Origin of the sequence: Mesorhizobium sp. B2-2-3 (genome assembly GCF_006442405.1) — a bacterium.
Lineage (GTDB): Bacteria > Pseudomonadota > Alphaproteobacteria > Rhizobiales > Rhizobiaceae > Mesorhizobium.
In genome coordinates this window covers 56,393-111,789 of sequence record NZ_VFWC01000011.1, presented here as the reverse complement: position 1 = coordinate 111,789, position 55,397 = coordinate 56,393, and the positions used below count along the sequence as shown (strand labels likewise).

At 62.8% G+C, this 55,397-nt stretch carries 57 protein-coding genes and 1 tRNA gene (2 of these 58 running past the window's edge); 35 read left to right on the top strand and 23 right to left on the bottom strand.

Annotated features, from left to right (window positions below; genetic code table 11):
• The 4 genes from FJ951_RS20815 to erpA all read right to left on the bottom strand — a co-directional run.
• Nucleotides 1-246: the 5' portion of a hypothetical protein gene (locus FJ951_RS20815; protein ID WP_140517140.1), read on the bottom strand. 72 nt of this gene lie to the left of the window's left edge; only the first 246 of its 318 coding nucleotides appear in the window; it begins with the start codon at nt 244-246; the stop codon falls past the left edge of the window.
• A gap of 64 nt (nt 247-310) precedes the next feature.
• Nucleotides 311-1,105, bottom strand: coding sequence for an exodeoxyribonuclease III (gene xth, locus FJ951_RS20810; RefSeq protein WP_140495757.1), 795 nt, complete (start codon nt 1,103-1,105; stop codon nt 311-313).
• 7 nt (nt 1,106-1,112) lie between these two features.
• The gene (locus FJ951_RS20805; RefSeq protein WP_140495758.1) at nt 1,113-1,505 is read right to left on the bottom strand and encodes a VOC family protein; all 393 of its coding nucleotides are present in this window, start codon (nt 1,503-1,505) and stop codon (nt 1,113-1,115) included.
• Nucleotides 1,506-1,510: 5 nt separating this feature from the next.
• The gene (gene erpA / locus FJ951_RS20800; RefSeq protein ID WP_140517138.1) at nt 1,511-1,858 is read right to left on the bottom strand and encodes an iron-sulfur cluster insertion protein ErpA; all 348 of its coding nucleotides are present in this window, start codon (nt 1,856-1,858) and stop codon (nt 1,511-1,513) included.
• Between the two features lie 127 nt (nt 1,859-1,985).
• Here erpA and FJ951_RS20795 point away from each other — a divergent pair, with 127 nt between their 5' ends.
• From FJ951_RS20795 to FJ951_RS20730, 14 genes are all read left to right on the top strand, one after another.
• Nucleotides 1,986-3,200: a deoxyguanosinetriphosphate triphosphohydrolase gene (locus tag FJ951_RS20795; RefSeq protein WP_140517136.1), complete on the top strand. Its 1,215-nt coding sequence runs from the start codon at nt 1,986-1,988 to the stop codon at nt 3,198-3,200.
• 62 nt (nt 3,201-3,262) lie between these two features.
• Entirely contained in the window at nt 3,263-5,020 is a 1,758-nt protein-coding gene (argS, locus tag FJ951_RS20790; protein WP_140517134.1) for an arginine--tRNA ligase, read from the top strand.
• A gap of 103 nt (nt 5,021-5,123) precedes the next feature.
• Nucleotides 5,124-8,480, top strand: coding sequence for an SPOR domain-containing protein (locus tag FJ951_RS20785; RefSeq protein ID WP_140517132.1), 3,357 nt, complete (start codon nt 5,124-5,126; stop codon nt 8,478-8,480).
• Between the two features lie 125 nt (nt 8,481-8,605).
• Nucleotides 8,606-9,625 (top strand): beta-N-acetylhexosaminidase, encoded by a 1,020-nt coding sequence (gene nagZ / locus FJ951_RS20780; protein WP_140517130.1) that lies wholly within the window; start codon nt 8,606-8,608, stop codon nt 9,623-9,625.
• A gap of 60 nt (nt 9,626-9,685) precedes the next feature.
• Nucleotides 9,686-10,489, top strand: coding sequence for a ScpA family protein (locus FJ951_RS20775; protein ID WP_140517294.1), 804 nt, complete (start codon nt 9,686-9,688; stop codon nt 10,487-10,489).
• Nucleotides 10,486-11,265, top strand: a complete 780-nt coding sequence (scpB, locus tag FJ951_RS20770; RefSeq protein ID WP_140517128.1) for an SMC-Scp complex subunit ScpB — start codon at nt 10,486-10,488, stop codon at nt 11,263-11,265. The genes FJ951_RS20775 and scpB overlap by 4 nt, the downstream gene beginning before the upstream one ends.
• Nucleotides 11,266-11,444: 179 nt before the next feature.
• Nucleotides 11,445-11,666 (top strand): twin-arginine translocase TatA/TatE family subunit, encoded by a 222-nt coding sequence (locus tag FJ951_RS20765; RefSeq protein ID WP_015317533.1) that lies wholly within the window; start codon nt 11,445-11,447, stop codon nt 11,664-11,666.
• Nucleotides 11,667-11,752: 86 nt separating this feature from the next.
• A complete protein-coding gene (tatB, locus tag FJ951_RS20760) occupies nt 11,753-12,487 on the top strand; it encodes a Sec-independent protein translocase protein TatB (RefSeq protein ID WP_140517126.1) in 735 nt (244 codons plus the stop codon).
• The gene (tatC, locus tag FJ951_RS20755) at nt 12,484-13,347 is read left to right on the top strand and encodes a twin-arginine translocase subunit TatC (protein ID WP_140495766.1); all 864 of its coding nucleotides are present in this window, start codon (nt 12,484-12,486) and stop codon (nt 13,345-13,347) included. Before tatB ends, tatC begins: the two co-directional genes overlap by 4 nt.
• Before the next feature lie 376 nt (nt 13,348-13,723).
• The gene (gene serS / locus FJ951_RS20750) at nt 13,724-15,028 is read left to right on the top strand and encodes a serine--tRNA ligase (RefSeq protein ID WP_140517124.1); all 1,305 of its coding nucleotides are present in this window, start codon (nt 13,724-13,726) and stop codon (nt 15,026-15,028) included.
• Complete coding sequence (surE, locus tag FJ951_RS20745; RefSeq protein WP_140517122.1) at nt 15,028-15,786, top strand: 5'/3'-nucleotidase SurE; 759 nt, start codon at nt 15,028-15,030, stop codon at nt 15,784-15,786. Before serS ends, surE begins: the two co-directional genes overlap by 1 nt.
• The gene (locus FJ951_RS20740; RefSeq protein ID WP_140495769.1) at nt 15,783-16,436 is read left to right on the top strand and encodes a protein-L-isoaspartate(D-aspartate) O-methyltransferase; all 654 of its coding nucleotides are present in this window, start codon (nt 15,783-15,785) and stop codon (nt 16,434-16,436) included. The genes surE and FJ951_RS20740 overlap by 4 nt, the downstream gene beginning before the upstream one ends.
• Nucleotides 16,437-16,613: 177 nt before the next feature.
• Nucleotides 16,614-18,146 carry a LysM peptidoglycan-binding domain-containing M23 family metallopeptidase gene (locus FJ951_RS20735; RefSeq protein ID WP_140517120.1) on the top strand — a complete coding sequence of 511 codons (1,533 nt, stop codon included), beginning with the start codon at nt 16,614-16,616 and terminating at the stop codon, nt 18,144-18,146.
• Between the two features lie 238 nt (nt 18,147-18,384).
• A complete protein-coding gene (locus FJ951_RS20730) occupies nt 18,385-18,687 on the top strand; it encodes a hypothetical protein (protein WP_140517119.1) in 303 nt (100 codons plus the stop codon).
• Nucleotides 18,688-18,771: 84 nt separating this feature from the next.
• Here the strand turns inward: FJ951_RS20730 and FJ951_RS20725 are convergent, their stop codons facing one another.
• The gene (locus tag FJ951_RS20725) at nt 18,772-19,647 is read right to left on the bottom strand and encodes an ATP-binding protein (RefSeq protein WP_140517117.1); all 876 of its coding nucleotides are present in this window, start codon (nt 19,645-19,647) and stop codon (nt 18,772-18,774) included.
• Between the two features lie 287 nt (nt 19,648-19,934).
• Between FJ951_RS20725 and yajC the strand changes: the two genes are divergently transcribed.
• From yajC to FJ951_RS20695, 6 genes are all read left to right on the top strand, one after another.
• The gene (yajC, locus tag FJ951_RS20720; protein ID WP_140495773.1) at nt 19,935-20,273 is read left to right on the top strand and encodes a preprotein translocase subunit YajC; all 339 of its coding nucleotides are present in this window, start codon (nt 19,935-19,937) and stop codon (nt 20,271-20,273) included.
• A 51-nt stretch (nt 20,274-20,324) separates the two neighbouring features.
• Nucleotides 20,325-22,877, top strand: coding sequence for a protein translocase subunit SecDF (gene secDF, locus FJ951_RS20715; protein WP_140517115.1), 2,553 nt, complete (start codon nt 20,325-20,327; stop codon nt 22,875-22,877).
• Nucleotides 22,878-22,906: 29 nt separating this feature from the next.
• Entirely contained in the window at nt 22,907-23,296 is a 390-nt protein-coding gene (locus FJ951_RS20710; protein ID WP_140495776.1) for an Mth938-like domain-containing protein, read from the top strand.
• Nucleotides 23,297-23,321: 25 nt separating this feature from the next.
• Nucleotides 23,322-24,137: a phytoene/squalene synthase family protein gene (locus FJ951_RS20705; protein WP_140495880.1), complete on the top strand. Its 816-nt coding sequence runs from the start codon at nt 23,322-23,324 to the stop codon at nt 24,135-24,137.
• An 81-nt stretch (nt 24,138-24,218) separates the two neighbouring features.
• Nucleotides 24,219-24,653 carry a type II secretion system protein gene (locus tag FJ951_RS20700; protein ID WP_140517113.1) on the top strand — a complete coding sequence of 145 codons (435 nt, stop codon included), beginning with the start codon at nt 24,219-24,221 and terminating at the stop codon, nt 24,651-24,653.
• Nucleotides 24,653-25,603, top strand: coding sequence for a sterol desaturase family protein (locus tag FJ951_RS20695; protein ID WP_181167414.1), 951 nt, complete (start codon nt 24,653-24,655; stop codon nt 25,601-25,603). Before FJ951_RS20700 ends, FJ951_RS20695 begins: the two co-directional genes overlap by 1 nt.
• Nucleotides 25,604-25,620: 17 nt before the next feature.
• Here FJ951_RS20695 and FJ951_RS29100 read toward each other — a convergent pair whose 3' ends face one another.
• From FJ951_RS29100 to FJ951_RS20670, 6 genes are all read right to left on the bottom strand, one after another.
• A complete protein-coding gene (locus FJ951_RS29100) occupies nt 25,621-25,821 on the bottom strand; it encodes a type II toxin-antitoxin system RelE/ParE family toxin (protein WP_319023017.1) in 201 nt (66 codons plus the stop codon).
• Nucleotides 25,725-25,952 carry a type II toxin-antitoxin system RelE/ParE family toxin gene (locus tag FJ951_RS20690; protein ID WP_348642799.1) on the bottom strand — a complete coding sequence of 76 codons (228 nt, stop codon included), beginning with the start codon at nt 25,950-25,952 and terminating at the stop codon, nt 25,725-25,727. The genes FJ951_RS29100 and FJ951_RS20690 overlap by 97 nt, the downstream gene beginning before the upstream one ends.
• On the bottom strand, nt 25,936-26,226 hold the full coding sequence (locus FJ951_RS20685; RefSeq protein ID WP_140517110.1) for a type II toxin-antitoxin system ParD family antitoxin: 291 nt from the start codon (nt 26,224-26,226) through the stop codon (nt 25,936-25,938). Before FJ951_RS20685 ends, FJ951_RS20690 begins: the two co-directional genes overlap by 17 nt.
• A gap of 64 nt (nt 26,227-26,290) precedes the next feature.
• On the bottom strand, nt 26,291-27,700 hold the full coding sequence (trmFO, locus tag FJ951_RS20680) for a methylenetetrahydrofolate--tRNA-(uracil(54)-C(5))-methyltransferase (FADH(2)-oxidizing) TrmFO (RefSeq protein WP_140517108.1): 1,410 nt from the start codon (nt 27,698-27,700) through the stop codon (nt 26,291-26,293).
• 570 nt (nt 27,701-28,270) lie between these two features.
• Nucleotides 28,271-28,411, bottom strand: coding sequence for a DUF1127 domain-containing protein (locus FJ951_RS20675; RefSeq protein ID WP_013531314.1), 141 nt, complete (start codon nt 28,409-28,411; stop codon nt 28,271-28,273).
• A 48-nt stretch (nt 28,412-28,459) separates the two neighbouring features.
• Nucleotides 28,460-28,600, bottom strand: a complete 141-nt coding sequence (locus FJ951_RS20670; protein WP_013531315.1) for a DUF1127 domain-containing protein — start codon at nt 28,598-28,600, stop codon at nt 28,460-28,462.
• A gap of 235 nt (nt 28,601-28,835) precedes the next feature.
• On the opposite strand from FJ951_RS20670, the gene FJ951_RS20665 reads away from it, so the two are divergent.
• From FJ951_RS20665 to FJ951_RS20655, 3 genes are all read left to right on the top strand, one after another.
• Nucleotides 28,836-29,954: a DUF2157 domain-containing protein gene (locus FJ951_RS20665; RefSeq protein ID WP_140517106.1), complete on the top strand. Its 1,119-nt coding sequence runs from the start codon at nt 28,836-28,838 to the stop codon at nt 29,952-29,954.
• On the top strand, nt 29,951-30,535 hold the full coding sequence (locus FJ951_RS20660) for a GDYXXLXY domain-containing protein (RefSeq protein ID WP_140517104.1): 585 nt from the start codon (nt 29,951-29,953) through the stop codon (nt 30,533-30,535). Before FJ951_RS20665 ends, FJ951_RS20660 begins: the two co-directional genes overlap by 4 nt.
• A 194-nt stretch (nt 30,536-30,729) precedes the next feature.
• Nucleotides 30,730-30,948, top strand: a complete 219-nt coding sequence (locus FJ951_RS20655; RefSeq protein WP_140495784.1) for a hypothetical protein — start codon at nt 30,730-30,732, stop codon at nt 30,946-30,948.
• 62 nt (nt 30,949-31,010) lie between these two features.
• Here the strand turns inward: FJ951_RS20655 and FJ951_RS20650 are convergent.
• Nucleotides 31,011-31,095: transfer RNA gene (locus FJ951_RS20650), tRNA-Leu, on the bottom strand.
• A gap of 475 nt (nt 31,096-31,570) precedes the next feature.
• Here FJ951_RS20650 and tig point away from each other — a divergent pair.
• The 5 genes from tig (at nt 31,571) to FJ951_RS20625 (ending at nt 36,522) form a co-directional block, all read left to right on the top strand.
• Nucleotides 31,571-33,046, top strand: a complete 1,476-nt coding sequence (tig, locus tag FJ951_RS20645; protein ID WP_140495785.1) for a trigger factor — start codon at nt 31,571-31,573, stop codon at nt 33,044-33,046.
• A gap of 163 nt (nt 33,047-33,209) precedes the next feature.
• Nucleotides 33,210-33,728, top strand: coding sequence for a hypothetical protein (locus tag FJ951_RS20640; protein ID WP_140495786.1), 519 nt, complete (start codon nt 33,210-33,212; stop codon nt 33,726-33,728).
• Nucleotides 33,729-33,920: 192 nt separating this feature from the next.
• Nucleotides 33,921-34,301: a cytochrome c family protein gene (locus FJ951_RS20635; protein WP_140517292.1), complete on the top strand. Its 381-nt coding sequence runs from the start codon at nt 33,921-33,923 to the stop codon at nt 34,299-34,301.
• Between the two features lie 151 nt (nt 34,302-34,452).
• Nucleotides 34,453-35,388, top strand: coding sequence for a heme o synthase (locus FJ951_RS20630; RefSeq protein WP_140517102.1), 936 nt, complete (start codon nt 34,453-34,455; stop codon nt 35,386-35,388).
• Between the two features lie 312 nt (nt 35,389-35,700).
• On the top strand, nt 35,701-36,522 hold the full coding sequence (locus FJ951_RS20625; protein ID WP_140517100.1) for a DUF2189 domain-containing protein: 822 nt from the start codon (nt 35,701-35,703) through the stop codon (nt 36,520-36,522).
• Between the two features lie 61 nt (nt 36,523-36,583).
• Here FJ951_RS20625 and FJ951_RS20620 read toward each other — a convergent pair whose 3' ends face one another.
• The 7 genes from FJ951_RS20620 to FJ951_RS20590 all read right to left on the bottom strand — a co-directional run bounded on the left by FJ951_RS20620 (nt 36,584) and on the right by FJ951_RS20590 (nt 42,730).
• Nucleotides 36,584-37,057, bottom strand: coding sequence for an aminoacyl-tRNA deacylase (locus FJ951_RS20620; RefSeq protein WP_140517098.1), 474 nt, complete (start codon nt 37,055-37,057; stop codon nt 36,584-36,586).
• Between the two features lie 189 nt (nt 37,058-37,246).
• Complete coding sequence (locus FJ951_RS20615; RefSeq protein ID WP_140495791.1) at nt 37,247-37,645, bottom strand: cytochrome C oxidase subunit IV family protein; 399 nt, start codon at nt 37,643-37,645, stop codon at nt 37,247-37,249.
• Between the two features lie 9 nt (nt 37,646-37,654).
• Nucleotides 37,655-38,374 (bottom strand): heme-copper oxidase subunit III family protein, encoded by a 720-nt coding sequence (locus tag FJ951_RS20610; protein WP_140495792.1) that lies wholly within the window; start codon nt 38,372-38,374, stop codon nt 37,655-37,657.
• A gap of 13 nt (nt 38,375-38,387) precedes the next feature.
• Entirely contained in the window at nt 38,388-39,092 is a 705-nt protein-coding gene (locus FJ951_RS20605) for a cytochrome c oxidase subunit 3 (protein ID WP_140495793.1), read from the bottom strand.
• Nucleotides 39,089-40,858, bottom strand: coding sequence for a cytochrome c oxidase subunit I (gene ctaD / locus FJ951_RS20600; protein WP_140495794.1), 1,770 nt, complete (start codon nt 40,856-40,858; stop codon nt 39,089-39,091). The genes FJ951_RS20605 and ctaD overlap by 4 nt, the downstream gene beginning before the upstream one ends.
• 21 nt (nt 40,859-40,879) lie before the next feature.
• The gene (coxB, locus tag FJ951_RS20595) at nt 40,880-41,764 is read right to left on the bottom strand and encodes a cytochrome c oxidase subunit II (protein WP_140495795.1); all 885 of its coding nucleotides are present in this window, start codon (nt 41,762-41,764) and stop codon (nt 40,880-40,882) included.
• A 285-nt stretch (nt 41,765-42,049) separates the two neighbouring features.
• Nucleotides 42,050-42,730 (bottom strand): GntR family transcriptional regulator, encoded by a 681-nt coding sequence (locus tag FJ951_RS20590; RefSeq protein ID WP_140495796.1) that lies wholly within the window; start codon nt 42,728-42,730, stop codon nt 42,050-42,052.
• Between the two features lie 215 nt (nt 42,731-42,945).
• On the opposite strand from FJ951_RS20590, the gene FJ951_RS20585 reads away from it, so the two are divergent.
• From FJ951_RS20585 to FJ951_RS20555, 7 genes are all read left to right on the top strand, one after another.
• Nucleotides 42,946-44,073 carry a sugar ABC transporter substrate-binding protein gene (locus FJ951_RS20585; protein WP_140517096.1) on the top strand — a complete coding sequence of 376 codons (1,128 nt, stop codon included), beginning with the start codon at nt 42,946-42,948 and terminating at the stop codon, nt 44,071-44,073.
• Between the two features lie 75 nt (nt 44,074-44,148).
• Nucleotides 44,149-45,690 (top strand): sugar ABC transporter ATP-binding protein, encoded by a 1,542-nt coding sequence (locus tag FJ951_RS20580; RefSeq protein ID WP_140517290.1) that lies wholly within the window; start codon nt 44,149-44,151, stop codon nt 45,688-45,690.
• Complete coding sequence (locus tag FJ951_RS20575; protein ID WP_140517094.1) at nt 45,687-47,753, top strand: ABC transporter permease; 2,067 nt, start codon at nt 45,687-45,689, stop codon at nt 47,751-47,753. The genes FJ951_RS20580 and FJ951_RS20575 overlap by 4 nt, the downstream gene beginning before the upstream one ends.
• Nucleotides 47,754-47,766: 13 nt before the next feature.
• Nucleotides 47,767-48,573 carry an SDR family oxidoreductase gene (locus FJ951_RS20570; protein WP_140495799.1) on the top strand — a complete coding sequence of 269 codons (807 nt, stop codon included), beginning with the start codon at nt 47,767-47,769 and terminating at the stop codon, nt 48,571-48,573.
• Nucleotides 48,574-48,583: 10 nt separating this feature from the next.
• The gene (locus FJ951_RS20565) at nt 48,584-49,531 is read left to right on the top strand and encodes a 3-hydroxyacyl-CoA dehydrogenase (RefSeq protein WP_140517092.1); all 948 of its coding nucleotides are present in this window, start codon (nt 48,584-48,586) and stop codon (nt 49,529-49,531) included.
• Nucleotides 49,528-50,490: a 3-keto-5-aminohexanoate cleavage protein gene (locus FJ951_RS20560; protein ID WP_140517090.1), complete on the top strand. Its 963-nt coding sequence runs from the start codon at nt 49,528-49,530 to the stop codon at nt 50,488-50,490. Before FJ951_RS20565 ends, FJ951_RS20560 begins: the two co-directional genes overlap by 4 nt.
• 37 nt (nt 50,491-50,527) lie before the next feature.
• The gene (locus FJ951_RS20555; protein WP_140517088.1) at nt 50,528-51,406 is read left to right on the top strand and encodes an SMP-30/gluconolactonase/LRE family protein; all 879 of its coding nucleotides are present in this window, start codon (nt 50,528-50,530) and stop codon (nt 51,404-51,406) included.
• Between the two features lie 195 nt (nt 51,407-51,601).
• On the opposite strand, the gene FJ951_RS20550 is transcribed toward FJ951_RS20555, so the two are convergent.
• The 4 genes from FJ951_RS20550 to FJ951_RS20535 all read right to left on the bottom strand — a co-directional run.
• The gene (locus tag FJ951_RS20550; RefSeq protein WP_140517087.1) at nt 51,602-52,918 is read right to left on the bottom strand and encodes an ArgE/DapE family deacylase; all 1,317 of its coding nucleotides are present in this window, start codon (nt 52,916-52,918) and stop codon (nt 51,602-51,604) included.
• 2 nt (nt 52,919-52,920) lie between these two features.
• Entirely contained in the window at nt 52,921-53,877 is a 957-nt protein-coding gene (locus tag FJ951_RS20545) for an ABC transporter permease (protein ID WP_140517085.1), read from the bottom strand.
• Entirely contained in the window at nt 53,874-54,800 is a 927-nt protein-coding gene (locus FJ951_RS20540) for an ABC transporter permease (protein WP_224518945.1), read from the bottom strand. Before FJ951_RS20540 ends, FJ951_RS20545 begins: the two co-directional genes overlap by 4 nt.
• A gap of 68 nt (nt 54,801-54,868) precedes the next feature.
• Nucleotides 54,869-55,397: the 3' portion of an autoinducer 2 ABC transporter substrate-binding protein gene (locus tag FJ951_RS20535; protein WP_140495805.1), read on the bottom strand. Its footprint extends 458 nt past the window's final position; 529 of the gene's 987 nt are visible here — the last part of the coding sequence; the start codon falls outside the window, past its right edge — the gene reads right to left on this strand; it ends in the stop codon at nt 54,869-54,871.

Here is a 55,397-nt window from a genome sequence, read left to right as displayed (position 1 = left end):
CGCCAGCGTGTCTTGCGGGCAGCTGTCCCCGACTTTCGTCCATGAGGTGTTGTTGAGCACCATCTCGCAGCGGGCGAGGTGGCTCTTGTCGGCGATCGTCAGACAGGCGACCTGGCCGACCGGGTAGGATTTTCCATTGGCAAGACATTCCTCGGCGGCGAAAGCCGCCGCAGGGACGGCGACAGCGAATGCCAGGCCGATCGGACAAAGGACAAGTCGTATGGTCATGGGAACCCCAGCCGCCATGATGATCTCCCATCATGCGCCTGATTGTGGCGATACGAGGTCCAGCGCGGGCCCGGGGTCTCCCTCAGGCCGGCAGCAAATCGAGATCGATGGCCACCGGCACGTGGTCGGACGGTTTTTCCCAGGCGCGCACATGCTTTTCGATCGAGGCCGATGAAAACCGGTTGGCGGCCTCGGGCGACAGCAGCAGGTGGTCGATGCGGATGCCGTTGTTCTTCTGCCAGGCGCCGGCCTGGTAGTCCCAGAAGGTGAAGGTGTCGCCCGCATCGGTGACCGAACGCACTGCTTCGGTGAAGCCGAGATTCTTCAGCCTGCGGAACGCCTGCCGCGTCTGCGGCTGGAACAGCGCATCATTCAGCCAGTTCTCCGGGAACTTCGCGTCGACAGGTTCGGGAATGACGTTGTAGTCACCGGCCAGCACCAGGGCTTCCTCCAGCCTCAGCCGCTCCTCGGCCCAGCGCTCCAGCCGTGCCATCCAGGACAGCTTGTAGGAGAATTTCCTCTCGTCATCGATCGGATTGCCGTTCGGCAGATAGAGCGAGGCGACACGCAGCGCGCCCTTGTCGGTCGAGAACACACCTTCGATGAAGCGCGCGTGCTCGTCGGCGTCGTCGCCGGGCAGACCTCTGATGACCTCGTCGAAGCGCAATTTCGACAGCAGGGCGACGCCGTTGAAACCCTTCTGGCCGTGGGTTTCCACATTGTAGCCAAGCGCCTCGATCTCGGCGCGCGGGAACTGCTCGTCGACCGTCTTGATCTCCTGCAGGCAGACGATGTCGGGGGCGCTTTCGGTCAGCCAATGGGTGAGATTGCCGATGCGAGCGCGAATGCCGTTGATGTTCCAGGTGACGATCTTCATGGCGGCCTCAATGTTCTTCCGGGGCAAGACGTTCGACCAGGCCGATCGTATTGCCTGCGGGATCCTTTAGAAAGGCCATCCACTCGCTTTCCCCCGCCGGACCGAACTGGCCCTCGGTGTCGCGATGAACAAGCGTTGGAGGCGCGGTGAAGGGAACGCCCGCAGCTTTCGCGCCGGCGTGGAAATCCTCGAGACCTGATATGTCGAGATAGACGGTTCCGGCCGGAATGCCGTCGGTGAACAGCAGCCGCACGCTGCCGGCCATGATGAAGGCGATGCCCGGCGGATCGTAACGCACATGCACGCTCATCCCGAGCACGTCGCACCAGAAGGCCAGAGTCGCGTCGAGGTCTCGCCCGGCCGAGAGCGCGACCTGACGAACCGCGCCAATGGCAGGCATTGTTCCTAAATGGAGAAGCTTGTGCCGCAGCCGCAGGAGGCGACCGCATTCGGGTTGCGGATCTGGAACGACTGGCCCATCAGGTCGTCGACGAAATCAATCACCGACCCGCCCATATAGACCAGCGACAGATCATCGATCAGAACCGTGGCGCCGTCCTTCTCGATGGCGACATCGTCGTCGTTGCGCGCGTCGACCAGATCGAACTTGTAGGAAAAGCCGGAGCAGCCGCCGCCTTCGACGGAAACGCGCAACGCCGTCTTGCCGGCCTCGTCCGACACAATCTTGGCGATCCGCCTTGCGGCGGCATCGGTCATCTCGACATTCATGGCGGTCTTGGCATCCGCGCCCATGGGCGTCACCTTGCTTTCGGTTTCACATGATAGGTATGAAGCGCGAAGGGCCAAGTCAACCGGCCATAGTCTGGCGGCCATAGTCTAGCGGCCAAAGTCAGGCGGCCAAAGTCAGGCGGCATCGACCATGACCAACGAGTTGGGCGACATCGGATTCGGCTATAGGCCCCGCGCGGCCTATGCCAGCGATCCGGCGCGCTCGCGCGGGCGCCTGTTCGAAGAGGTCGAAAGCCCGACCCGTACGCCGTTCCAGCGCGACCGCGACCGCATCATCCATTCCACCGCGTTCCGCCGGCTGAAACACAAGACGCAGGTCTTCATCGCCCATGAAGGCGATCATTACCGTACCCGGCTGACCCATTCGATCGAGGTGGCGCAGATCGCACGCGCCCTGGCGCGGGCGCTGCGCGGTGACGAGGATCTGGCTGAAGCGGTGGCGCTGGTGCATGATTTCGGCCACACGCCCTTCGGCCACACCGGCGAGGACGCCCTCAACGAGAAGATGGCTGATTGGGGCGGCTTCGACCACAACGCGCAATCGCTGCGTATCGTGACAAGGCTGGAAGCGCGCTACGCCGAGTTTGACGGACTGAACCTGACCTGGGAAACGTTGGAAGGCCTGGTCAAGCACAATGGTCCGCTGACCGATGCTAACGGCAAGGGCCTGAAGGGTCCGGTGCCGCAGGCGATCCGCGATTATTCGGAACTGCACGACCTCGAGCTCGACCGGTTCGCCGGCATCGAGGCGCAGTGTGCTGCGATCGCCGACGACATCGCCTACAACACGCACGACATCGACGACGGCCTGAGGGCGGGGCTGCTGACGCTGGACATGCTGAAGGCCGTCTCGCTGCCGGGCACAATCCTGGAGGGGGTGCGCGCGCGCTATCCCAATCTCGACGAGGTGCGCACCGGCCACGAGCTAATGCGGCGCCAGATCACCGCCATGGTCGAGGACGTGATCAGGTCGACCACCGCCAACCTGGAACGCACCGGACCGCGGAGCGCCGATGCGGTGAGGGCGGCGGGCGAGACGATGGTGACCTTTTCCGCCGAAATGGCCATCGCCGAGAAAGAGCTGAAGGCCTTTCTCTACAAACACCTCTACCGGCACAAGGAAGTCATGCGCGTGCGCGCCGATGCGGAGCGGATCGTCAGGGACCTGTTCGACGTCTATTTCGCCGATCCGCGCGCCATGCCGGACGGCTGGCGCGAGGGGCTCGACCGGGCCGAGGATCGCATCAAGGCGCGCAGCGTGGCCGACTTCCTGGCGGGGATGACCGACACCTACGCGCTGAAGGAACACCGCCGTTTGTTTGACCGTACGCCGGATTTGAGCTAGGGCGGGCTCGATTTTGCCGGCCAACAAGCCGGATTCCCTGCAAAGCCGCCAGAGTCATACCCATGAACATCTTCGCCGACTTCACCGCGCGAATCATAAAAGCCGTCGAAGCGCTTGATCTGAAAGCCAGTGACGGTGTTTCGCCCGATCTGTCGCGCATCGCCGTCGAGCCGCCGCGCGATGCCAGCCATGGCGATCTCGCGACCAATGCGGCAATGGTGCTGGCCAAGCCCACCGGCCAGAACCCGCGGGTGCTGGCTGAGCGCCTGGCGCTCGCGCTGCGGGACGACAAGGATATCGCGGCCGCCGAGGTTGCTGGCCCGGGCTTCGTCAATTTGCGGCTCAAGGACGGTTTTTGGCAGGCACATCTCACGACGCTTCTGGGCGAGGGCCGCAATTACGGCCGCTCCAGCATTGGCGGCGGCAGGAAGGCCAATGTCGAATATGTATCGGCCAACCCGACGGGACCAATGCATGTCGGCCATTGCCGTGGCGCCGTGGTTGGCGATGCGCTTGCCAATTTGATGGCCTTTGCCGGTTACGACGTGACCAAGGAATATGTCATCAACGACGCCGGCTCGCAGATCGACGTTCTCGGGCGCTCGGTGATGCTGCGTTATCGCGAAGCGCTTGGCGACGAGGTCGGCGAGATCCCGGCCGGGCTCTATCCAGGCGACTATCTGGTCCCGGTCGGGCAGGCGCTGGCCAAGGAGTTCGGCCGGTCCTTGCTGCAGATGCCGGACGAAGAGGCGCTCGCCATCGTCAAGGACCGCACCATCGACGCGATGATGGCGATGATCCGCGAGGATCTGGCGCTGCTCAACGTGCATCATGACGTGTTCTTCTCCGAGCGCACGCTGCACGCCGACAATGCCAGGAAGATCCGCTCGGCGATCAACGACCTGACGCTGAAGGGCCATATCTACAAAGGCAAGCTGCCGCCGCCCAAGGGCGAGAGGCCGGACGACTGGGAAGATCGCGAACAGACCCTGTTCCGTTCGACGGCGGTCGGCGACGACATGGACCGGGCGCTGGTCAAGTCGGATGGTTCGTTCACCTATTTCGCCGCCGACGTCGCCTATCTCAAGGACAAGGTCGATCGCGGCTTCGTCGAGCTGATCTACGTGCTCGGCGCCGACCATGGCGGCTACGTCAAGCGGCTGGAAGCGCTGGCGCGGGCGATCGCCGGCGACGAGGTGAAGCTCACGGTTCTTCTGTGCAACCTGGTGAAGCTGTTTCGCGATGGCGAGCCGGTGCGCATGTCCAAGCGGTCCGGCGATTTCGTGACGCTGCGCGAAGTGGTGGAGGAAGTCGGCCGCGACCCCATCCGCTTTATGATGCTCTATCGCAAGAACGATGCGCCGCTCGATTTCGACTTCGCCAAGGTGACCGAACAGTCCAAGGACAATCCGGTGTTCTATGTGCAGTACGCTTCGGCGCGCTGCCATTCGGTGTTCCGGCAGGCGAGCGAACAGTTGGGCGAAGCGAATTTCGATCGCAACAGCCTGGCGGCTGCCGTGGCGTTGCTGACCGACGAAGGCGAGATCGGCCTGATCCGGAAACTCGCTGAATATCCACGGTTGATCGAGTCGGCGGCACTTGCGCTCGAGCCGCATCGGCTGGCATTCTACCTCTACGATCTGGCCTCAAGCTTCCACGGGCACTGGAACCGCGGCACCGATAATCCGGACTTACGTTTTGTTAAGGTTAACGACCGACAATTGACGCATGCCAGACTAGGGCTGGTGCAGGCTGTTTCGGATGTCTTGACGTCCGGCCTGACGCTGATCGGCGCCGCGGCGCCCACCGAAATGCGTTAGGTTTGACTAAAAAACCTGTCACCTTTTGCCCACATTGCGCTGGTAAGGGCCAACCCTGCGCGACGTCCATGGCGTCCGAATGAGTGCGAGTTCGGGAACAATAATGGCAGACAGAACCCAGCTGAGAATAGCCGACAACAACGACATCGCCAACGATGATCCGTTCGCGGAACTGACCAGGATCATGGGGTTCGACCCGCGCCAGCCGGTCAAGCCACAGGCGCCCGCCCAACCGAAAGCCGCCGCTGATCAGCAGGCGCAGGAGGTCGATTTCGACATCGATCTCGAAAAGGAGTTGATGGGCGACTTCGACTTTGCCGAAGGCAACGCCGCGACGGTCGCCGATGTTGATGAGCCGGCGTTCGACGCCGCCGCTACCGACGGCATGGATGACGAACTCGCCATGGCGTTCGACGACATGCAGCTCGACGATGAGCATGGTGCCGACGACGCAGTTGCCGAGGCCGCGCCAACCGTCGATGCCGCTTTCGATACGGATTTCGACGATGCGGTAGCCAGCTCTCTCGATGGCGTTTCGCCGCTCGATGACGATCTGCCCATGGCGGACGAGCTTGCGGCATCGCTCGATCAGGACTTCCGGCTTGATGACGCGACCGATGCGGCCGAGCCCGCCTTGGCCGCCGAAGTGGCGGAGCCTACCGTCGACCATGAATTCGACGATGGCTTTGCCCTTTCGCTCGAAGACGAACTGATGCTCGATGGTCACGTGGCGGAGCAGCAGCCTGAAGCGGCCGCGGCTCCGGTCGAGCCTCCCGTCGAGGCGGCGCTGAACGCGAACCATGCGGTTTCCGAAGAGGATTTTGGCGATCGCTTTGATGACGCCACGGCTTTCGACGACGGGCTGGCGGATATCGATTTCGATCTGGCTGCCGATCACTCGGTCGCGACCGATGCGCCCGTGGCTGCGGAGACGGATGCGCTTGACGCGCATGACGTGACCGCCGAGACGGCAGATGCGCACGAAATGGAGGACGTGTTCGCCGAGGCGACGGATGCGGAAGGCGAGGCGGCAGACCTGGCCGCCGATGAGCCGCTGGACGATGCTTTCGAGCAGGATTTCAACGACGCGCTTGCCGAAGCGACGGACGAGCCGGCCGCTGAGTCTGTGGCTGCCCCCGTTCATCCGGCCGCCCCGGCTATGGCCGAACCGGTGCATGCCGCCGCCGTCGAGCGTAGCCTTGAAGACGAGTTGAACGCGCTGTTGGGCGCCATGAGCGCGCGCCCGGCGCCGGTGGCCAAGGAGGAGGTCGCGGTTCAGCAGCCTGTCGCCGCGACCGCGAAACCCCACGAAGAACCGACGGCCGGTGACCTCGACTGGAACCTGGACGAACCTGCGGCGACGCAGCAGCATCAGGCGGTCTCGACCGCTGACGTCGATCTTGACGATCTCATGCTCGATGAGCTTCAGGACCAGGACCTCGGCGCGCATGCCACTGTCTCTGAAGACGATGATTTCGAAGCGGAACTCGCCGCAAGCATCGACCTGGCTGAAGGAATCGACCGGGATGAAGACCTCGCCGCGGATTCCGCCGCGCCGGAAACTTTCCGCGACGATCCCCTCGATTGGCTGACGACGCAGTCCACGCCGCCCGAGCCGGCCCGCTCGTGGAGCCGGGTTACGCCGGTCCCGCAGCCGCAACAGGCGAGTTTTACCGCCCAGCCGATGGCTTCGGCGGCCCCCATGGCGGCGCCGGCTGCCGCGATCCCGACCTATCGTGCGGCCGAGCCTGCCGCTTATGCGGCGCCGGCCGCCGCGCAGCGCGAGCAGTCCGCGTTCGATGACGAGATGCCTGACGTCGAGACCGTCGATGTGCCGGAGCGCGTCGTGGCGCTTCAGGATGATCTCGACATTCCGGAATTGCACTTCGAAGAGGACGAGCCGGCCGCGCCCGGCTACGACGATCTCGACGCCGAATTCTCCAATCTGCTGACCGAGATGAATACAGTGGATGTCGCTGCGGCTCCCGCAAACGCCAGCGCGCCCTATGCCGACGACTCCTACAATCCCGGCTTCAAGTCGGGATACGATGCCTTTGAACAGGGCTATGAGGCTCTCAAGCCGGGCTATGAGACGCTCAAGCCGGGCTATGAGGGGCTCAAGCCGGGCTATCAGCCCGAGGCGCGCACCTACGCGGCACGGCCAGCGGAAATGTCTGCCCGCGCGACAGCGCCGGCGGGTTATGCCGACGCCACCAATGGCTTCGACGTCGACGACTTGCCCGGCAGCCAGCCGGTTTCACAGGCCGACGATTTTGCCGTCGACGAGCTCGACTACGATCCCGAGCTGGACGAGGCGATGTCGGTTCCTGGTCTCGCCGAACGCGAGGCCGGCGGGTCGCCGCGCAGGCGCGGCCTGCTCATCGCCGCCATTGTCGGTGCAGTCGTTGTCACCGGAGGCCTCGGCGCCTTCGCGCTGTCTCCGGGCGGCCAGGGCGGCAGTGACGCCCCGGTCCTGGTCAAGGCGGACAATGCACCGATCAAGGTCAAGCCGGAAAACCCGGGCGGCGCCGTGGTGCCGAACCAGGACAACAAGGTCTATGACGCGGTCGCCAAGGGCGCCAAGCCCGCCGAGCCGGTCCAGCAGAAGCTCGTCACCAATGTCGAGGAACCGGTGGATGTGGCGGCGAAAGATCCGGCTCGCGCCGTCGATCTCTCGCCCGACCAGACCGCAGCCGACATGGCGGACGGCGACGGCGGCGATGCTCCGACTGCCGTTGCGGCGCCGGCCAACAACGCCGCGCCCGCAGCCAAGTCGGAGGACCGCATCGCGCAGGTTCTGCAGGATGTCGACAAGGGCGCAAATCCCGACGTCGTCGCCGTGGCGCCGCGCAAGGTTAGGACCATGGTGGTCAAATCGGACGGGTCGCTGGTGCCGCGTGAGGATCCGGCGCCCGCCGCACCGAAAGTGGCTGCCGTGGAGCCGGTCGATCCGGCGCCGCAACATGTCGCGCCGTCGGCTCAGGCCGATGCCGACCAGACCGGCACGGTGGCGCCGGACGCCGCGCAGGCGGACGACGAGCCAGCCCTGAAACCGGTGGCCGAGCCCAAGGCGGAAGCCAAGGCCCAGTCGGCCAACACGCCGGCCAAGGTTCCGGTCGCGCCGCAGCGCCCGTCCGACCAGCCGGTCGACGTGGTCGGCGAGGTCAAGCCCGATCAGGTTGCCTCCATCAGTCCCGCGGCGCCCTCGACCGGCGGCGGTTCGTGGTCGATGCAGATCGCCTCGCAGCCGACGGTCGAAAGCGCGCAGTCGACCTATCAGGATCTGCAGCGTCGCTATGGTGGCGTGCTTTCCGGCCGCACCGCCAACATCGTCAAGGCGGAGATCGCCGGCAAGGGGACTTTCTACCGCGTCCGCGTGCCCGCGCAGTCGCGCAACGATGCCATCAATCTGTGCACCAGCTACAAGGCTGCCGGCGGCAACTGCTTCGTGTCGAGGTAGTCATTCACCTCCCGTGTCGGAGGAGAGCAGTTTGAAAACCGGCGCGGCCTCAACGCCGCGCCGTTTTCTTTTTGCACTTTTCGACGTGATTCCCTTTGGCCGCGGAAGATTCTAGACTCGTCGGCATGACCGAATCAAAATCCATGATCCTCGGCTGTGCCGGGAAGTCGCTCACCCGCGAAGAAATCAGTTTCTATCGCAATGAATGCCCGTGGGCCTTCATCCTGTTTGCCCGCAACATCAGCGAGACCGAGCAGATCCGCGATCTGGTCGCCGAGATGCGCGACTGCATCGGACGCCCGGACGCGCTGGTGTTCATCGACCAGGAGGGCGGCAGGGTGCAGCGGCTGCGGCCGCCTCTGGCGCCGAACTATCCAGCCGGCGGCGCGCTCGGTGCGCTGTGGCGCGACGACCATGACGCCGGAGCCCGCGCCGCCTGGCTGATGGCGCGGCTGCACGCTTTCGACCTTCTGCGCTACGGCATCACGGCGGATTGCCTGCCGGTGCTCGACGTGCCGATCGAAGGGGCGAGCGACGTCATCGGCGCGCGCGCCTATGGCAAGGAGCCGCGCCCGGTCATCGAGCTCGGCCGCGCCGCGGCGGAAGGCCTGATGTCTGGCGGCGTGCTGCCGGTCATGAAGCATATTCCCGGCCATGGCCGGGCTTTCGCGGACACGCATTTCGAACTGCCTGTCGTCGACGCTTCGATGAGCGAGCTGCAGCGGCACGATTTTGCGCCGTTCAGGGAACTCAACCACCTGCCGATGGCCATGACCGCGCATGTCGTCTACAGCGCGATCGATCCCAAGAACCCGGCGACCACCTCCGGCAAGGTCATCGACGAGATCATTCGCCGCGAGATCGGCTTCGATGGGCTGCTGATGAGCGACGACACCTCGATGAAGGCACTTTCTGGGGATTTCCCGACAAAGGCGGCCTCGATCCTTGCGGCCGGCTGCGATCTGGTCCTTCACTGCAACGGCGTTTTCGAGGAGATGGCGGGCATCGCATCGCGAACCAAAGGGCTTGAGGGCAAGTCGCTTGAGCGCGCAAACCGGGCAATGACCTATATAGAAAAACGCGACGCGGCTGAAGAAACCGAGATACGCGCCGAATTCGCCACCTATTTCGATGCGGTGGCCTGACAGAGGGAAGAACGGGACGTGGCGGAAGCATTGGAAAGCAAGGCCGGGAAGGCCGCACCGATGGACCGCCTGTGGGCCGAAAGCGATGATTCCCGGCTGACCGGCGATCCGTCGCTGGTCGTCGACGTCGCAGGATTCGAAGGCCCGCTCGATCTTCTGCTGCATCTTGCCCGCAACCAGAAGGTCGATCTCGCGCGCATTTCCATCCTGGCGCTGGCCGAGCAGTATTTGGCCTTCGTCGAGACGGCGAGGGCACTGAGACTTGAGCTCGCCGCGGATTATCTGGTGATGGCGGCGTGGCTCGCCTTCCTCAAATCGAAGCTTTTGATCCCGAAGCAGCCGGGCGAGGAAGGCGAAAGCGGTGAGGAACTGGCGGCGGTGCTGCAATTCCGGCTCAAGCGGCTGGAAGCCATGCGCGATGCATCGGCGCGGCTGGTCAACCGGAACCGGCTCGGCCGCGACGTGTTCGCGCGCGGCATGCCGGAAATGGTCATCATCGAGAAGCGCAATGCCTATTCGGCGTCGCTCTACGATCTGCTCACCGCCTATGCCCAGCAGCGGCAGAAGCAGGCAATCACCAATGTCACGATCGCCAGGCGCGGCGTCTGGTCGCTCAAGGACGCCCGCGATATCCTGACAAGGCTGATCGGCTCGCTGCAGGACTGGACGGCGCTCGACAGTTTTCTCGTCCGATATCTGTCCAGCCCGGAAGAGCGGCGCACCGCGATCGCCAGCTCGTTCGCGGCGACACTGGAACTCGTGCGCGAGGGCAAGATGGATGTGCGGCAGGACGAGGTGTTCGCGCCGATCTATTTGCGCGACCACCGCGCACAGGCAATCAAGGCAGTCGAGGTGGCATCATGAGCGAACGCGCCAACGCTTCGGTTGTCCCGTTCAAGATGGACAACGAACCGGAGGAGGGCGAGATCGACCAGGCTTCGGTTCAGAATCCGACCCAGAATCCGGCGCAGAATCCCGCCGAGCGGCTGCATATGGCGGAGGCGGTGCGCATGGCCGAGGCGATCGTTTTCGCCAGTGCCGAGCCGGTCAGCGAAAAGCAGTTGGCCGCGCGCCTTCCCAATGGCATCAACATCGCGCTCGCGATGGCCGAGCTGCAGCAGATCTATGCGCGGCGCGGCGTCAATTTGGTGCGGGTCGGCGATGCCTGGGCGTTTCGCACCGCCGGTGATCTTGCCTTCCTGATGAGCCGTGACACCGTGCAACAGCGCAAGCTGTCGCGCGCGGCGCTCGAAGTTCTGGCGATCATCGCCTATCACCAGCCGGTGACCCGCGCCGAGATCGAGGACATCAGAGGCGTCGAAACCTCGAAAGGCACGCTGGATACGCTCTTGGAAACGGAATGGGTGCGCATGCGCGGCCGGCGCAAAACGCCGGGCCGTCCCGTGACCTATGGCACCACCGAAACCTTCCTCGACCATTTCGCGCTTGAGGAAATCCGCGATCTCCCCGGCATGGAGGAGTTGAAGGGCGCCGGCCTGCTTTCGGGCCGCATGCCGTCGAATTTCTCCATTCCGCAGCCGCCGGCCGATCCGGATGCGCTGACCGAGGACGAGGATCCGCTGACCGATATCGATCTCGAGGAACTCGGCCTGCTGACGCCGCGCGTCACGGAAGATTGACCGCAAGCCCCTGTTCCTGGAGGCTTTCCCGGGCTAGATGCGCCGATTGGTAGCGGACCGCATCGCCGAAAATGCGTGACATCCGACACCCTTTCATAAACTCTGTCGCGGTTGTGTTTGAATCCCAACGCGAAAACGCATAGATCATCGCCAGGGAAACCATTCGAGAGAGAGTTGCTATGGGTTCATTTTCGATTTGGCACTGGATGATCGTGCTGGTCATCGTGCTTCTGGTGTTCGGCCGCGGCAAGATACCCGAGCTGATGGGCGACATGGCCAAGGGCATCAAGAGCTTCAAGAAGGGCATGGCGGACGACGACGTTGCCGACGACAAGCGTACCGTCGAACATCGCGCCGACGAAACCGTTTCGGCAGCGAAGGAAAAGGCCAGCAAGAGCTGAGCCAAGGGTTGTTGCTTTTGTGTGTGTCGTTGTCCCAGAACCGCTTCGCACTTTTGGGCGGCATGCATTAGTCGGAACGGATAGCCATGTTTGAAGTCGGCTGGACCGAAATGCTGGTGATCGCGATCGTCATGATCGTGGTCGTCGGGCCGAAGGATTTGCCCAACATGCTGCGCACCTTCGGCCGCACGACGGCGAAGCTGCGTGCCATGGCGGCCGATTTCCAGAAGCAGTTCAACGAGGCGCTGAAGGAAGCGGAGCTCGACGACGTCAAAAAATCGGTCGACGAGCTAAGGGGGCTCAGCCCGGTTGCCGAGATCAGGAAACAGCTCAATCCGTTCGAGCAGGCGGCCGCCGATGTACGTTCCGGCGTCGACGCGGCGATGAAGCCGAAGCCGGCCGTCGATACGGCAGCGCCCGCCGGCTCGGTGCCGCAGGCGGCCGAACCGTTGAAGAACGGCGCGACCACCATGCCGGGGCCCAATGAACCCGATACCGCGCCGGCCGCGCCGATCTTCCCAGTCATGACCGATGAATCGGTGGTGGCGTCCTCAGCGCCGACAGAGCTGGCGCCAAAGACACCTGCGGCAGGGAAAGCGGCCAAGCCCGCCAAGGCTTCGGCGAACGGCGCGAAAGCTTCCACGCCTGCGAAAGCGGCGACCGCCAAACCCGCGCCAGCACCCAAAGCGCCGGCGAAGCCCGTGGCGGCGTCAAAGGCTGCCAAACCGGCAGCAGCCAAGGCGGCGACGACCAAGGCCGAGGCGAAACCGGCTCCAGCGAAGAAGCCGGTGGCCAAAAAGACGGCGGGAGCCGCCAAGTGAGCGTTTCGGACAAGGAAAAGGACGAGATCGAGAAATCCTCGGCGCCGCTGATGGAGCATCTCATCGAGTTGCGCCGCCGACTGATCTGGTCGCTCGGCGGCTTCTTCGCCGCGTTCCTGGTCTGCTTCTTCTTCGCCAAGAAGCTGTTCAACCTACTTGTCGTGCCATTCAAATGGGCGACGCAATGGGCGGGGCTCGACCCGCACAAGGTCGAGCTGATCTATACCGCGCCGCAGGAATTCTTCTTCACGCAGGTCAAGCTCGCCATGTTCGGCGGCATGGTGATCGCCTTTCCGCTGATCGCCACGCAGATCTACAAGTTCATCGCGCCCGGCCTCTACAAGAACGAACGCAACGCCTTCCTGCCGTTCCTGATCGCGTCGCCAATCCTGTTCCTGATGGGCGCCTCGCTGGTCTATTTCTTCTTCACGCCGATGGTGATGTGGTTTTTCCTCGCCATGCAGCAGTCGGGCACCAACGACCAGGTGCAGATTTCGCTGCTGCCGAAGGTGTCGGAATATCTCAGCCTGATCATGACGCTGATCTTCTCCTTCGGCCTGGTATTCCAACTGCCGGTGGTGACCAGCCTGATGACGCGCGTCGGCATGCTGTCATCCAAGGCGCTGGCCGAGAAGCGCAAATGGGCAATCGTCATCGCCTTCGTCGTCGCGGCGGTGCTGACGCCGCCCGACCCGATGAGCCAGATCGGCCTCGCCATCCCGACCATCCTGCTCTACGAGGTCGCCATCTGGTCGGCGCGGATGATTGAACGCAGCCAGGAGCGCGAGCGCCTGGCGCGGGAGAAGCAGCAATCCGAGGAAGAGGTGGCGGAAAAGCCGGCAGACGCATCCTCCACATAGGGCAGGCGCGTCGCCCCTGCGGGCTGCCGGCCTCGGAATCGGTGCGCGGCCCGGTGCCGATAGGAATTTTTTCTTGACTTGGTGCCCGCCGCTATGGTACATATTCGGTTATGGTGCTGATTTGCGCCAACGACCCGCCGCCGAGGCGGGTTTTTTATTTCTGGACTGTCGCGCTATCCCTCACCACTCGAAAGCGGGCTCGCGGCCCCTGCCGTCAGCAAGCCCGATCTTGCATCGATCAGAGATGCGGTTTACCCCCTCTGGCCTGAAACGCATCGCGAAACCGACGATGCGTTTCAGGCTATATTCTTGGAGCATATCGTAGCGCAAACCGCCGCGCGCTTTGGCGGCAAGCTACCGCAGGAGCTTTCAGACCATGCTTGACATCAAATGGATTCGCGACAACCCGAAGGCCCTTGTCGAGGCGCTGGTCAAGCGCTCGTGGTCGGTCGAGGAAGCGCAGTCCACCGTCGATGACCTGATCGCCAGGGACGAGGCGCGGCGCGAACATGTTACCGAGCTGCAGACCAAGCAGGAACGCCGCAACGCCGCCTCGAAAGAGATCGGCAATGCCATGCGTTCGGGCGATGCCGCTCTTGCCGAAAAACTGAAAGCCGAAGTCGGCGAGATAAAAACCTTCATCCAGAACGGCGAGGCGCGCGAGCGCGAGCTCGACAAGGCGCTGAACGACGCGCTGGCGGTGCTGCCCAATGTGCCGCTCGACGATGTGCCGGTCGGCAAGGACGAGCACGACAACGTGGTCAAGCATATCATCGGCAAGGTGCCGACCCGCCCGAACTGGGTGAAGGAGCATTTCGAGATCGGCGAAGCGCTCGGCATGATGGATTTCGAGCGTGCCGCGAAACTTTCCGGCTCGCGCTTCACCGTGCTGAAGAGCGGGCTGGCGCGGATGGAACGCGCGATCGGCCAGTTCATGCTCGACCTGCACACGACCGAGCATGGCTATGAGGAAGTCATCCCGCCGCTGATGGTCAAGGACGATGTTCTTTTCGGCACCAACCAGCTGCCGAAATTCGAGGAGGATCTGTTCTTCACGCCGCATGGAGATGGCAGGCTTGGCCTCATCCCCACCGCCGAAGTGCCGCTCACCAACCTCGTGCGCGAGGAGATCACCGCCCATGAGAAACTGCCGCTGCGCTACACCGCGCTGACGCCGTGCTTCCGCTCGGAGGCCGGCTCGGCAGGGCGCGACACGCGCGGCATGCTGCGCCAGCACCAGTTCTACAAGGTCGAGCTGGTGTCGATCACCGATCAGGAGTCCTCGCTCGCCGAGCATGAGCGGATGACCGAGTGTGCCGAGGAAGTGCTGAAGCGGCTCGAATTGCCGTTCCGCACCATGGTGCTGTGCACGGGGGACATGGGTTTTGGCGCGCGAAAAACCTATGACATCGAGGTGTGGCTGCCCGGCCAGAACGCCTATCGCGAAATCTCGTCCTGCTCTGTCTGCGGCGATTTCCAGGCCAGGCGCATGGACGCCCGCTACAAGGACAAAGACGGCAAGGGCAACCGCTTCGTCCATACGCTGAACGGCTCAGGCACGGCTGTCGGGCGCGCACTTATCGCCGTCATCGAAAACTACCAGAACGAGGATGGCAGCGTAACCATTCCTGAAGTGCTGCGGCCTTACATGGGCGGGCTGGAAAAGATCGAATCGAAATAATGCGTATTCTCCTGACCAATGACGACGGCATTCATGCTGAGGGCCTGGCATCGCTCGAGCGCGTCGCGCGCACATTGTCCGACGATGTCTGGGTGGTGGCGCCGGAGCAGGACCAGTCCGGCTATGCGCACTCGCTGTCGATCTCGGAGCCGCTGCGGCTGAGGAAAATCGGCGAGAAGCACTTTGCCGTGCGCGGCACGCCGACCGACTGCGTCATCATGGGCGTGAAGAAGATACTGCCCGGCGCGCCCGACCTGATCCTGTCGGGCATCAATTCCGGCGCCAACATCGCTGACGACGTCACCTATTCGGGAACCGTCGCCGGCGCGATGGAGGGCGCGTTGCTCGGCATACGCTCGATCGCGCTCAGCCAGGGCTACAGCACTGTCGGCGAGGACCGCGTCGTTCCCTACGAGACCACCGAGGCGCTGGCGCCGGCGCTGCTCAAGAAACTCGTCGCGACGCCGTTGCCGGACGGCGTGCTGCTCAACGTCAATTTTCCGAACTGCCTGCCTGAAGAGGTCGCCGGCACGGTGGTCACCTCGCAGGGCAAGCTCGTACACAGCCTGTGGGTCGAGGAACGCCGCGATGGGCGCGGGCTGCCGTACTACTGGCTGCGCTTCGGCCGCGAACCCGTCGAGGGCAAGCAGGGCACCGACCTTTTTGCGCTGCGCAATCGCCTGGTGTCGGTGACGCCGTTGCAGCTCGACCTCACAGCGCATGAGATTCGTGACCAGCTGAGCAAGGCCCTTGCATGAACCTGCCGATCGATGACCGAGAAGGATTTGCCGCCTTCCTGCTGCGCCTGCGCGGCAGGGGGACCGTGCCGAAGGCGCTGATCGCGGCCTTCGAGGCGACACCGCGGCGCGGCTTCCTGGCCGCCCAATTCCATTCCATCGCCTGGTCGGACCGCATGCTGCCGATCGAATGCGGCGAAGCGATCGAGGGCGCGGACATGCAGGCGGCGGTGATCGCCGCACTCGCCATCGAAGTCGGGAATCGCGTGCTCGAGATCGGTACCGGCTCCGGTTATACGGCAGCGGTGATGTCGCGCCTGTCAGGCCGGGTTGTCACCATCGACCGCTACAAGACGCTGGTCGAACAGGCGCGGCAGCGCTTCGAGGCGCTCGGCATCGGCAACGTCATCGCGCGCCAGGTGGATGGTTCCTCCGGTTTGGCCGCAGAAGGCCCGTTCGACCGGATCGTCGCCTGGGCCGCCTTCGACAGCCTGCCGCGTTTCCTGCTCGACCAGTTGTCGAGCGGCGGCATCGTGATCGCGCCGATCGGACCGGAGGAGGGCGAGCAGGTGCTGGCCAAGCTCACCAAGGTCGGCAGCCGTTTCGAGCGCGAGGATATCGGCCTCGTGCGCCTGCAGCCGGTATTGCGCAGCCTGGCGGCCGTTATCTAGGGATTGTCCATGTCAGCCGGCCTGCAACGGCGGCTGCGCGTGCCTCTATATGGGCAGTCTGGGCGGCCTCAAATATTTTAAGAAATTTTGCGTCTGATTCTAAGGGGTTAACCGACCAGTAACATTAACGCGCTTTAATCCTGTCCAGTTGGTGCAGAGTTTGTGCGGGTTAGTGCGATGCAACTCAGTGTTTTGAAGGCAAACAGTCGCAATTTGGCGCGGGGCTGCGCTGTTCTCATGATCGCGGGTGCCGCGGCTGGGTGCAGCTCGCAAGTGTCGCGGTTCAACGGCGTCGACGACGTCTTCACCTCCTCGACAAACAATCAGCGCGCCATCATCAACAAGCAGGATGCCGTGCAGCAGCCCTATCCGGGCGATGTCGCGGCCGCGCCGGTCGATGGCAGCCACACGCAGTCGGTCAGCCGCTCCAGCCTCGAACCGGTTTCGACCCGGCCGCTGCCGCCAGCGGTCGCTCAGGCGCAGCCGGCTCCGGCGCTGGCACCCGCCGCCAATCCGGTGCGTGTTGGATCGGCGCCCGCTCTGGTGCGCCCGGCACCGCATGTCGACCGGACGACGACGACCGGCACGATTGCTCCCGCGGCCAAGCCCTTCAAGGATGCCCAGCCCGACGCCAAGACAGCCGGCACGCCGCATGCCACCGAAATCGTCGTCAGGGACGGTGAAACGATCTCCGGGCTGGCGCAGCACTACAAGGTGCCGGCCGACGTGATCATGAAGGTCAACGGGCTGAGCGCGACCAAGGGGCTGAAGACCGGCCAGAAGATCATCATTCCGGCCTACGCCTATTCCAGCAAGGCCGAGCCCAGGGTTGCCGACGCCAAGCCAGCCAACGGCAAGCGCGACTTGCCGGCCACCGCGCCGGAAAAGGTCGCCGTGCTGCCGCAGCAGCCGAAGCTCAAGGAGGGCAAGTCAGCCGCGCAGGTCGATGCTTCGGCCGCGGCGAACAAGCCCAAAGACAGCAAGCCCGCGCCGCAAATTGCCGCCGCCGCGCCCAAGGCCGGCGCCGGTACCTATACGGTGCAGTCGGGCGATACGCTTTCCTCGATCGCCAGGAAGACCGGTGTCGGCGTTGTCGCCATCAAGCAGGCAAACGGCATGCAGGACGGCTTGCTGAAGATCGGCCAGACGCTGAAGGTGCCGGCCGGCGGAACGGCCACGGTGGCCGCCGCAAAGCCTGCGGCGGTGGACCCGGTGACGACAGCCACGACGCAGCCGACGGCCAAGACGACGCCGTCGCAAACGCTGGCTTCCTACACGCCGCCGAAGAAGGACGCCAAGGTCATCCAGCAGGCCGAGGATGACGACGCTGTGGCGCCGGACGCCACCGGCATAGGCAAGATGCGCTGGCCGGTGCGCGGCCGCGTCATTTCCGGCTTCGGTTCCGGCAAGGACGGCGTCGACATCGCCGTGCCGGCGGGCACGCCGGTCAAGGCGGCCGAGAACGGCGTCGTCATCTATGCCGGCGACGGCCTCAAGGAATTCGGCAATACGGTGCTGGTGCGGCACGAGAATGGCCTGGTCACCGTCTACGGTCACGCCAGCTCGATCGAGGTCCAGCGCGGCCAGAAGGTCAAGCGCGGCCAGGAGATCGCGCTGTCGGGTATGAGCGGCACGACGGACTCGCCGAAGCTGCACTTCGAAGTGCGCAAGAACTCGGCCCCGGTCGATCCCTCCGGCTATCTCGAATAGTCGGGGCTATTTCGAATAGAATAAAAAAAGCGATTTGCGGGCCGCCTGACCTCCAGTCCGGCCCGCCGGCTCAGCCCGCCCCGCAAGGAGCGGGCTTTTTCAGTTGGTCGCGGGATGCACGTCGCAATCTCAATGTAAGTCGTCGTTCCAAAACCAGGGCCGCCGTCAGAAAAGCGGTTATCTGCATTTTAACTAATGTAGAGGAAAGTCATTCTCGACGCTCTGCAAGGAGAGTGGAATGATTGAATCTGTCGAAGAGGATGAACTTCCGTCCGCCAGCCCAACGCATCGCTGGCAATCGCATGTACGAGCAACTGCTTTAATCGTTGCGCCGGTCATTTCGATCGCAAGTGCCGCTTTAGCCGGCTATTTCTCCTATGCGGTGATCAATACCAAGCCGCCCACAGACATGTCCGAGCTGGCCATTTCCATCCTGAAATCAGGTGATGCTTCACCAGAAATGCAGGCCTGGGCGACCGATACACTCGGGATACAAACCGATATTCCCATGGTGGGAAGCATAAAGCCTGTGCGGGAATGAACACGATATAGAAACCGGCGTCCCCGGACGGGTCGGCCACGAAACTTTTGTGGCCGGCTCCTGCCGTCACTCGGTGAGCCGCGCCTAATCCTTCAACGGCTTGCCGAGCCGGCCTGCGAGGTCCTGCGTGAACTGCCAGGCGACGCGGCCCGAGCGGCTGCCGCGTGTCGTCGCCCATTCCAGCGCCTCGGCGCGCAACTGCCCGGGGTCGATGTCGAGCCCATGATGGCTGGCGTAGCCGTTGACCATTTCGAGATATTCGTCCTGCGAACATTTGTGGAAGCCGAGCCACAAGCCGAAGCGATCGGAGAGCGAAACCTTCTCCTCGACCGCCTCGGACGGATTGATGGCGGTGGAGCGCTCATTGTCGATCATGTCTCGCGGCAGAAGATGGCGGCGGTTCGACGTGGCGTAGAAAATGACATTGGCCGGGCGGCCTTCGACGCCGCCTTCGAGTGCTGCCTTCAACGATTTGTAGGAGGTATCGTCATGGTCGAAGGAGAGGTCGTCGCAAAACAGGATGAAGCGGTAAGGCGCGGCTTTCAGCAGCGTCATCAGCTTCGGCAGCGTATCGATGTCCTCGCGATGGATCTCTATCAGCTTGAGCGGGCGGTCGAGTTTCGGCGAGGCGTTGATTGCGGCATGCACGGCCTTGACCAGCGACGATTTGCCCATGCCGCGCGCGCCCCACAAAAGCACGTTGTTGGCGGCATAGCCGGAGGCGAAGCGTTCTGTGTTGTCGACGAGGATGTCGCGCACACGGTCGACGCCGCGGATCAGGCCGATGTCGACGCGGTTCACCTTGCGCACCGGCTCCAGGTAACCCGGATCCGCCTGCCAGACGAAGCAATCGGCTCCGCCAAGGTCGGTTTCGGGCACAGGCGGCGGGGCGAGGCGGCTGACCGCCTCGACCAGGCGGTCGAGTTTCTGGTTCAATGCGTCGATGCTGGTATCGGTCATCTCAGGTCTTTTGCTCTGGTTCCGCGAGGGAAGGTGTGGCCGGGTTCGATCCCGACGGTTTCGAAACTCGCTGCAACCGTTTGTTACAGCGCGATCTTTTGCGAAAACCCGCTCGCGCTTTTCGCGGTCATGCTCTAACACGGGCGAACAGGCCGGAAAAGCAGCCGATTTGCCCGGCCACGCAGTTGCATTGGCAACTTTACCGACTATATTCCGGCCAAATTTCGCGGGGCTGCCAAATCCACTGAACCGTTTGGCGGCTGTTTTCAAAATTCAGGAGTACCTCGATGTTCGTGACACCGGCATATGCCCAAGGCATTGGGGCTTCTCCCGACATGTTCATCAGCATTTTGCCGTTCGTCCTGATCTTCGTGATCATGTATTTTCTCATCATCCGGCCGCAGCGCACGCAGCTGAAGAAGCGCGGCGAGATGCTGGCGGCCGTGCGCCGCGGCGACACGGTCGTCACCGGCGGCGGCTTCGTCGGCAAGGTGACCAAGGTGATCGACGACCATGAGCTCGAGATCGACCTCGGTGGCGGCACGAAGGTGACGGCGTTGCGCTCGACGATCGCCGACGTGCGCGTCAAGGGCGAGCCGGTAGCGAACCAGAACGCCAAGAAATAACCAAATTCCAGGCGGAGCGATCCGCGGACACGCTCTGACGGACGACGCTATATGCTTTATTTCTCGCGCTTCAAGATGATCCTGATCTGGCTGGCCGTGGCCGCCACAGTGGTCCTCGCTGCGCCCAATCTCATTCCCGCAAGCACGCTGGCGCAGCTTCCGAGCTGGGTGCCCAAGCGGCAGATGACGCTCGGCCTCGACCTGCAGGGCGGCTCGCACATCCTGCTCCAGATGGATCAGAACGATCTGGTCAAGGCGCAGCTGGAGACGACGCGTGACGAGATCCGGACACTGCTGCGCGAGGCCAAGATAGGCTATACCGGCCTGGCGGGCACGGGCAGGACCGTACAGGTCCGCATACAGGACCCGAGCCAGCTCGATGCGGCCAAGACGGCACTGAAGCCGCTGACCGATCCGGTCGCCGCCAGCCTGTTCACCGGCGGCTCCGTCCAGGAGATGGCGCTGGATGATTCCGAGCCCGGCCTGCTCAAATTCACCGTCACCGACGCCGGCATAAAATATCGCACGTCGGCTGCGTTGGCACAGTCGATCGAAGTCGTGGAACGCCGCGTCAACGAACTCGGCACCACCGAACCGATCGTGCAGCGGCAGGGCGATGACCGCATCCTGGTGCAGGTGCCCGGTTTGCAGGACCCGCAAAGGCTGAAGGAAATCATCGGCCAGACCGCCAAGCTGACCTTCCAGATGGTGGACCAGTCTATGCCGGTGCAGGATGCGCTGAAGGGCCGTCCGCCGGCCGGTTCATCGATCCTCTATTCGCAGGACGATCCGCCGGTTCCCTACCTGATCGAAAACCGCGTCATCGTTTCCGGCGAAGACCTCTCCAAAGCGACCGCAACCTACAACTCGCAGACCAACGAGCCGGTGGTTTCCTTCACCTTCAACTCGCGCGGCGCGACACGGTTCGGGCAGGCGACATCGCAGAATGTCGGCAAGCTGTTCGCCATCATCCTCGACAACCAGGTGATTTCGGCGCCGCAGATCCGCGAGCCGATCCTGGGCGGCAGCGGCCAGATCTCAGGCAATTTCACGGCCGAGAGCGCCAATGACCTCGCGGTCCTGCTGCGCGCAGGCGCGCTGCCGGCAAAGCTGACCGTGATCGAGGAGCGCACGGTGGGTCCGGGCCTCGGCCAAGATTCGATCCATGCCGGCAAGGTCGCCGGCATCATCGGCTCTATCCTTGTCGTCGCCTTCATGTTCGTCGCCTACGGCTTCCTCGGCTTCCTCGCCAACATCGCGCTGGCGGTGCACGTGGCGATGATCGTCGGACTGCTGTCGCTGCTTGGCGCGACACTGACCTTGCCAGGCATTGCCGGTATCGTGCTGACCATCGGCATGGCCGTCGATTCCAACGTGCTGATTTATGAGCGCATCCGCGAGGAGCGGCGCGCCGGACGCTCGGTGATCCAGGCGATCGACACCGGCTTCTCGAAGGCGCTGGCGACGATCGTCGATTCCAACGTCACCTCGCTGATCGCGACCGTGGTGCTGTTCTATCTCGGAACGGGGCCGGTGAAGGGCTTTGCCATCACCTACGCCATCGGCATCCTGACCACGGTGTTCACCGCCTTCACCTTTACCCGGCTGCTGGTGTCCATCTGGCTGCGCCGCGCGCGCCCGAAGGAATTGCCGCGGGCGCCGGTAACCTTCATTCCGCCCGGCACGAAGATCCCGTTCATGGGCATCCGCCGCTGGACCTTCGCGCTGTCGAGCCTGCTGTCGGTCCTGTCGGTGGTGCTGTTCATGACCGTCGACATCAATTACGGCATCGATTTCAAGGGCGGATCGCTGATCGAGGTGAAGTCTAAGAGCGGCAATGCCGATCTTGCCGACATCAGAGCCAGGCTCTCGGAACTGAATATCGGCGAAGTGCAGGTGCAGCAGTTCGGCGAGCCGAATGACGTGCTGATCCGTGTCGGCACGCAGGACGGCGGCGAGAATGCCGAGCAGACCGTCATCGACAAGGTTCGTGGCGAGTTGCAGGACAATTACGATTTCCGCCGCGTCGAGGTGGTGGGACCGACCGTGTCAGGAGAACTGGCCAAGCAAGGCACGATCGCCATGCTGGTCGCGCTGGTGGGTATCCTGATCTATGTCTGGTTCCGCTTCGAATGGCAGTTCGCGGTCGGCGCCATCGTGGCGACGGTCCATGACGTGGTCATGACCATAGGCTTCTTCGTTATAACCGGGCTGGAGTTCAACCAATCGTCGCTGGCGGCGATCCTGACCATCATCGGCTACTCGCTGAACGACACGATCGTGGTCTATGACCGCGTTCGCGAGGATCTCAGGAAATACAAGAAGATGCCGCTGCCGCAGCTCCTCAACAACGCCATCAACGAGACGCTGTCGCGAACGACGCTGACCTCGGTGACGACGATCCTGGCGCTCCTGGCACTGGTGCTGTTCGGCGGCGAGGTGATCCGCTCGTTCACGATGGCAATGCTGTTCGGCGTCATCTTCGGCACCTATTCGTCGATTTTCATCGCCGCGCCGCTGCTGATCCTATTCAAGCTGCGGCCGCAGGCCACGAGTTCGGACGAGGAAAAGCCGGTCGGCGGCGGCAAGGCGGTCGCGACCTGACGCGCGACCCGAAGGGCAGATCGGCAGGGATGGCCAAAGGTATCGTCATCCGCGAGGCGCATTTCCCCGGCCGCGCCCCTATCGAGGCGTATGGCAATGGCGGCTTCCGCTTCGCCGACATGTCGCATCGCGGTTCGCTTCTGTGCCTGCCGTCGGGTATCCATGGCTGGGAGCCGGCGGACCCATCTGCGCTGACGGTGGCGGATTTCGAACGGCTGCTGGCCCAGGCCGAGAAGATCGAAATCCTGCTGGTCGGCACGGGCAAGGATTTACGACCCTTGCCGGCGGGGCTTCGCGCCGCCTTGAAGACCGCGGGCATAGCCGCCGACCCGATGGCGACCGGTGCAGCGGTGCGGACATATAATGTCCTGCTCGCAGAGGATCGCGCGGTAGCCGCCGCGCTGATCGCCGTTGACTGACGTGGACCAAAAGGGCGAAATCGTCATGGGCGCCGTGCGCGCCGCCGACCATGACCGCTATCTCAGCGCGCTCTACGCGCCGACGGACAAGCGCGAAGCGCTGTTTTCGCTCTACGCCTTCAATGCCGAAATCGCGGGCATTCGGGATCGCATCCGCGAGGCCTTGCCGGGCGAGGTGCGGTTGCAATGGTGGCGCGATGTCATCGCAGCCGAAGGGTCCGAGACGGGCCATCCGATCGCGGATGTGCTGAAGGCCACGATTTCCAGGTACGGCCTGCCGAAACAGGCATTCGAGAATATGCTCGAGGCCCGGATCTTCGACCTCTATGACGACCCGATGCCGTCGCGAACCGATCTCGAAGGCTATTGCGGCGAAACGGCAGCCGCGCTTATTCAACTGGCGGCAATGGTGCTGGATCCAGGAGTGGCGCCACGTTTTGCCGAACTGGCCGGTAGGGCCGGTTGCGCGCAGGCGATTACGGGACTGTTGCTCCTGCTGCCGCTGCACCGCAGTCGCGGACAGTGTTTTGTTCCGGCCGATATCCTGGCCGCGGCGGGTTCGTCTCCGGAGGAATTCGTCACCGACGATGGTGGACCAGGTGCGCAGCGCGCCGTCGCCGCCATGATCGCGCTGGCGCGGGAGCATCTCTCGGTCTTCGAGAAAGGCGCATCGGATTTGCCGGCTTCACTGCGCCCGGCCTTTCTGCCGCTGGTCCTGTCGCGAGCCTACCTGACGAAAATGGAACGCGGTTCGCCGCTCGACGGCACGGTGCGACTCTCGACCATGCGCCGCCACTGGCTCATGCTGCGTCGCGCCATGGTGGGCTGGCCAGCAGTTTGACGTAAACGTCAATTGTGTTAAGGGATCGCTCAACCGGAACTGTTGCCAAGACAACAGGCCGGCTGGAGGAGATGCCTGTCCATGAGCCTGCCCGTGCTGGTCGTGATCGTCGTATTCGGCATCGCGTTGTCGGTCGCCGCCGTTCATTTCACCGGCGGCAGCCGCAAGGCCAGGCTGGCCGATGCAGAGCAGGCGCGAGAGCGTTTTGCCGAGGATTTTCCGGATGAACCGGCGGCCGCCATCCACCTCACATCCGATGGCCGAACCGCGTTCCTGGAACTCGGGCGAGGGCGCCTTGGCATCGTCCATGCCATTGGAGATCGTTTCCTGACGCGGATCGTCACGCCGCGCGATGTATTGGCACGCAGCGAAGATGATGTCGGCACGATTGTGCTGCGCCTTGCCGATTTCACCTGGAAAGGCGGTCACTTCACCTTCGCTAACGCTGCCGACGCGCACGCTGTGCTAAGAGTTCTTCAGCCGCAGCATCCTAGTTCGACCAAGGAGGCCGCGTGATGGGCGATTACAATTTCCCGCAGGTTACCCAGCTCGCCATCCCGTTCTTCGTTGCCGCCATCCTGATCGAGCTGTGGCTGGTGCGCACCGGCCGGGCCAAGGGCTCGTTCGAGACGCACGACACGCTGACCAGCCTGATGATGGGCACCGGCAATGTCGTCGCCGGGCTGCTGCTGGGCGTCGTCTCCTACTGGGCGCTGCTGTGGCTCTGGCAGTTCCGTTTCTTCAACCTCGGCCTGTCGATCTGGGTATTCCTGGCGGCCTTCCTGCTCGATGATTTGCGCTACTACATCTACCACCGCATCGCGCATCGGGTGCGCTGGGTGTGGGCCGAGCACGTCAACCACCATTCCAGCCAGCACTACAATCTGTCGACGGCACTCAGGCAGAGCTGGACGGGCCTGTTCACCTTCATGTTCGTGCTGCAGGCGCCGCTGGTGCTGCTCGGCTTCCATCCGGCGGTGATTGCCTTCACCTTCGGCTTCAACCTTATCTGGCAGTTCTGGATCCACACCGAGACGATCGGCAAGATGTGGGGCTGGTTCGAATTCGTCTTCAACACGCCCTCGCACCACCGCGTCCACCACGCCACCAATCCGCGCTACCTTGACGCCAACTACGCCGGCACGTTGATCATCTGGGACCGCATGTTCGGCACCTTCGTCGAGGAGTTGGAAGAGGACCGCCCGCGCTACGGCATCGTGAAAAATCTTGGCACCTTCAATCCGCTGAAAGTGGCTTTCCACGAATGGATCGGCATGTTCAGGGATGCCTTCGCACCTGATCTGACCCTGAGCGACCGCCTGAACTACCTGATCAAGCCGCCCGGCTGGAGCCATGACGGCTCGCGCGAAACTTCCGAGAGCCTGAAAGCAGCCTATGTCAGGCGAAATCCGGGTGAGGCCGGGAAGCCCGGGCTGCGACCGGCGCGTGCCGAGCCGGCCGAGTAGCTATTTCGTAGCCCTTTCTAGGAAAGGCCGCTCGATCCGCGATCTCGCATCAATGTCTCGTAGTCGCGGCCACTGTAGAAGATGTTGACGATGCGAATGATGTCGCTCTCGATTAGATAGGCTATGACGGCGGAGTGCTCGAACGGAACGGTTCGCAGTCCCGGCACGATGTCGTCGCGCAGGCGACCGCTACGAGGTGCGTTGCCGATGTTTGGCAACGGTCTTCAATTCGAAGCACGAATCTCAGCGCCGCGTTGGGGCTTCCGCCCGACTCAACTGTGTATCTGAAAATGTTGGTAAGATCGTCTCTGGCACTTTCGCGATACTCGACCTCAAGCCGCCGAATCATCAATGCGGCTCGAATATTGCTCAGCGAATTTCTTAAGCTGGTCGCGAACCTCTTTTCCGGAAAGGTTCGGCCTTGTGTCCTCAATCGAAGATTTTACCCGCGCCCGGATCGACGCCATGCGCTCGGCATGCTCGTCCTCTTCGCGCTGGAAAGCGCGGAGCGCGGCGCGAATGACTTCGCTCGCCGAGCCGAAGGAACCGTCCTCGACTTTTTCGCGGATCATGCGCGCCATGGCGGGCGTGACGGTGACGGACAGTTTCTCGGCTGGTTCCATGCAATGACTCCCACTAGGCGAGTGGGATAGTATCCTACTTCCGCGGCAAGGCCAGTCAGTAAGGCTATTCCGCCGCTTGAGCTTGCGCCGGCAGTCCCAGCCATCGCCGGCAATCACCCAGCGCACGCGACGTGATCGCATGCCTTTTGGCAACCGTCTTGTCCTTGCCGCGCAGGCGTTTGCCTTCGACCTTCACCGCCTCGACAGGCGGGAACAGGCCGAAATTGACGTTCATCGGCTGGAAAGAGCGCTTTCCCGGCTCGTCGTCTGAAACAATGTGACCGCCGGTGATGTGGTTGAGCAGCGCTCCGAACGCCGTGGTGAGTGGCGGCAGCGACGGCGCGTGGCCGAGCCGCTCGGCGGCGGCGAAGCGGCCGGCCAGCAGGCCGATGGCGGCGCTTTCGACATAGCCTTCGCAACCGGTGATCTGGCCGGCAAAACGCAGGCCCTGGCGCAACTTCAGCTGCAGCGAGCCGTCGAGCAAGGTCGGCGAGTTGATGTAGGTGTTGCGATGGAGGCCGCCGAGGCGGGCGAATTCGGCGTTCTCCAAGCCAGGAATCGTGCGGAAAATGCGCACCTGCTCGGCATGCTTCAATTTGGTCTGAAAGCCGACCATGTTGTAGAGCGTGCCCAGCGCATTGTCCTGCCGCAGTTGCACGACGGCGTAGGCCTTGACAGTCGGATTGTGCGCATTGGTCAGGCCCATCGGCTTCATCGGCCCGTAGCGCAGCGTCTCGACGCCACGCTCGGCCATGATCTCGATCGGCAGGCAGCCGTCGAAATAGGGCGTGCCTTCCCATTGCTTGAATTCTGTTTTCTGGCCCTCCACCAGTGCCTGCACGAAGGCAAGATACTGGTCCTTGTCCAAGGGACAGTTGATGTAGTCCTTGCCGGTGCCGCCGGGCCCGACCTTGTCGTAGCGGGACTGGAACCAGCAGGTGTCCATGTCGATCGTGTCGAAATGGATGATCGGCGCGATCGCATCGAAGAAGGCGAGCGCATCGGCGCCCGTCGCTTCGGCAATCGACTGTGCGAGCGAGGGCGCGGTCAGCGGGCCGGTGGCGATGATGGCCTGATCCCATTCGACCGGCGGCAAGCCGGGTACCTCCTCGCGCTGGATGGAGATCAGCGGATGGGCCTCGATCCTGGCCGTCACCGCGTCGGAAAATCCGTCGCGGTCCACGGCCAGCGCGCCGCCGGCTGGCACCTGGTTGGCGTCACCGGCGCTCATGATCAGCGAGCCGGCCAGCCGCATTTCGGCATGCAAAAGACCGACGGCGTTGTTCTCGGCGTCGTCGGAGCGGAAAGAATTGGAGCAAACGAGTTCGGCCAAGCCGTCGGTCTTGTGCGCCTCTGTGCCGCGAACGGGCCGCATTTCGTGCAGCACAACGGGAACGCCGGCTTGGGCTGCCTGCCATGCTGCTTCGGATCCGGCGAGGCCACCGCCGATGATGTGAATAGGTTTTTTGCTCATGAGCGCCGGAATAATCGCTTGGCGGGACGATTGCAATTGCCGCACCTGGAACATGCCGCGGCGGCGAAGGCGAAGGCTGCCCTGAAAACAACAACACCCGCCGGGGGAGGAGGTCCGGCGGGTGTCGTTTTGGGGGTCGACCCTCGGGAGGAGGTGAAGGCCGACCGTATTCGTCATCGCCGGGGAGGAGGTCGGCTTTGACGAAATTCCTTTCGCCGTTTGAAAAGGGGCGAAGCCTCTGGAGCAAAATTCGTTTTGCTCCGGGGAAACAACGCCCGCCGCGGGAGGAGGTGCGGCGGGCGCCGTTTGGGTGGCCAACCTTCGGGAGGAGGTGAAGGTCGGGCCTATCCGTCATCGCCGGGGAGGAGGTCGGCTTTGACGAAATTCTTTTCGCCATTTTGAAGAGGGGCGAAGCCTCTGGAGCAAAACTCGTTTTGCTCCGGGAAACAACGCCCGCCGCGGGAGGAGGTGCGGCGGGCGCCGTTTTGGTGGTCAACCCTTGGGAGGAGGTAAGGGGTGACCGTATTCGTCAGGATCGGGGAGGAGGTCGACCCTGGCGAAATTCCGTCGTTAGATCGCCTGGCGGGCGATGATCTTGATTTCGTCGCGGACGATGCCGAGATCATGCAGCTGGCGGTTGGAAAGGCGACCCAGCTCGGTAACCGTCTCGCGATAAACGCGCCAGTTACGATAGTTGCGGATCAGGTTCATTGTCATGCTCTTCTCAAAACTGGTTCGGACCATTCGCGGTCCGAAGGATTAGACCGCCTTGCGAGCGACGTAAGGAATGTCGCTGCGGCTGATGCCGAGGTCGGTCAGTTCACGGTTGCTCAGGCGGCTCAGCTCGGAAACGGTGTCCCGGTAGCGGCGCCAGTTGCGGTAGTTGCGGATCAGGTTCATGGTATTTCTCGTTTCGTCTTTTCTTGCGGATCATTCCGTTTGTGTACAAACCATAAATAGGCGGGCGCATATCGATTTAAAAGCGCTATGGCTGCATGGCAGCAATGCAAATTGTGCAATGCAACATTAACAAGCCTTCGCGGACCTGACACAAAGAAGCCAGAATCAGAAAGTGCCGTGACGTCAACGGTTTGGCAGCTCCAGCTGAAAAACCGACCAAGCAGCAGGGGGAAGCATGGCGGGCTACGCGACACGGGTCAGGTCGGACATTGCGCGATGGCTTGAGGCCGGGCTGATCGACGCCCCGACGGCCGATGCATTGCGGCGCGACGTCGAGATCAACGCGCGCCAGTCGTTGAGCTTCGGTTCGATCCTGGCGATGATGGCGGCGCTGCTGTTCGGCGCGGCCATCCTGATCTTCGTCGCCGCCAACTGGGAAGCCATCCCGCGGCTGGCGCGCGTTGCCGCGCTCTTTGCCGTCATCCTTGGCGGCTATGTCGGCGGTGCAGTGCTGAAAACCCGCGACCACGCGGCGATCGGCGAGGCGTTGTGGATCGTGGCGGCGGCGGCTTTCGGCGGTTCGATCGCGCTGATCGGCCAGATGTACCATCTGTCGGGCGACGAGGCCTGGGCCTTGATCACCTGGGGCGCCGGCACCGCATTGGCGGCGGTGGCGCTGCGGTCCAACCCGCTGACCGTCGCCGCGGTCGGCATCGCCGACGCCTGGCTGTTCCTGAAAGGGTTCGATTATTTCAATCGCAGCGAATTTCCGCATCTCTTCCTCGTCATGGCGGCTGTGCTGTTTGCCGTCTCGTTCTGGACCCGCAGCCAGGCGGCGCGGCACCTGATCATCCTGTCGCTGCTCTTCTATCTTGTGCTTGTCGCCGTGGATCACGAGACGCTGCCTGTGGCGATCCCGCTGGTCATCGTATCGGTATTGTTGTTCGTGGCTTCCCTTTTCGCGCCGGAACCGGTCGACCGGATCGTGCAGCTTGGCGGCCGCTTGCCGCTGCATGCTCTGCTTGGCTTCCTCACCGGACTGGCCATCATCCAGTTCGAACTGGCCGGCGAAAGCAGCTACGACAGAGGCTTCGCCATTGCTTCGGTCGTCGCGCTGGCCGGCATTGTCGCCGCCATTGTGCTCGCGGGGCGCGAGAGCCGTGGCCTGCGCTGGCTTGCCTATCTCGGCTTCGCCTTCGAACTCGCCATGATCTATGTCGTGACCTTGCAGTCGATGCTCGACACCGCCGGCTTCTTCCTTGCCGCGGCGGTGCTGCTTGGCATCCTGGCGATCGTCATCATCCGCGTGGAGAAACGCATGAAGGATCCGGCCACCGGAGGAGCCACGGCATGATGTCCGGGAAGAGGCTTGTCATCTCGGCGCTGGTGCTGGCGCTCGTCCAGATCGGCTTCCTGGGTTGGATCATCGCCGGCCGGGCGGCGATCCTGCGCAGCGGCAAGGAAGTGCTGCTGAAGATCGAGCCTGTCGATCCGCGCGACCTGCTGCGCGGCGACTATATCATCCTCGGCTACGACATCTCGCGCATACCGGTGAAGATGATCGCCAACATCCCGGCCGGAAAACTTTCCAGCGACGACACCTCGATCGTCGTCCGTCTGAAGAAGAACGCCGACGGCTACTGGACGCCGAGCGCCGCGTGGTTCGGCGCGGCGCCGACACCGACCGGTGCCGACGAGGCCGATATTCGCGGTCATGTCGCCGGAGGCTGGGATCTTCGCGGCGAGGGACTGACGATCGCGCCGGATTACGGCATCGAACGGTTCTACCTGCCGGAAGGCGAGGGGATGGCAATCCAGAACGACATGCGGGTACGCCCGTTCGGGATCCGTCTTGCACTGGCCAGCGACGGCACCGCCCAGATCAAGGCGCTGGTGGACGGCGACAAGACGCTGTTTCAGGAGCCTCTATATTAAGGTGTGCAGGGGTGGGCTGCCATCCATAGCTTGAACGGGGAGGGCGGTGCGGCCTCGAAGGCTCAAGCCTTGGAAGCTTACGTCTAATCGACCTCAGGGGCGTCCTTTAGGCGCTAGCGTCTCGCCACTGGATTGTATTGCGTGGTAGGTATATTCTCGACGCTGGCGGTGGCATTCAGAAAGATGGAAAGCCCATGGCGACCGGGTACTTGGATCACCAGTTGGAGTGTCCTTTTTGCGGCACGATAAGGCTGCGGATTCCTGCCGATGCCGAACCTTCGACGGGCATCCGGTGCGACGACTGCGGTCAGTATCTTGGCACATGGGACGAATTGCAGGATGATTTCCAGCGCCAAGGCGGTAACGATGGCATCTTCCGCCTCGACAAGGGACGTATCAAGAAGCTCGCCTAGGCAGTGTCCTGATTTCCTGCCAGCGCCTGTGCGCTAGTGGACTATCCGATGCCATGCGGCAGTGGTGCGCGTGAAGGGACTCGAACCCCCAAGCCTTGCGGCGGCAGGACCTAAACCTGCTGTGTCTACCAGTTCCACCACACGCGCCTCGGGCGGGCTGTAGCAGAGCCTCGGCGGCCTTGTCGAGGTCTTGGGAGTGAGGTGGAATACCGCATCGTCCTTTGAATATCGCGGCAGCCGCCAGCCGCGACCTGAGGGTCTGGCAATTCCGTCACGCCCGCACGGTCTGGCGATCCCATTAGCCATCATTCTGTCAATGTCAGGGCCGAAATGATGGTTATTCGCCTAAACGCGAAGATGGTTGAAAATTGGCCTCGCCTGTGACAAAAGGCGTGTCGAATGTGACGGGACGCGACGATCCGCTTCTGCAAAATGTGATAAGAAGTAGGAAAAACAAAGACTTATTCACATTTTGGAACGCAGTTTGGAAGAGTTTGAGCCGTATTTCAGGTCAAATCGCCAGGTTCCGTACCAAAAGCCATTCCCGGCAAGATTATACCGGCAGGCTGTGAACGGCAGAGAGCCGTTTGGCAGCCTCATTGGTGAAAACAAAGGTTTTACGATGCAGGTCACCGAAACACTCAATTCCGGTCTCAAGCGCGAGATCAAGATCACCGTGCCGGCTGGTGACATGGAAGCCAAGCTGATGGCGCGGCTGACGGACGCCAGGAATAAGGTTCGCATCAACGGCTTCCGTCCCGGCAAGGTGCCGGTGCAGCACCTGCGCAAGGTCTATGGCAAGTCGTTCATGGCCGAAGTGGTCAACGAGATCCTCAACGATTCGACCCGGTCGATCATTTCGGGCCGCGGCGAAAAAGCCGCCATGCAGCCCGAAGTCATCATGACCGAGGACGAGAAGGAAGCCGAGAAGATCCTGGCCGGCGGCGCCGACTTCGAATTCCGCCTTAACTACGAGATCATCCCGCCCATCGAGATCAAGGATTTTTCCGACATCAAGGTGACGCGCCAGGTGTTCGACGTCCCTGACGCGGAGATTGACGAGCAGGTCAAGCGCGTCGCTGAATCGGCGCGCAGCTACGAGCCGAAGACCGGCAAGGCGGCCGAAGGCGACCGCGTCACGATCGACTATGTCGGCAAGATCGACGGCGAGGCCTTTGCCGGCGGCGCCGGCACGGATCAGCCGCTGGTGCTTGGCTCCAAGGAATTCATTCCGGGCTTCGAGGATCAGCTCATCGGCGCCAAGGCCGGCGATGAAAAGCAGGTCACCGTGACCTTCCCGGAAAACTACCAGGCGGCGCATCTGGCCGGTAAGGAAGCGACTTTCGACGTCACGGTCAAAGAAGTGTCCAAGCCGGGCGAACTCGAAATCAACGATGAGACCGCCAAGAACCTCGGCCTGGAATCGCTGGAGCGCCTGCGCGATGTGGTGCGTGGCCAGATCGAGAGCCAGTTCGGCTCGATGACGCGCCAGAAGGTCAAGCGCCAGCTGCTCGACCAGCTTGACGCGGCCTACTCGTTCGAGGCGCCTTCGAGGCTTGTCGAGGCCGAGTTCAACAACATCTGGGCGCAGGTCAACCGCGATCTGGAAGCGGCCGGCCGCACCTTCGCCGATGAAGAGACGACCGAGGAAGAAGCGCGCGCCGAATATATGCGGCTCGCCGAGCGCCGCGTGCGCCTTGGCCTTGTACTGGCCGAGATCGGCGAGAAGGCCGGGGTCACCGTGTCGGACGAGGAATTGCAGCGCGGCCTGTTCGAGCAGGTTCGTCGCTTCCCGGCCAACCAGCAGCAGGAAGCCTTCGAGTTCTACCGCAACAATCCCGAGGCGCTGAACGCGCTGCGCGCGCCGATGTTCGAGGAGAAGGTGGTCGATCACCTGCTCGGGCAGATCTCGGTTACCGATGTCAAGGTCAGCAAGGAAGAGCTGATGGCCGACGACGAGGAAGCCGAGACGGCGACCAAGGCGAAGCCGGCGAAGAAGGCCGCGTCGAAGAAGACTGAAGACAAGAAGAGCGACGACGCGGAAGAGCCGAAGAAGAAGGCAGCGCCGAAGAAAAAGGCCGCCAAGGACGCCGAGTAAATCCCGAGTTGATGGAACTGACGAAGGCCGCCCCTCGAGGCGGCCTTTTTCGTTGCGAAACTGCAACAGCCAATCCGTTTCGCGGACGATGACCATTGTCGATACCAAGCATTGATCACTATCTGCGCTCTTGCTGCAAACCACAGGGTTGTTGGAGGGGCGGTTGAGCCTATTCTTCGAAACGCGACGCGTCGTGGCCTTGGCGATCGTCCTGGCCTTTGCCTGCGATTTCGCCCAGGCCGATGCCGGCACCTGGCGCATCGGCACGGACGATGACGGCCTTGTCACGGCTTCGGTCCATGCCACCAACAAGCTGATCACCGGCGGTGGCGCCCTGAGCTATAGCCCGATCCTGACCATCGCCTGCCGCCCGGACAGCCAACCGCGCTGGACCGAATGGTTGCAATTGAACGACACCGTCTCGGCCAATCGCAAGATCACCATGTCGGTCACCGTCGACGGCGACAACAAGTTCGACGAGAGCTGGTTGGTCGGCCCGCGCGGCCGCATGCTGGTGCGCGATGGCGCCGACGGCATAAAGCGCCTTACCGCGGCGAACCGGCTCCAGCTTTCGTGGCGCTTCGGGCTGCTGTCGGGGCGGGGCCACGCCGATTTCGATCTGACCGGATTTGATGAAGCGGTCAGCCAGCTCGCCGGCAGCTGCAACACTGCTATGCCTTGATCCGCTGCGGACAACCTAAACCTTTGTAAGTCGACCTCTTCTACCTGCCGGCCAGATTCCGTGGTATATAGAGGCCGCAATTTCATATGGGAGAAGCGGACAATCTGTTCTGCAGTACAAGGCGCATCGCTGGCGATGCTGGCTTATACCAGATCGTCTCGGGCGCATTTGACGATCAGGGAGGAAAAAGTCATGCGCTTAGCCGCGTTTTTCGCCGTCGTGTTTGTTGCAACCTTCGTCGCTAATCCATCGCAGGCTCAGGATACTGCGGCTGGCGAGAAGGTCTTCACCAAATGCAAGGCCTGCCACATTGCGGACGAGGACAAGAACAAGATCGGTCCATCGCTGCACGGCGTCATCGGCCGCACTGCCGGTACGCATCCCGGTTTCAAATATTCCGACGCCATGATTGCGGCCGGCAAATCCGGCGTCAAATGGGACGAACCAACACTGACGACCTATCTTCACGATCCCAAGGCCATGGTCAAAGGCACCAAGATGGCGTTTCCCGGCCTCAAGAACGATGCAGACGTGACCAACGTCATCGCCTATTTGAAAACGTTCTCCAAGTGACTTTCTCCTCCGCCATGCGTCTATCCTCTCGTTCGCCGTGATCTCGTCCGAACCCGAAGGGCCGCGTAAGCAAAAACCGGGTTTCAATTTCGCTCACGCGTGCCTTCGGTTCGGGATCATGGCCTAGGTTTCTTGCTTCCATCGGTCTGAGATGTCGATTAGGGAAAGCCGCCTCAAGGATATCGTCATCCGCCTTCCGGAAGCGACGGCGGGTGATTTCTTCGCGCTTTTAAAACCGCGGGTCATGGCGCTTGCCGTATTCACTGCTTTCGTGGGCCTAATGACGGCGCCTGGCCCGACGAATCCGGTCATCGCGGTGATCGCCATCAGTGCGATTGCGATGGGAGCAGGCGCGGCCGGGGCGCTCAACATGTGGTACGACGCGGACATAGATGCGTTGATGTCTCGCACGTCCAAGCGGCCAATCCCGTCGGGCCGCGTCGCGCCAGGCGAAGCCCTCGGCTTCGGTCTGGTGCTTTCCGCACTTTCGGTGACCGTGCTTGGCGTGCTGGTGGGGTGGCTTGCCGCATCGCTGCTGGCATTCACCATCTTCTTCTACGTCGTCATCTATACGATCTGGCTGAAACGCTCGACACCGCAGAACATCGTCATAGGTGGCGCGGCAGGCGCTCTTCCTCCGGTGATCGGGTGGGCTGCTGCCACCGGCGCCATCGGCATTGAAAGCATCATTCTGTTCCTGATCATTTTCCTCTGGACACCACCGCATTTCTGGGCGCTAGCCCTGTTCAAGGTCGGAGAGTACGCCGCGGCGGGCATCCCCATGATGCCGAACGTGGCTGGCCAACCCTCGACCAGAAAGCAAATCTTGGCCTATTCGCTGGTTCTGGCGCCAATCGGCGTGCTTCCCTGGGCCTTTGGATTCGCGAGCGGATATTACGGGATTGTCTCGACCGTCTTGGGTGCGGGATTCGTCTGGCGCGCCTGCAAGGTGCTCACCATCCCCGACAAGGAGATGAAGCAAGCAAAGGCGTTGTTTTCTTATTCGATTTTCTACCTGTTCGCGATCTTTGCAACGTTACTTGCCGACACTACTGTAATGCGTACGATCGCATCAGCCGGCCGTTGACGCCGGCGCAAAACATTACGTCGGCAGTGCGCAAAAACCCAGCAGCAGCAGAACAACGACGCCAAGGCCGAGTATGAGAACTGTCCTTCCGTCCATGACCCTTCACCTTCGACTTGAGGAGAATATCGAAGAAAGGCGTCCAGAGCTAGACAGGCGACCGGGCCTTCTTACCCAACCTTCTTACAAAGCGCGACAAGTCGCTCGCATGAGAGTATATTGATCCTGGTGCAGGTCGCGGTTTGCGTGGCCAGTCATGCAGAACGGCAGCACCGTGAAACCGCGGCCTTACCAGACCTGTCTGGAGGAATGGTCATGGCAAGCTTTCACGTCATAGCAGGCGCCAGCGAGACGCTGGAGCACACCAGAATTCGCAAGATCGGTGTCACCGACCTTTTCGATGCGCTCAGGCGCGGCGTCGACGATTTCATGGTCAAACCGTCGCACATCATTTTTCTCTGCCTGATCTACCCGCTTGCGGGGGTCGTGCTTGCAGTCTGGACATCAGGCAATAACACGCTCCCATTGTTGTTTCCGCTCGTGTCCGGATTTGCGCTAATTGGTCCATTCGCCGCAATCGGCCTCTATGAGATCAGCCGGCGACGGGAAGCCGGGCTAGACGCCTCATGGAGGGCCGCCTTCGAGGTCAGGAATTCTCCGGCGCTGCCAGCCATCGCCGCGGTTGCGATCATGCTGCTTGCAATCTTCATCGCCTGGCTTTTGACTGCGCAGGCGTTTTACCAACACCTGTTCGGCCCCGCCCCACCGCAATCCTTCTCCAGCTTCATCAATGACATATTCGCCACAGGACGCGGCTGGACGCTCATCATCCTGGGGCACGCCATCGGCTTCGTCTTCGCTGCGATCGTGCTGTGCACGACGGTCGTCGCCTTCCCGTTGTTGCTCGAGCGAGATGTCGGCGCCTATGAAGCCATCCACACCTCGGTGCGCGTGGTGCTGGCGAACCCGATCGTGATGGCGGTATGGGGCCTGATTGTCGCCGTCGCCCTGATCATCGGCACGCTGCCAGTATTCGCGGGGTTGGCGGTCGTGCTGCCGATCCTCGGTCACGCTACCTGGCATGTCTACCGCAAGGTCGTGGAACCGCCGCCGACGGCCGGACCGGCGCCTCGATGAACTCCCTGCCGCGCCGGCAAGAGGACCGGTGCGTGCAGGTTGATCAGAGCCCTTTCCCGCTTCAGTAAGCCGGATGGCTGAAGCGGGCCTGGTGGGCGCCCATAGTCAGGTTACAGAAATCCTTGCCGCTGACACGCACCAGCGTCCTGTGATCGCCGCCCTCGAAATAGATATCGGCGGCACTGCCAAGGCTTTCGTCAAGGACTACCGGCACATCGTAGGCCGCGCCGATCGGCGGAATGGCGCCGGTATCGCAATCGTCAAAGAGCGAAACCGCTTCATCTTCGGTGGCGAGTCCAAGACTCTTGTCCATGACCTTCTGCAACGCGCCGACCTCGATCCTATGTGTGCTGGGGACCACGGCCAGCGCATAACCCAGATCGTGGTGAACGAGCACCGATTTGGCCATTATGCTGCCGGGCACGTGCGCGGCTATAGCGGCCTGCCTGCTTGTGGCCGTGCGATGATGCGCGACAGTGTCGTAGGAAATCCCTTTCCGGTCGATATAGTCCTTCAGTTTGTTTGCGATTGTCATTTTGGGCGTCCCTTGCTGAGTTCGCGACGCAGGTCAAAACGCGGCAATCATTTCGCTTCCGTCGTTTCGGTATGAATAAAGATGGCCCAACCGTCGATTGTTTCAAGGCGAGGGTGGCGGCACCGGACCGCCCGCAGCATCGTCGGAATCCTGATCGGCCATCGACAAGGTCTGAACTCCGATTTGGCGTCAGGGCCCAGCCCCGAAAAACGCCATCCGGGTGAGAAGCGTGTAATCCGCTTCAAAGACCATCATCGCCACGAATACCAACACCAGCACGGGCGGCAGGATGATTGCGTATGTCAGCGCCAGCCGTTCCCAGGCCATGTGCATGAAAATGGCGACGATGAGCCCTGCCTTGAGGATCATGAAGATCAGGATCAGCGACCATCTGAGATAGCCGTGCAGACCGAAATAATCGATCAGATAGGAGCAGGTGCTGAGAATGAACAGCCATGCCCAGACCACCAGATAAAGCTTGATCGGGTGCTCCTGATGAACTTCTGCCGGGGGGGCGCCGGTCGTCGCCGCGTCATGAGTAGCGTGCAGCGTGTGTTGCCCGAGGCCGTTTGCGGTTGCTTCAGCCATATCTGCCTCTCACCAAAGATAGAAGAACGCGAAAATGAAGACCCAGACCAGGTCGACGAAATGCCAGTAGAGTCCCATGATCTCGACGTTCTCGTAGCGGCCCCTGCGGCTGGTAAAGAAGCCGGGCCGCCCAAAGTCAAAATCTCCACGCCACACCTTTCGCGCCACGATGATCAGGAAGATCACCCCGATTGTCACATGCGTGCCGTGGAAGCCGGTGATCATGAAAAAGGTTGACCCGAACTGGGCAGCGCCCCAGGGATTGCCCCAGGGCCGCACGCCTTCGGTGATCAGCTTGGTCCATTCGAAGGCTTGCATACCGACAAAGGTCGCACCGAGTGCTGCGGTCAGAAGCATCAGGATTGCCGTTTTGCGGCGGTCGCGGCGATAGCCGAAATTGACCGCCATGGCCATGGTTCCGCTGCTTGAGATCAGCACGAAAGTCATGATGGCAATAAGGATCAGCGGAATATCCGAGCCGCCGATACGAAGCGCAAAGACCTCGCTGGGATTGGGCCACGGCACGCGTGTCGAAATGCGCGCGGTCATATAGGAGAGCAGAAAGCAGCCGAAGATGAAGGTGTCGCTGAGCAGGAAGATCCACATCATGGCCTTGCCCCATGACACGTTCTTGAACGCCCGCTGATCCGAGGACCAGTCGGCGGCGATGCCTTGCCAGCCTGCGGGCCGCGGCTCTGTCTGAGCGATATGCGTGAGTGTCTCTGCCATCCGCCCGTTCCTCCTACGTCAGTAACCCCCGGCAAATATCGATGAAAGTCGCGGCCCAGCCGGCCAGAAGCGCGAAGATGGCAAGCCAGACGAAAAGCAGGAAATGCCAATACATGGCGCACAGCTCGACGCTGAGGCGAAGCCGCGCCGGCCTTGCCCCGTTCCAAGCGCCGACGGTTGTTCTGCCCAGGCCCACCAGTCCTCCCAGTATGTGCAGGCCATGCATTCCGGTAAGCAGGTAGAAGAAACTGTTGGCCGGATTGGAAGCCAGAAAGTAGCCATCGGCAGACAGCTCGCGCCAGGCCATAAACTGTCCAATCAGGAAGGAGAGCGCCGTAAACCCGGCGGTGGCAAGGCCGAGCTTAACCATGTCCATTTGACCCTTACGCGCCGCGAGCGAGGCGCATTGCAGCGCAATGCTGCTGAGGACCAGCATGCCGGTGTTGAACCAGAGCAGCCGCGGCAGCGGCAGCGCCTGCCAGTCCGACAGCGCCATGCGCATGAAGTAGGCGCTGGTGATCAGCGCGAACAGACAGCCGACGACCGCCAGGAAGACGCCGAGGCCGATCTTGGCGGTCGGTAGCGCCGATCCTTCCATACCAACAAAATCCCCGGCCATACCTTGCTCGAGCCATGGCTTGGTCATCAGCCGCTGGTGGGAAAGCCACCATCCGGCAAAACCGGCGATCACGAGCATGAAGACCAGAATGACGCTCATGCCGGCTCCTTGGAGGGACCGAAGGAGCCCGGTACGTTTTGCGGGATAAAGTCCTCCTTGGCGCCCGGTACGCTGTAGTCATAGGCCCAGCGATAGACGATCGGTAGGTCTTTGCCGAAATTGCCATGGGCCGGTGGTGTTTGCGGCGTCTGCCATTCGAGGGTCGTGGCCCGCCACGGGTTGCCGCCGGCCTCGCGGCCATGACGGATGCTCCAGATCAGATTGAACAGGAACACAATCTGGGCAAAGCCGACGATGAACGCCATGATGCTGATGAACGAGTTCAGATGGTGGGCCGATTCTGTCATCACCGTCATATCGGTCAGTTCATTGTAACGCCTGGGCACGCCCATCAGTCCGAGGTAGTGCATGGGAAAGAAAATCAGGTAGGCGCCGAGGAAGGTGACCCAGAAATGGAACCGGCCCAGCGCCTCGTTCAGCATCCGGCCGGTGACCTTCGGATACCAGTGGTAGATCGCACCGAAGATCACGATGATCGGCGCGACCCCCATGACCATATGGAAATGGGCAACGACGAACATCGTGTCCGACAGCGGGACGTCGACCACGACATTGCCAAGGAACAGCCCGGTCAACCCGCCATTGACGAAGGTGACGATGAAAGCCAGGGCAAATAGCATCGGTATGGTGAGGTGGATGTCGCCGCGCCACAACGTCAGCACCCAATTGTAGACCTTGATGGCGGTCGGAACCGCGATGATCAATGTCGTGGTGGCGAAGAAGAAACCGAAATAGGGATGCATGCCGCTGACATACATGTGGTGCGCCCAGACGACGAAGCTCAGCGCACCGATGCCGACGATGGCCCAGACCATCATGCGATAGCCAAAGATGTTCTTGCGCGCATGGGTGCTGATCAGGTCCGACACGATGCCGAAGGCCGGAAGGGCCACGATGTAGACTTCGGGATGGCCGAAGAACCAGAACAGATGCTGAAACAGGATCGGGCTGCCGCCATTATGCTGTAATTGCTCGCCCATTTCGACGATCGCCGGCATGAAGAAGCTGGTGCCGAGCGTCCGATCAAGCAGCATCATCACACAGGCGACGAATAGCGCCGGGAAGGCGAGCAGAGCCATGACGGTCGCGGTAAAGATGCCCCAGACAGTCAGCGGCAGACGCATCAGCGTCATGCCGCGCGTGCGGCCCTGCAACACCGTCACGACATAGTTCAGCCCGCCCATGGTGAAGCCGATGATGAACAGGATCAGTGAGACGAGCATCAGGATGATGCCCCAGTCCTGGCCCCCCGGTGTGCCGGTCATGATTGCCTGCGGCGGGTACAGCGTCCAGCCGGCCCCCGTCGGTCCGCCAGGCGCAAAGAAGCTCGACACCAATACCAGCACGGCAAGCAGGTAGATCCAGTAGCTCAGCATGTTGACATAGGGAAAGACCATGTCGCGAGCCCCCACCATCAATGGGATCAGGTAGTTGCCGAAACCGCCGAGGAACAGCGCCGTGAGCAGATAGATCACCATGATCATGCCGTGCATGGTGATGAACTGGTAGTAGGCTTCAGGCGTGATGAAGTCGAAGGTGCCGGGAAAGCCGAGTTGCAGCCGCATCAGCCAGGACAGCACCAGGGCGACCAGGCCAATTCCCGTTGCCGTCGCCGAATACTGGATGGCAATGACCTTGGCGTCCTGCGAGAAGACGTATTTCGTCCACCAACTGTGCGGATGATACAGTTCGACTTCCGCGACTTCGGCCGGCGGGATGGCATCTGCAGGGGTAATATCGACCATAGGAACACCTCCGTGTCCTTTTTAGCGAGACCCGACGGTTTCGAGCTTTGCTGCAATCCTCGAACTTGACACCGTCGTTGGACCCGACGCCTGGCTTGCCGAGCCCGTCTGCTGGGGCGCCGACAATTGCGCAAACGTCTGTTGCTGGCCAAGCCACGCCAGGTAATCCTCCTGCGTATCGACCATCACCACACCGTGCATCATCGGATGTCCTTGGCCGCAGAGTTCAGCGCACAGGACCTGGAAGGTTCCGGTTTTCGTTGGGGTGAACCAGAAGTAGGTGACCGAGCCCGGGATCATGTCCATTTTGGCGCGGAATTCCGGCACATAGAAATCATGCAGCACGTCGATCGAGCGAAGCAACATCTTGACCGGCTTGCCAACCGGCAGATGCAGATCGGCCGCTTCGACCACGACATCGTCCTGGCCATTGGAATCGCTGGTGATCACGCCCAACGGATTGTCAGCGGTGACGCCGCGGGTGTCGGACGTGCCGAGCTTGCCGTCCTTGCCGGGCAGGCGGAAACTCCATTGCCATTGCTGGCCGACAACTTCGACCACGGTTGCGTCGCTCGGAACGTTGACGAACCGGTTCCAGACGAACAGGCCGGGAACCAGCAAAGCCGTTACGCCGACCGCGGTGACAACCGTCAGCCAGGATTCGAGCCGCCTGTTCTCCGGTTCATACGCCGCCTGATTGCCTTCCCGATGACGGAAGCGGAAGACGCAATAGGCCATGAACAAAACCACGGCGGCAAAGACGACGCCGGTGATCCAGAAAGTTATGATGATGGTGTTGTCGATATAGTCCCAGTTCGAGGCAATCGGCGTCCACCACCATGGGCTCAGGAGGTGGAACAGCACCGAGCCCACAACTATCAAAACGAGTACAAGCGCGAAGGCCATGTCCCGTTCCTCCCGGCATTCCAGGGGCGCGAAGCCGTCTCCGGAAATGCCAAGTGCATCATAGCTTGATTTGGGGTCGCAATTCTAGAGCCGACTGTCTTGACGGGAAAAATCCCGCCTTGCCTGCGCCAACCCTTCGAGAGGAGCCGTCCATCACACACGGGGACGCGTTCGTCCGGCTGATGCGCCTGCGCCGGATCGTTTGGGCGAAGTCGACGGTGGGGTGTGCCAAGCCCGGCCGGCAGCCCGGATTTCGATCTTCGCGCCGACGAAGTTTCGTTTGTGCTATTTCAGCAGGCCGACCAGAACGTCGAAGGCGGCGTCGATGTCGGCGCGGACCGCGGCCTTGACCGCTTCCGCATCCCGGTCGCGCAACGCAGCGAACATCTCCTGATGGTGCGCATTGGCGGTCGAATAGTTTCCGGAATCGTGCAGCATGTTGAAATAAGGACTGATCTGCAGCCACAAGTTCTCGATGATGTTGAGAATGTTCTCGGAGCCGGCCGCCCGGTAGATGGAGAAATGAAAGGCGTAGTTGGCGCGCAGATAGGACTTGACGTCTCCCGCCGCATTGGCCTGTTCGAGCGCGTCCAGATGCTGGCGCAGCCGGGCGATAGCTTGGTCGTCCATACGCTCGGCCGCCCATGCGGCGGCGATCGCTTCGATCTCGAAGCGGACGTTTCTCAGATCGACGAGGCGTGTGCGGCTGAGTGCGGGAATGCCGATCGAGCGGCCTGAAACCACCATCAGCGCGTTGGCGGCGGTCAGGCGCCGCAGGGCCTCCCTGACCGGCATCGGACTGACGCCGAAAGCATCGGCAAGGCTTTGCACCGTTACCATCTCGCCCGGCACGATGCTGCCGTCGAGGATCAATTCGGTGACATGGCGATAGACCCTGTCCTGCAAGGTCTCCTTGGACAGGGGCGCGATCTCGACACCCGGCTTTCTGAACGCCGCTCCAGCCATCTCCCCTCAACCTTCCCGCGCAAGCTGCGCCATAACCCCTATCCGGAATGCAGGCTTCCGGCTGCGGCGTCAAGCGCCCGGCCGTCGCTTCGCCGCGAGCATATTTCATCATTGATCTTTGATCAAATGGTGATACGGTTGCCGATATCGGATGGCAAGGTCACGTCTCGTGCCCTTGGGAGGCATCCGATCGTTCGGATCGGGAGGAGTTTCATATGGGTATCGGATTGAAAGCCCGGCGGCTTGCGCTGCTGGCAGGCATGGCTGCCTGTGCTTTTGGCATCTCCGCGGCCGAGGCCGCCGAAAAACACAAGATTTTTCTCAGCATGAGCTTCATCGGCAATGACTGGCAGGCCGAGGCGGCGAACATGGTCAAGGCGATGGCCGCGCACAAGAGCATGGTCGACAAGATCGACCTGCAGGTCCAGGTGGCCGGACCGAACGCGCAGCGCCAGATCCAGCAGATCAACGCCATGGTGCAGGCGGGAGCGGAGGCGATCGTGATCTATCCGATCTCGCCGACGGCGCTGAACCAAGTGGTCAAGAATGCTTGCGAAAAGGGGGTCAAGGTCTTCGCCTACGACGCCGAGATCACCGAGCCCTGCGCTTACAATGTCCATATCGACCAGGAGGAGGCTGGCAGGGTGACAGCCGAATGGCTGGCCAAGAAGCTCAACGGCAAGGGCAACATCATCGCCGTGACCGGCGTTCCCGGCACCTCGGTCGACGAGCTGCGCACGAAAGCCGCCAAGGCGGTGTTCGCCAAATATCCCGACATCAAGATCGTCGGCGAAGCGGTCGGCATGTGGAGCCAGGCGGTGGCACGCACCGAACTCTCCAAGATTCTGGCCACGCGCAACTGGGACGACATTAACGGGCTGTGGATGCAGGTGGGCTGCTTCACCGCCAATTCGATGCAGCTCGAGGCGGGCAGGAAGGCCAGCCAGCTTCTGCCTTGCGCCGGCGAAGGCTCCAATGGCGGCCGCATCCAGATGCTGCCGGAAGGGACGGAGGTCGAGGGTGCTGCTTCTCCCTATGCACCGCTCGGCGCGCCGCGCATTTCTTATGCCTCGCCGCCCTATTCCGGCGCGCTCGCCTTGAAGCTCGCCATCGAGGCGATCGAGGGCAAGGATGTGCCGAAAGCGACAATCCTGCCGCTGCCGATCGTCACCAACGAGACGAGCAAGCTTTGCAACGAGGGCACCTGGGCCGAAATGAAGGCCGGATGCAACACCTTCAAACCGTCGCTGGTTTCCAACCCCGGCTGGTTCGCGTCGATCTTCTCCGACCAGACGCCCGAGATCGGCCTCAACGCGGCGCTCGTCGGCCAGCCCGAGGAGTAGGCTTCAGCAATCCGTGCGCGTGGGGCACTGTGGGCTCCACGCGCCCGCAAGCATGGCATGCCGGAACCGGGAATGATGACTTCAACAACGCATGTGCCGGCTATTGCCGTCAACGGCATACGCAAGGCGTTTGGCGCGACGGTCGCGCTTGACGACGTCTCCTTCGCGATCTCGCCTGGCAGCGTGCACGCTTTGCTGGGTGAGAACGGCGCCGGCAAGTCGACGCTGGTCAAGCTCCTATCGGGACTGGTGCGGCCCGATCAGGGCCAGATCAGCATCCTTGGCGCGCCGGCCGCGCTCGGTTCGCCGCGCGCCGCGCACGACCGCGGGGTGCAGACGGCGTTCCAGGAGATGACGCTGGTCCGCGACCTCAGCGTTCTCGACAATATGCTGCTGCCCTATGCGCCATCCGGCCCGACCGGATTGATCAGGCGGTCGGCCGCGCGCAAGGCAGTCGGCCGGCACATTGCCGATCTCGGTTTTTCGGTCGATCTCGACGCCGAGGTTGCGACGCTCGATCTCGCGGTCCGCCAGAAGATCGAGATCGCGCGCGCCGTCTACCGCAAGCCGCGCATCCTGTTGCTGGACGAGCCGACCTCGACGCTTTCGGGCGGCGACGTCGAATGGCTGGGAACAATCATCGCGCGGCTCAAGGCCGCCGGAACGACGGTCGTGTTCATCACCCACCGCATGCGTGAGGTGCGGGCCTTCTGCGATACCTTGACCATCCTTCGGAATGGCCGCCACATCATCACCGCACCGGTGGCCGACATCTCGGATGAGGATGTGATCGAGAAGATCATCGGCCGCGCCCTCGCGCAGACCTTTCCGCCAAAGCCCGAGGGCGCGGCCGTCTTCGGTCCGCCGGTGCTCGGCGTGCGCGACCTCAAGGCGGGCAGAAAACTCGACGGCGCCAGTTTCGATTTGCGCAGGGGCGAAATCCTCGGCATCGCCGGACTTCAGGGCATGGGCCAGCTAGACCTGTTCCTCGCCTGCTTCGGCATGGCCGAGATCGAACGCGGCCACGTCATGGTCGACGGCCGCAAAGTGTGGCTCGGCTCGCCGGCCGATGCGCTGAGGCCCAACATGGCGATCGGGCTGGTGCCGGAGGATCGCAAGACCGAAGGCCTGTTCCTGAAATTGTCGGGCCGGCAGAATGCATCGCTGCCGGTGGTCGGCCGCTTCACCCGGCTCGGCTTGATCCGCGAGGAGGAGGAAGCACGCGCCGTGCAGGCGGCCTTCTCGACGGTCGAGGTGGACAAGCGTGCGCTGTGGACAAGGGCCGGCGCCTTTTCCGGCGGCAACCAGCAGAAGATCGCCATCGCCAAATGGCTGGTTGCCGAAAGCCGCATCCTGCTGCTCTTCGACCCGACCCGCGGCATCGATGTGGGCACCAAGCACGAGCTTTACGTGATGATGCGCGACTATGTGGCGGCCGGCGGCTCGATCCTGCTGCATTCGACCGAGATTCCCGAACTCGTCCATCAATGCGACCGCGTGCTCGTCCTCTATGACGGACGGCTGGTGGCCGAACTCGCCGGCGGCGAGATCACCGAGAGCGCGATCATGCGGCCGGCGCTGGGACATGGCGGCAATATGCTGGAGGCAGCACAGTGAGCGCGGTCGGTTCGACGGCAACCGGGCAGGCCGGATCCCTGGTGCGCCTCCTGGCGCGGCATCGCGGCGCTATTATCGCGGCGATCGTCTTTGCAGTGCTGCTCGTCGTCGTCGACCTGATCAGCGCCGGGCGGCTCACCTATTTCGATATCTCGTTCCTGTCGAGCGGCGGCGCCACCTCGGCGCTGGCGGCGATGGGCCAGACCATCGTCATCCTGTCCGGCGGCTTCGACCTGTCGGCGGGCGCCGTGGTTTCGCTGGTCAATGTGGTGCTGGCCACGTCGATGGATCCGATGGCGACCGGAACGAACGTCTGGCTGTGGACGCTGGCCGGCATTGGCGTCGGCATGCTCGTCGGGGCGTTCAACGGCTTCTTCATCGCGGTGCTGCGCATGCAGCCCATCGTCGTCACGCTGTCGACCATGTTCATCTTGCAAGGCATCACACTGCTGGTCATGGACAAGCCCGGCGGCTTCGTCTCGCCCGATCTCGGCGCCTTCTATCTCGGCGACGCGATCCCAGGCTGGTTGCCCATGCCGTTGGTCGTCATCGGCGTGGTCCTGCTGGCATGGTTCTGGCTGAAGGGCACGCGGTTCGGCACGGCGCTCTACGCGGTCGGCAGCGATCCGGACGCCGCTGCCGCGGTCGGCGTGCGCGTCGCTCTCGTGCGCTTCCTCGTCTATGTCATCGCCGGCGGCTGCTACGGGCTTGCCGGTGTGTTCATCAGCGCCCAGACCGGCAGCGGCGATCCGCTCGTCGGCAATCCGCTGCTGCTGTCGATGTTCGCCGCCGTCGTGGTCGGCGGCACGCGGCTCGGCGGCGGGCAGGGTGGTCCGTTCGGCACCGTCTTCGGCGCCTATATCCTGATGATGGTCGTCAACGTCCTGCTCGTGCTCAACGTTTCGGCCTATTATTCGACCATCGCCGAGGGCACCATCCTCATCCTTGCCGTGCTCGCGGGCTCGCTGTCGCATGGCTCCGTGCTTGCCTACCAGGTCCGCGCCTTGCGCGCGCGGTTCGCCGCATGGCGCGCCGGCATGCTGCCGTCGCAACTCGACCCCACCGACCGCAGGCTGCGCATCGCCCACAAGCCCGCCGTTCCGGGACAGGCACCCGGCTTTCGCATGCGCAATGCCGAGACGCTGCGCTACGCGCTGCCGGCTTACGTCTGCCTGGCCGCCGTCATGATCGTCACCCAGATCTGGCTCGGCCGGGCCATCTTCAATCCCACCTACTGGAACTCGTTGTTCGTGCTGTCGAGTTTCCTTGCCGTGCTTGCGCTCGGGCAGGGCGGCGTCATCCTCACCGGCGGGCTCGACTTGTCGGTGCCGTGGACGATCGGCTTGTCGGGCATCCTTCTTGCCGGCATGGTCAACGGATCGGACGCGGCACTCGTTTATGCGCTGCCGGTGGTGCTGGCCATCGCCTGTCTTATCGGATTGGCGAACGGCGTCGGCATTGTTTTCCTCGGCATCTCGCCGATCGTCATGACGCTCGCCACCAACGGCATCCTGCAAGGCTTCGCGCTTCTCTATTCGCAAGGCACGCCGGCCGGCTTCTCCTCGCCGATGCTGCGCTGGTTCATGACCGGCAAGATATGGGTAGTGACGCCGGTCGTGCCGTTCATGGTCGTCTTCGTGGCCCTTGCGGTGCTGCTGCTCGGCCGCACCGCCTTCGGCCGGAAGGTCTACGGCATTGGCAACAGCCCGCGCGCGGCCCAGCTTTCGGGCATCGCCGTCGGACGGACGCTGATCTTCGTCTATATGCTGTCAGCGCTGTGCGCGGCCATCGTCGGCGTCATGCTGACCGGCTTTTCCGGCCAGGCCAGCCTCGGCATGGGCGACGACTATCTCCTGCCGTCCATCGCCGTTGTCGTGGTCGGCGGCGCGCTGATCACCGGCGGGCGCGGTCACTATCTCGGCATGCTCGGCGGCGTGCTGCTGTTGACGGCGCTGCAGATGCTGCTGGCCGGCACGACGCTGCCTTACGCCACACGGGCGATCCTGTTCGGGCTGGTGGTGCTCGGTGCCGTCATGGCGCTGCGTGAAAGACGCATTCAATGAAGGGAATGGAATGATGAGCACGAGCGCACCCAAATCGCCCGACGAATTCCTGGCGGGGCTCAAAGGGCAACGTGTCCTGGTCACGGCGGGCGCCGGCGGCATTGGCTTCGCCATTGCCGAAACGCTGTCGCGGCTCGGTGCGCGCATCGTCGTCTGCGATGTGTCCGACGAAGCCCTGGCGGCCGCCCCCAAGAAGATGGCGCTCGTCGCAGCGGTCAAGGCCGACGTGTCGCGCGACGACGATGTCGACCGGCTGTTCGAGGCGGTGGAGGAGAAACTCGGCGGCCTCGACGCACTGATCAACAATGCCGGCATCGCCGGGCCGACCGGCGGCGTCGACGAAATCGATCCGGCCGACTGGAGGCGCTGTCTCGACATCGGCCTGACCGGCCAGTTCCTGTGCGCACGGCGCGCCGTGCCGCTCATCAAGGGGGCCGGCGGCGGTTCGATCGTCTCGATGTCGTCGGCGGCCGGCCGCCACGGCTATGCGTTCCGCACGCCCTATTCGGCGGCCAAATTCGGCGTCATCGGCTTCACGCAGAGCCTTGCCAAGGAGCTTGGGCCGCACGGGATCAGGGTCAACGCCATCCTGCCGGGCATCATAGAGGGGCCGCGCATCGAGAGCGTTATCTCGGCACGCGCCAAACAGGTCGGCATCAGCCATCAGGAGATGACCGAACGCTATTTGCAGAACATCTCGTTGCGCCGCATGACCAGCCCGTACGACGTGGCTTCGATGGTCGCATTCCTGCTGTCCGACGCGGGCATCAACATTTCAGGCCAGTCGCTCGGCGTCGACGGCAACGTCGAAACGCTTTGAGGAGCAAGCCATGGCCAGGGTTGCAATTGTCGGAAGCGGGTTCATCGGACGGGCATGGGCGATCAGCTTCGCGCGCGCCGGCCATGATGTGCGCATGTGGGACCAGTCGCCGGTCGCGGCAGGCGGCGCGCGAGACTACATAGAAGGCGTGCTCGGCGATCTCGCTTCGAATGATCTGCTGCGCGGACAGACCGCGCACGCGGTGCTCGAGCGCATCGTCGTCATGGGAGACTTGGACGCGGCTCTGGCCGGCGCCGTGCATATCCAGGAGAACACACCGGAAAATCTCGAAGTGAAGCGCGAGGTGTTTTCGCGGATCGATTCCCTCTCTGATCCGCAGGCGGTGATCGCCAGCTCCACCTCGGCGCTGCTGCCGTCGAAATTCACCGATCATCTCCCGGGGCGGCACCGCTGCCTGGTCGTGCATCCGATCAACCCGCCCTACCTCATTCCGGCGGCGGAGGTGGTGCCGGCGCCGTGGACGTCCGCCGAGACGCTCGAAAGGACGCGCGCCTTCCTCCTCGATGCCGGCCACGCGCCGCTGGTGATGAAGCGCGAGCTCGACGGCTTCATCATGAACCGGCTGCAAGGGGCGCTGCTCGAGGAAGCTTTCCGGCTTGTCGCCGACGGCTATGCCAGCGTCGAGGACGTCGATATCGGCATCCGCGACGGGCTGGCGCTGCGCTGGTCGTTCATGGGGCCCTTCGAGACCATCGATCTCAACGCGCCGGGCGGCGTGCGCGACTATGCCGAGCGCTACCAGGGCATCTATTCCAATATTTTCCCGCAGATGCTGCGTCGCGTCGACTGGGCGGGCGAGGTGATGGAAACCGTCGAGGCCGAGCGTAGCAGGCGCTTGCCCAGGGAGAAACTGGGCGATCGGCAGGTATGGCGCGATCGCCGGCTGATGGCGCTGGCGGCGCACAAGAAGAAATCGGATCAGGAGTTCGGACAATGAAAGAAACCAGCCGCAAGCCCGGCGCCACGGCGGCCAGGGGCAAGGTCATCATCACCTGCGCGGTGACGGGGGCGATCCACACGCCGACCATGTCGCCCTATTTGCCGATCACGCCGGACCAGATCGCCTCGGAGGCGATCGCCGCCGCGGAAGCCGGCGCCGCGATCCTGCATCTGCATGCCCGCGATCCGGAGACCGGCAAGCCCGACCAGACGCCGGAGGCCTTTGCCCGTTTCCTGCCGCGCGTCAAGCAAGGCACCAACGCCGCCATCAACATCACCACCGGCGGCAGCCCCTACATGAAGGTCGAGGAGCGGGTGCGCCCGGCCGCCCAGTTCAAGCCGGAGGTAGCCTCGCTCAATATGGGCTCGATCAATTTCGGGCTCTATCACCTCGCCGACAAATACGAGACCTTCAAGTTCGACTGGGAAAAGCCGCATCTGGAAGCGACGCGCGACCTCGTCTTCCGCAACTCGTTCAAGGACATTGAGTACATTCTCGCGACTTGCTACGACAACGGCACGCGGTTCGAGTTCGAGTGCTATGACATCGCGCATCTCTACAATCTCTCCCACTTCGCAGACCGTGGGCTGGTGAAACCGCCCTTCTTCGTGCAGTCGGTGTTCGGCCTGCTGGGCGGCATCGGCACGCATCCGGAGGATGTCGCGCATATGAAGCGCACAGCGGACCGGCTGTTCGGGGACCAGTTCCGCTGGTCGGTGCTCGGCGCCGGCGCCAGCCAGTTGCGCATCGCCGCGCAGTCGGCGGCCCTCGGCGGCAATATCCGGGTCGGGCTGGAGGACAGCCTGTGGGCCGGCAGGGGCAAGCTTGCCAAGTCGAATGCCGAGCAGGTCGTGCTGGCGCGCAAGATCATTGAGGGGCTCGGCATGGAGGTGGCGACGCCGGACGAAGCGCGCGAGATCCTGTCGCTGAAGGGCGGCGACAAGGTCGCTTTCTGACGCAGCCAATCGCCGCGCGAGCAAAGAGGAGGACGGCATGAAGATCGAAGTCGTGGTGGACGTGAAGACCACGCTTGGCGAGGGACCGCTCTGGGACGTCGAGCAGGAGCGTCTCTACTGGATCGACAGTTTCGACGGGCGCGTCTTCCGCGCGACCGCCGACGGGCGCGAGATCCGCTCCTGGGACGTGCCGATGAAGATAGGCTCGATGGCGCTGCGCAAGGATGGCGGCGGCGCTGTCGTCTCGTTGCAGCGCGGTTTCCATCTGCTCGATTTCGCCACCGGCGAGGTGACGCCGATCCATGATCCGGAGCCGGACAAGCCAATGAACCGTCTCAACGACGGCAAGGTCGACCGGCGCGGCCGCTTCTTCGCCGGCTCGATGGACACGATGGAAGAGGGGCCGTCCGGCGGCCTTTACAGGCTCGATCCGGATTTCTCCGTCACCAGGATCGATTCCGGCATCATCTGCTCCAACGGTCCATGCTGGAGCCCCGACGACCGCACCTTCTATTTCGCCGACACCTGGACCGGCGAGATCTGGGCCTATGATTACGACATCGAGACCGGTACGGCCAGCAACCGCCGCACCTTCGTTCGCGTCGATACCAGCCGCGGTGGTGCCGCCGACGGCTCGACCGTCGATGCCGAAGGCTGTCTGTGGAATGCGCTGGTCTATGACGGCCGCCTGGTGCGCTACGCGCCGGACGGCAGCATAGACCGTATCATCGACATGCCGGTGAAGAAGATCACCAGCGCCATGTTCGGCGGACCGAAGCTCGACACGCTCTACGTCACCTCGATGGCCAAGCCGCCGCTGCCGCGTTTTCCCGGCGATGGCGTGCTGCGCGGCAGCCTGTTCGCCATCACCGGCCTTGGCGTGACCGGAGTTCCCGAGCCGAGGTTTGGTGGCTGACGGGCGGCCTCTTAGAGCAGTTCACCGTTTCATGGAAACGGCGAACCGCTCTATCTCTTTGTTTTTGCGCAATTCCATAGGGAAAGCGCTACGCGCTTTTCCCGGGAAAACCGTACACACTTTTCCTGGAATTGCTCTCGCCGCTCCTCCCGGACGTCTTCCGCAAACTTCCTGCCGCTCGCAGTCAGCTAAAAACTATCGGCACCATTTCTCCACCGCTAAGGCGATGGCCTTCGTGCAGTCGACGAGATCGCGCACCGAAACGCGCTCGTTCGGCTGATGCGCCTGCGCCGGATCGCCAGGACCGAAGTTGACGGTCGGGGTGTTGCCCAGGCCGGTCGGCAGGCCGATGTCGCTGTGTGCGCCGAAGCCGCTCAGGGCCGGCGACAGGTCGGCTGCTTTGACGGCCTCCTGGAACAGGCCGACAAAGGGGTTGTCCGACGGGATCTCGGCGCAATCGGCATCGAGGATCCATTCGACACGGGCAGGGTGCTTTCGCAGATAAGGATCCGCCTGGCAGACATTGGCGATGTGCTCTTCGATTTCGCGTTTGACATTGCCGCCCAGCCTGAACTCGTCATGCTCGCTCGGCAGATACTGTGCGTCGATGATGATCTCGCCGCGTCCTGCCATGGAGGATGGATGTTCGCCGGCATTGATCTGGGTGACGATGATCTGGTTGGGCAGGTCCATCAGCGGGTGGTTCTTCCTGGGATCGAACATCCATCGCCGGTTGAGGATGTCGATGCCGTCGAGGATCTGCCGGCAAAGCTGGACGGCGTCGACCGGGCCGCTCGAATACCAGGCGTTCGGCGTCAGTTCGGCATGGCCGCCTATGCCGTCGATGATGATCTTGCCCCACAGAATGCCGTGACAAAGCGGTGCGATCCTGTTCGCCGTCGGTTCCGTCATGATGCCGGCGTCGGCGCGAAAGCCGCGATCAACCATGGCGAGCGACCCCATGCCGCCGATTTCCTCGTCGACGACGGTGGTGAAGACGACGTCGCCGGAGAGGGAAACGTCGAGTTCCTTCAGGATTTCGACCGCCATCAGCATGCAAGCGACGCCGCCCTTCATGTCGACCGTGCCGCGACCGTGCAGGAATCCATCTTTCAGGACAGGCTGGAAGGGATCGGTGGTCCAGTGCCCGGCGGCACCCGGCGGCACGACGTCGATATGGCCGGTCAGCATGATGGACCGCCCGCCGCCGGTGCCTTTCAAAACGCCGCCGAGATTGGGCCGGCCCTCGAACGTCCTGCCCTTGTTGGCGCCGGCACATCCCTTGTATTTTTCGTAGAGTGCCGGGCCGTCTGGATCCCAGAGATCGGTCGAGAAGCCGAGTGCCTCAAGGCGCTTTTGCAGGTAGAGCTGGCAATCCCGCTCGCCGGGGCCGGCCTCCTTCGGATTCGATTTCACGATCGAAGGGAAGGCGACGAGATCGCTCAGCGTCTTGACGATGCGCTCGGCGGCTGCCTCGACGCGCGCGGCGATGGTCTCTTCCATGGAAGGCATTGTTATCTCCAACGTTGGGAAAGTCGGTCGGCGAGAAGGACGAAAACCAGAAGGGCGCCGACAATCCCCACCTGCCAGACCGTGTTGATGTTCAATTGCAGAAGGCCGGTCTTCAGCGTGACCAGCAGCAGGACGGCCGCGAACACGCCGCCGACGCCACCGCGTCCGCCGGTGATGACGATGCCTCCCAGCATGGCCGCGGTCAGCGATTCCAGTTCGAGGTTCTGGCCGATATTGGGCCTGCCGCTGCCGAGCCAGGCGAGAGAGACGAGGCCGGCAGCACCGGCCAGTGCGCCGCTCAGCACGTAGAGAATGAAGCGTACGCGATCGACCGGAATGCCGACCAGTTTGGCCGAGCGCTCGTTGAAGCCCATGGCATAGATCCAGCGCCCCCAGGCCGTCGAGAGCAACACGAGACCGGCAAGCGCGAAGCAGGGGACGGCGAGCGTGAGGAAAGGCACGGGGATGCCCATAATCGCACCGCGCCCCCAAACGAGCAGCCAGGCGGGCACGCCGGACTGCGCCGCGCCGCCGGTGACCGCAAGCGCGAGGCCGGAATAGACGAAGAATGTTCCCAGCGTCGCGATGAAGGGGAGAAGGGCGAGCTCGTTCACCAGCCATCCGTTCAAGGCACCGAGCACAGCGCCAGCCAAGATGCAGACGACCGGCAACAGAAGGGGCGGCAACCCCAGCTTCAGGGAAAGCATGGCAACGATCGCCGAGAGCGAAACGGCGCCGCCAACGGACAGGTCGATGCCCGCGCCCCCGGCCAGGACGACCAGCGCCTGTCCAAGGCCGACCAGGGCCAGGATCGTCGAAAATTGCAAAATCGTGGTGACGGTGCCAAGATTGAAGACCGAGGGCTTGAGCGCCAGCAGGCCGACAATAACGACCAGCCAGAGGCCGCACAGCAGAGCCAAAGTGAGGGCGGGGCCCTGCAGGTTCCGGATCCTGTTCATGCGCGGGCTCGCAGGAATTGGGCAAGCGGCAGCCGGTTGGAGACAGCTTCGAAGCCAAGCACGCCGATGATGAGAACGCCGGTAACCACAGGCTGCCAAAGCGAGGGGACGCCGATCAGGAGCAATCCATTCTGGAGAATTCTCAGAAGCAGTACGCCGAAGACCGTGCCGATCAAGCTGCATCTGCCGCCCAATATGCTCGTGCCGCCGAGAATGACCGCGGCGATCGCATCGAGCGCCAGCGTGCTGCCGATCGTCATCTCCACATTGCGGTAGGTGGCGACGTAAAACGTGGCGGCAATGCCAGTCAGGACGCCACTGATGACGAAGGTCATGAAGCGTACCTTGACCACGGGGATTCCGGACAGCCGGGCCTTTTCCTCGGAATTGCCGATCGCCAGCAGGTGCGGCCCGTAGGGGGTTCGCCGCAACGCCAGCCAGACGACCAGATAGGCGATGGCAATGACGATGGCTGGGACTGGAATGCCGAGTACGGTGGTTGCCAGAAGATTGGTGAGGCTCGAGGGCAGGCCCGAGAGCCACTGCCCGCCGAGAAGGACAAAGACGGCGGTGCGGTAGACGCCAAGCAGGCCGAGCGTTCCCACGATTGCCGGAACGCGACCGAGGACGACGACGGTGGCCGTCACGCAGCCGAGCAGCGCACCGACCGCAGGGCCAGCGATGAGCGCCAGCAGCGGATTGCCCTCGGCGCCGAGCACACGGCCGATCGCTATTGCCGCCAGACCCATGACGATGCCGATCGAGACGTCGATGCCGCCCATGGCCAGCAGCAAGGTCATGCCAAGGCCGATCAGCAGCAGTTCGACGCTGTTGCGCAGGACGGTCGCCGCATTGCCTGGCGTCGCGTAGTGGGGCGATGCGACAGAAAAGATGACGATCGCCAGGAGACAGGCGGCAAGCAAGGACCACTCCCGCCCGTTCATGGCCAAAACGCCGTTTCCAAACTGTCGCACCGTGTTCATCCCAAGGCTCAGAAGTTGAACTTGTCGACATTGTCCTTCGTGAAGACCGCCGGCGGTCCGAGCAGCAGGATGCCCTTGGCGGCATCATAGGTGGCGGGCTTTTCGAGGCCGGCGATCTTGTTTTCCGCTTCGAAGCTCTTGCCGTCGATCAACTGCTTGCCGGCCCAGACCGTGAGATAGCCCAGCTGTTCGGGATCCCACAGCACGGTGAAGCCGAAGGCGCCGCTCTTCAGGTAGGATCGCGCCGTGTTCGGGCTGCAATAGCCCGTGCCGATGACGGAGCCGATCTTACCGGCGGTTTCGATGGCCTGGGCGACGCCCGGGCAGGTCGAGGATGCGACGGCGATGATGGCCTTGATGTCGGGATTGGCGGCCATGAGATCGCCTGATATCTGCGCGGCGCGCTCGGCCGTGCCGCCGGCGAATTGCGGAGCCAGCAGTTTCAGCTTCGGATATTTGGCGGTGGCCTCTTTCTGCATGAAGCCGATCCAGGCGTTGAGATTGGACGCCGTCGCCTCGCCGGAGACGATGCCGATC

What these genes read in the sequence shown, in the direction of transcription:
- xth (WP_140495757.1), bottom strand. Translation starts at nt 1,105, where the DNA reads ATGAAGATCGTCACCTGGAACATCAACGGCATTCGCGCTCGCATCGGC.
- FJ951_RS20805 (WP_140495758.1), bottom strand. Translation starts at nt 1,505, where the DNA reads ATGCCTGCCATTGGCGCGGTTCGTCAGGTCGCGCTCTCGGCCGGGCGA.
- erpA (WP_140517138.1), bottom strand. Translation starts at nt 1,858, where the DNA reads ATGGGCGCGGATGCCAAGACCGCCATGAATGTCGAGATGACCGATGCC.
- FJ951_RS20795 (WP_140517136.1), top strand. Translation starts at nt 1,986, where the DNA reads ATGACCAACGAGTTGGGCGACATCGGATTCGGCTATAGGCCCCGCGCG.
- argS (WP_140517134.1), top strand. Translation starts at nt 3,263, where the DNA reads ATGAACATCTTCGCCGACTTCACCGCGCGAATCATAAAAGCCGTCGAA.
- FJ951_RS20785 (WP_140517132.1), top strand. Translation starts at nt 5,124, where the DNA reads ATGGCAGACAGAACCCAGCTGAGAATAGCCGACAACAACGACATCGCC.
- nagZ (WP_140517130.1), top strand. Translation starts at nt 8,606, where the DNA reads ATGACCGAATCAAAATCCATGATCCTCGGCTGTGCCGGGAAGTCGCTC.
- FJ951_RS20775 (WP_140517294.1), top strand. Translation starts at nt 9,686, where the DNA reads ATGGACCGCCTGTGGGCCGAAAGCGATGATTCCCGGCTGACCGGCGAT.
- scpB (WP_140517128.1), top strand. Translation starts at nt 10,486, where the DNA reads ATGAGCGAACGCGCCAACGCTTCGGTTGTCCCGTTCAAGATGGACAAC.
- FJ951_RS20765 (WP_015317533.1), top strand. Translation starts at nt 11,445, where the DNA reads ATGGGTTCATTTTCGATTTGGCACTGGATGATCGTGCTGGTCATCGTG.
- tatB (WP_140517126.1), top strand. Translation starts at nt 11,753, where the DNA reads ATGTTTGAAGTCGGCTGGACCGAAATGCTGGTGATCGCGATCGTCATG.
- serS (WP_140517124.1), top strand. Translation starts at nt 13,724, where the DNA reads ATGCTTGACATCAAATGGATTCGCGACAACCCGAAGGCCCTTGTCGAG.
- surE (WP_140517122.1), top strand. Translation starts at nt 15,028, where the DNA reads ATGCGTATTCTCCTGACCAATGACGACGGCATTCATGCTGAGGGCCTG.
- FJ951_RS20740 (WP_140495769.1), top strand. Translation starts at nt 15,783, where the DNA reads ATGAACCTGCCGATCGATGACCGAGAAGGATTTGCCGCCTTCCTGCTG.
- FJ951_RS20735 (WP_140517120.1), top strand. Translation starts at nt 16,614, where the DNA reads ATGCAACTCAGTGTTTTGAAGGCAAACAGTCGCAATTTGGCGCGGGGC.
- FJ951_RS20730 (WP_140517119.1), top strand. Translation starts at nt 18,385, where the DNA reads ATGATTGAATCTGTCGAAGAGGATGAACTTCCGTCCGCCAGCCCAACG.
- FJ951_RS20725 (WP_140517117.1), bottom strand. Translation starts at nt 19,647, where the DNA reads ATGACCGATACCAGCATCGACGCATTGAACCAGAAACTCGACCGCCTG.
- yajC (WP_140495773.1), top strand. Translation starts at nt 19,935, where the DNA reads ATGTTCGTGACACCGGCATATGCCCAAGGCATTGGGGCTTCTCCCGAC.
- secDF (WP_140517115.1), top strand. Translation starts at nt 20,325, where the DNA reads ATGCTTTATTTCTCGCGCTTCAAGATGATCCTGATCTGGCTGGCCGTG.
- FJ951_RS20710 (WP_140495776.1), top strand. Translation starts at nt 22,907, where the DNA reads ATGGCCAAAGGTATCGTCATCCGCGAGGCGCATTTCCCCGGCCGCGCC.
- FJ951_RS20705 (WP_140495880.1), top strand. Translation starts at nt 23,322, where the DNA reads ATGGGCGCCGTGCGCGCCGCCGACCATGACCGCTATCTCAGCGCGCTC.
- FJ951_RS20700 (WP_140517113.1), top strand. Translation starts at nt 24,219, where the DNA reads ATGAGCCTGCCCGTGCTGGTCGTGATCGTCGTATTCGGCATCGCGTTG.
- FJ951_RS20695 (WP_181167414.1), top strand. Translation starts at nt 24,653, where the DNA reads ATGGGCGATTACAATTTCCCGCAGGTTACCCAGCTCGCCATCCCGTTC.
- FJ951_RS20690 (WP_348642799.1), bottom strand. Translation starts at nt 25,952, where the DNA reads ATGATTCGGCGGCTTGAGGTCGAGTATCGCGAAAGTGCCAGAGACGAT.
- FJ951_RS20685 (WP_140517110.1), bottom strand. Translation starts at nt 26,226, where the DNA reads ATGGAACCAGCCGAGAAACTGTCCGTCACCGTCACGCCCGCCATGGCG.
- trmFO (WP_140517108.1), bottom strand. Translation starts at nt 27,700, where the DNA reads ATGAGCAAAAAACCTATTCACATCATCGGCGGTGGCCTCGCCGGATCC.
- FJ951_RS20675 (WP_013531314.1), bottom strand. Translation starts at nt 28,411, where the DNA reads ATGAACCTGATCCGCAACTATCGTAACTGGCGCGTTTATCGCGAGACG.
- FJ951_RS20670 (WP_013531315.1), bottom strand. Translation starts at nt 28,600, where the DNA reads ATGAACCTGATCCGCAACTACCGCAACTGGCGCCGCTACCGGGACACC.
- FJ951_RS20665 (WP_140517106.1), top strand. Translation starts at nt 28,836, where the DNA reads ATGGCGGGCTACGCGACACGGGTCAGGTCGGACATTGCGCGATGGCTT.
- FJ951_RS20660 (WP_140517104.1), top strand. Translation starts at nt 29,951, where the DNA reads ATGATGTCCGGGAAGAGGCTTGTCATCTCGGCGCTGGTGCTGGCGCTC.
- FJ951_RS20655 (WP_140495784.1), top strand. Translation starts at nt 30,730, where the DNA reads ATGGCGACCGGGTACTTGGATCACCAGTTGGAGTGTCCTTTTTGCGGC.
- tig (WP_140495785.1), top strand. Translation starts at nt 31,571, where the DNA reads ATGCAGGTCACCGAAACACTCAATTCCGGTCTCAAGCGCGAGATCAAG.
- FJ951_RS20635 (WP_140517292.1), top strand. Translation starts at nt 33,921, where the DNA reads ATGCGCTTAGCCGCGTTTTTCGCCGTCGTGTTTGTTGCAACCTTCGTC.
- FJ951_RS20630 (WP_140517102.1), top strand. Translation starts at nt 34,453, where the DNA reads ATGTCGATTAGGGAAAGCCGCCTCAAGGATATCGTCATCCGCCTTCCG.
- FJ951_RS20625 (WP_140517100.1), top strand. Translation starts at nt 35,701, where the DNA reads ATGGCAAGCTTTCACGTCATAGCAGGCGCCAGCGAGACGCTGGAGCAC.
- FJ951_RS20620 (WP_140517098.1), bottom strand. Translation starts at nt 37,057, where the DNA reads ATGACAATCGCAAACAAACTGAAGGACTATATCGACCGGAAAGGGATT.
- FJ951_RS20615 (WP_140495791.1), bottom strand. Translation starts at nt 37,645, where the DNA reads ATGGCTGAAGCAACCGCAAACGGCCTCGGGCAACACACGCTGCACGCT.
- FJ951_RS20610 (WP_140495792.1), bottom strand. Translation starts at nt 38,374, where the DNA reads ATGGCAGAGACACTCACGCATATCGCTCAGACAGAGCCGCGGCCCGCA.
- FJ951_RS20605 (WP_140495793.1), bottom strand. Translation starts at nt 39,092, where the DNA reads ATGAGCGTCATTCTGGTCTTCATGCTCGTGATCGCCGGTTTTGCCGGA.
- ctaD (WP_140495794.1), bottom strand. Translation starts at nt 40,858, where the DNA reads ATGGTCGATATTACCCCTGCAGATGCCATCCCGCCGGCCGAAGTCGCG.
- coxB (WP_140495795.1), bottom strand. Translation starts at nt 41,764, where the DNA reads ATGGCCTTCGCGCTTGTACTCGTTTTGATAGTTGTGGGCTCGGTGCTG.
- FJ951_RS20590 (WP_140495796.1), bottom strand. Translation starts at nt 42,730, where the DNA reads ATGGCTGGAGCGGCGTTCAGAAAGCCGGGTGTCGAGATCGCGCCCCTG.
- FJ951_RS20585 (WP_140517096.1), top strand. Translation starts at nt 42,946, where the DNA reads ATGGGTATCGGATTGAAAGCCCGGCGGCTTGCGCTGCTGGCAGGCATG.
- FJ951_RS20580 (WP_140517290.1), top strand. Translation starts at nt 44,149, where the DNA reads ATGACTTCAACAACGCATGTGCCGGCTATTGCCGTCAACGGCATACGC.
- FJ951_RS20570 (WP_140495799.1), top strand. Translation starts at nt 47,767, where the DNA reads ATGAGCACGAGCGCACCCAAATCGCCCGACGAATTCCTGGCGGGGCTC.
- FJ951_RS20565 (WP_140517092.1), top strand. Translation starts at nt 48,584, where the DNA reads ATGGCCAGGGTTGCAATTGTCGGAAGCGGGTTCATCGGACGGGCATGG.
- FJ951_RS20560 (WP_140517090.1), top strand. Translation starts at nt 49,528, where the DNA reads ATGAAAGAAACCAGCCGCAAGCCCGGCGCCACGGCGGCCAGGGGCAAG.
- FJ951_RS20555 (WP_140517088.1), top strand. Translation starts at nt 50,528, where the DNA reads ATGAAGATCGAAGTCGTGGTGGACGTGAAGACCACGCTTGGCGAGGGA.
- FJ951_RS20550 (WP_140517087.1), bottom strand. Translation starts at nt 52,918, where the DNA reads ATGCCTTCCATGGAAGAGACCATCGCCGCGCGCGTCGAGGCAGCCGCC.
- FJ951_RS20545 (WP_140517085.1), bottom strand. Translation starts at nt 53,877, where the DNA reads ATGAACAGGATCCGGAACCTGCAGGGCCCCGCCCTCACTTTGGCTCTG.